The sequence below is a fragment of the Nocardia sp. bgisy118 genome, from assembly GCF_057708605.1.
Genome location: NZ_JBYISM010000025.1, coordinates 1 through 56,694 on the forward strand (window position 1 = coordinate 1; position 56,694 = coordinate 56,694).

Genomic DNA, 56,694 nt, shown 5'->3' on the forward strand with positions numbered 1-56,694 from the left:
CACGCCGCCGGGGAAGCTACCGTTCGACGACTGCTCGGGAACGGTGCCCAACGAGGCGGGCCGCATTCTGGTCGACGAGGAAGCCGTGGGGTCCGCGAGGTATCTCCCGGCCGTCTACGTCACCGGCTGGATCAAGCGTGGCCCGGTCGGCCTGATCGGCCACACCAAGGGCGACGCCAACGAGACCATCACCTGCCTGCTCGAGGATCGCGAAACCTTCGACGGTGCAACCGATCCCGATCCGCAGTCGGTGCTCGAATTCTTGCGCTCGAAGGACGTGCCGTACACGGCGTGGGACGGCTGGCACCGGCTCGACACCTACGAGCGCGCACTCGGCGAGCCCGAAGGCCGCGAGCGCGTCAAGGTCGTCGAGCGCGCCGACATGCTCCGCGCGAGCCTCGGCTGACCGTCCCGAACTCCGCACCGAAAGGCAACCCGCGATGACCCAGCCGCTGGTATCGAAGGAACGGATCGCGCAGGCGCTCGCGCTGGTCCAGGATCCCGAAATCCACCGCCCCATCACCGAATTGAACATGGTCGACGCCATCGAGGTGCATCCAGGCAACCGGATCGCCGTCCGGGTGCTGCTCACCGTCGCCGCCTGCCCGATGCGGACGACGATCGACCGTGACGTCCGCGCCGCGGTGCTCGATGTTCCCGGCGTCGCCGAGGTGACCGTCGAGTTCGGCGTGATGTCCGACGAGCAGCGGGCCGCGCTGCGCACCCGACTGCGCGGCGGCGCGCCGGACGATGTCGTTCCGTTCGCCCAGCCGCACTCCCGGACCCGTGTCTACTGTGTGGCCTCCGGCAAGGGCGGCGTCGGAAAGTCCACGGTCACGGTCAATCTCGCTGCGGCCATGGCCGAGCGCGGGCTCGCGGTGGGAGTGCTGGACGCGGACATCCACGGCCATTCGATTCCCGGGATGCTCGGCGTCACGGGCGCGCCGACCCAGATCGATCGGATGATCGTGCCGCCGACGGCCCGCGGCGTGCGGGTCATCTCGATCGGCATGTTCCTCGATTCCGACAAGCCGGTGGTGTGGCGCGGGCCGATGCTGCACCGCGCGCTGCGGCAGTTCCTCTCACAGGTGTTCTGGGGCGATCTGGACGTGCTGCTCGTCGACCTGCCGCCCGGCACCGGCGACATCGCGATCTCGCTGGCGCAACTGCTGCCCACCGCCGAACTGCTGATCGTCACCACGCCGCAGCCGACGGCGGCCCGGATCGCCGAGCGGGCAGGCGCCGTCGCGGCGGAGACCGGGCAGCGGGTAACCGGGGTCGTGGAGAACATGTCCTGGTACGAGGACCCCGCGGGTGGCCGTCACGCCCTCTTCGGCGCGGGTGGTGGTCGTGCCGTCAGCGATCGTCTGGCCGCCTTGCTCGGCGCCGCCTGTCCGCTGCTCGGGCAGATTCCGTTCCATCCCGAGGTGGGCGCCGCGGGGGATCGGGGTGCGCCGATCGTTCTCGCCGAACCCGACTCGGTGGCCGCGGGGGTGCTCCGCGAGGTGGCACAGCGGCTCGCTGTGCGCCCGCGTGGTTTGGCGGGTCGTCCGCTGGCGGTCGCCGTGCGGTAACTCCACGAGCGGAGGTCGTTGCGGAGGCGGCGGACCTGAGTTAGGTTGTCCTTAGTTCTTGTTGAACATTGATTTCACTAATGCGGCTGGGGTGCGCGGGTGACTCCGCCGACCGAGTGGGAGGACGAAGCGATGGGCGCCGATATCGAACTCGACGGGATCCCGCTGACCATGCTCTGGACCCTGCACAACCGGGCAGGCGAGTCCACGCGACCCGATGCGATCCTGCGCGATCCCGACTGCGAGCGGATCTACGACGCCATCGCCTTCGACTACGAGCGGGCCTTCGGCAAGCCGGACGGCACGCACGCGGTGCGGTCGAAGAAGTTCGACGTGGTGCTGCGGCCCTGGCTCGCGGCACACCCCGGCGGCACGGTGGTGGAACTCGCGGCCGGACTCGAGACGCAATTCCAGCGCTGCGACGACGGGCGGGTGCGGTGGCTGTGTGTGGACGTGCCGGACGCGATCGCGGTGCGCGAACGATTCCTGCCGCCGAGTGAGCGGTGCAGGCACCTGTCCGTGAGCGCGCTGGACACCGCCTGGCTGGACGAGGTGGATCCGTCGCGGGGCGTATTCGTCACGGCGCAAGGGCTTTTCATGTACTTCGAGCCGGAGCAGGTGCGGCGGCTGTGCTCCGCGATCCTGGACCGATTCCCCGGCGTGGAGTTGATGTTCGACACCATCCCGCCCTGGTTCTCCCGCAAGACTGTGCGCGGTTTCCACAAGACCCCGCATTACCAGGCGCCGCCGATGCCGTGGGGTGTCCGGCGCAGCGACATCGCGGCCCTGGTGCGCTCGTGGAGCCCGAAGGTGGTGGAGGTGACGGTCTCGTCGTACGGCCCGTCGCACGGACCGTTGCCCGCCACGCTGCCGCTGTTCGAGCGACTGCCGGTGCTGCGCGATATCCCGCCCGCGATCGCGCACGTCCGCACCGCCGTTTAGCGGCCTTCCCTCCGAAGGGAATTCGCGAGTTTCGCCCGCCGACCGCGCGCGGAATTGGTACTTTTCGCGGACCCGCGAGGGTGTCCAGGGAAGGTCGATGGGGGTTCGCGGAGATGTCCGACTCCGAACTATCTCGAGAAATGTCCGCGCCGGCGGGAAACATGTCCGCGGTGCACCGTGATCGGTTGCCGCGCAAGATGATTCGCGCCGATGTCGCGGGAGCGGTGCGCGACGAACTGGTCAGGGACCCCGCCGCGATCCCGGATCTGCCGCGGGTCGCCGCGGCACTGTTCCTCAGCGTTCGCACCCTGTCCCGGCGGCTCAACGCGGAGGGCACGTCGTTCCGCGCACTGGTGGACGACGTGCGGCGGTCCCGGTCCGAGCACCTGCTCGGCCGCACGCGCATGACCACCGAACAGATCGCCGCCCGGCTCGGTTACGCCGAATCGGCCTCGTTCATCCGTGCCTTCCGGCGCTGGAACGGGTGCCCGCCGCAGGAATTCCGTTCCCGCGGCGGGCAACTGCCGGGGCGCGCCTCCGCCCTCGCGCGCGCCGTACGCCCGCGGTAGCCGGACGTCGCCCGACCGGCTAGATCTTGCGGATCACCGTCACGACCTTGCCGAGGATGCGGGCGTCGTTACCCGGAATCGGCTCGAACAGCGGGTTGTGCGGCATCAGCCACACGTCCTTGCCGCTGCGCTTGAAGGTCTTCACCGTGGCCTCGCCCTCGATCATCGCGGCCACGATGTCACCGTTGTCGGCGACGTTCTGCTGGCGGACGACCACCCAGTCGCCGTCGCAGATGGCGGCGTCGACCATCGACTGGCCGACGACCTTCAGCAGGAACAGCGAACCGTCGCCGACGAGTTCGCGCGGCAGCGGGAACACGTCCTCCACGGCCTGCTCGGCCAGGATCGGCCCACCGGCGGCGATCCGGCCGAGCACCGGAACGAACGTCGGGGTCGGACGGTTCGGATCGATCGCGGCGGATTCGGCGTCCTCGATCGCGGCGCCGGGCAGGCTGGTCACCGCGCGCACCGCCTCGTCCAGTCCGCGGACGTCGACCGCGCGGGGGCGGTTGGGGTCGCGGCGTAAATAGCCCTTGCGCTCCAGTGCCCGCAGTTGATGGGCGACCGAGGAGGTGGAGGTCAATCCGACCGCGTCGCCGATCTCGCGGATGCTCGGCGGGTAGCCGCGCTCGCTCACCGAGGTCCGGATGACCTCCAGTACCTTGCGCTGACGCACGGTGAGATCTGCCCCGGTCGGCGACGGGTCGCCGCCGACTCCGCTCTCGTCGCCCGTGTCGTCTGTGTGGCTCACCGCAACCGCCCTTCTTGTCGTTGATGTCGCCTCTCGAATTTAGTCCGGTACCGCCGAGGTTTCAAACATCTGTTCGACGCATGTCGGGCGTTTCGTGCTGACTTCGGCGGCCGCGCGTGGTAGAAATCGAACATCAGTTCTTCGAACATGTGATCGAAAGCGACTCCCTTCGAGCCACCCTGCCTGCATCTACACGGAGGTTTGTCCGATGAACACAGCGATCCGCGAAATCCCCGCCGCCGCATCCGCCCCGCAAACGTGTGACCCGGTCGACGAGCTCGGCTTCGACTCCGTACCCCTGGTGCGACGCGCGCACCGCGGCGGACTTCGCGCCGTGGAGGCGTCGGGGCGCGCCGTGGCGGATCGTCGCCCACGGGCGAGCAGGCCGGGCGGGTCTGTGGAGCTGTATCGGCGCGGTCCCGTGCGCACGTCCGCGGCCCGCCCGCCGCGCGGAACGCACCCGGTGCCGAGTGTGGAACAGGCGCAGCTGGGCTTCGCGGTGCTCGCGGTCGCGGCGCTGATGAGTGCGCTGGTGGTGGCGGCGCTGCTGGGATTGGCGCACTGGCGGGCGGGCGCCGTCGTCGTTCCCGAGCCGTCGACCTCGATTCCCGCGGAGATCGAGCAGCAGCCGGTCTACGACGGCCTTCCGCGCTGATTCGTTGCCTCCCGGGTGGATTCGGCGGTCCTTCCCGAGTCGTCCGAGGCCGCGAACCGTGGCCGAAAATCTCGATCGACAACTAGAACACGTTGCTACTGTGCTGAAAACGTGACCCAGGCAACATCTGCCTCGAACGATTTCGGGACTTCGTGCAATGACGCATCGACACACCGCGGGCGGCGCGCTGCGGGCCTTCGCCGGACTGTTCTTCTGTCTTCTCTTGGGACTCGCCGCGATTCCCGCCGCCCACGCCGCTCCGGCCTACCTCGGCTATCTCGATCTGCCGTCGGTCAACGGCGACGGTGAGCGCGGCGGCGGCCTGAATCCCGCACTGCCGCTGGACGAACCGACGCTGCGCGCGGCGCTGGACGAAGCGCGGTCCGACGGCATCGCGCCGGAACGCTATGCGACACTGCTGCATCAGTACTGGCTCGTGGTGGCCACCGGCAACGCCGCGATCGATCTGGCGGGCTGGGATCCGAGCCGCGGCACGCGGGCCAACGAGCGCACCTTCAATCAGGTGTACGTCAATTATCTGCGGCTCACCACGACGCACCCGGAGTTCTACTGGGCCGGGCTCGCGGGGATCGCGGGCGGCTCGTTCGCTTCGGGCTTCTTCGACATGAGCGATGTGGGCGTCGTCCTCGACGTGCCCGGCATCCATCAGCTCGGCAACGCCGTCGCCGACCTGCTGCGCGGAACCCCCGAGGAACTCGTCGGCGAACTGCCCGCCGATATCGGGCTGCTGGCCACCCAGGGCGCGCGACTGTCCGCCGAGGACATCGCCTGGTACCAGACCCGGCTGATGATCATGCAGAAGCACATCTTCACCGACCTCGTCCCGATGCACGAAGCCTTTGTCGCGCTGGGCATGCCCGGCATCGACGAGATGTACGCCGCGGGCATCGTCGACGCGGACATCCACGCCGCGTGGCAGTCGATCACGACGGGCACCCGCGACGGCTACATCGACGCGCTGATCCGGATGACCGACCGGGAGCAGAACCACATCGTCGCCGATCAGTGGGACGTCACCGCCGCGGGTCGCGACGGCATCGGCCGGGTGCTCACCTACGTCAGCACCATCGCGGGCAAACCCGCGGTGCCCGGCGTGCGCGCACCGGGCGTCTTCGCCCCGGCCACCGTGCGCGCCGATCTCGGCGGGCGGCCGGTCGCGCTGCGCACCGCGCTCCCCGCCTTCAACTGGGCCGACCGGGACGACCGCTGGACCTACATCATGGGCGACCTGGTGCCGCGTCACATAGACATGGAGACCGACAGCGTGCTCGCGGCGGCGGTGCTCGGCGAGTCCTTCTGGAACAAGCTCGCTCGCGGCAGGCTGGTCCCGCGCCTGCCCGAACTGGTCGCCGACCTGACCGCGCGATGGCAGCTCGTCGAGTGATGCGGCCCGCCGGGCGAAACCCCGGTGACGACCCCGGGTATCCTCGAAGAGCTATGGAGGTATATCGCGTGTCGATACGGATATGCCTTGTGCCGGGTACATCGACGAAGGATCTCTCGGATGCATTGCCCGTACTGCCGACACCCTGACTCGCGGGTGGTCGACTCGCGCGAGGCCGAGGAAGGCGCGGCCATCCGCCGTCGACGTTCCTGCCCGAACTGTGGGCGGCGTTTCACCACGGTCGAGACCGCCATCCTGTCCGTGGTCAAGCGCAGCGGCGTCACCGAACCGTTCAGCCGGGAGAAGGTCATCCGCGGCGTGCGGCGCGCCTGCCAAGGCCGCGAGGTCGACGACGACGCGCTGAATCTGCTGGCCCAGCAGGTCGAGGACGCCGTGCGCGCGACGGGTTCGCCGGAGGTGCCGAGCCACGAGGTCGGCCTCGCCATCCTCGGCCCGCTGCGCGACCTCGACGAGGTGGCCTATCTCCGATTCGCCTCGGTCTACCGGTCGTTCACCTCCGCCGAGGATTTCGAACGCGAGATTCAGCAGATGCGCGAGGCGCGCGCCGCGGCGGGCGTCGCCGCCGACTGACCCCTGGAGGTCCGAGCCCGCCGGAACGAAATCCGGCGGGCCCACTGCCGGACGGGGTTCCTGCCGCAGCGAGGTCCGCTCATCGGCGGATGGCGGCGATCGCTTTCTCGATCCGCTTGGCGGACACCGGATACGGCGTGCCGAGCTTCTGGGCGAACAGGCTCACCCTGAGTTCCTCGGTCATCCACCAGATCTCGGTGACGTCGGGCGCGTTCTTGCGCCCGTCGGGCAACGCGGCGAGCAAGCGGTCGTACGCGGCGAGGACGCGGTCGAGTTCGGCCATGCCCTGCCGGTCGCGGACGGCGGAACCGGGCAGCGACTCCAGCCGGACCAGCGCGGCGCGCAGGTAGCGGGGGAGGTCCCGCAGGCGGGCACTGCCCCATTCGGAGACGAAGCCGGGGAACACCAGATCATCGAGCTGGTGCCGGACGTCCTCGGCGATGTCGCGCTCCGCGACGCCGCCCAGCGCCGAGGTCACCCGATGCGCCGCGGCCAGGACCGGCACCACGAGGCGGACGATGCGGGCGACCTCGGTGGCCAGCCGGGGGCGTATCGCGGAGACGAGCGCCTCGAAGCGGTCGGGGCTGTGCACCGGGCCGCCCGCGGCCGCGATCAGCTCGTCGACGGCCGCGGCGCGGCAGTCGTCGACCAAACCCTCCAGCGAACCGTATGGATTCTGGCTCAGCGCAAGGCGATCCGTGGGCGAGAGAGCCGAGGTGACAGTGCGCACCGAGGTGGGGATCGCGTGCAGCACCAGGGTGCGGGTGCCCGCCCGCATCGCGGCGGCCTGTTCGGCGGGAGAGCTGAGCACGCGCACCGCGACGCCCTCGCCCTCGGGCACCAGCGCCGGATATCCGGTCACGGTCTGCCCGGCGACCTGGCGGCGCACGGTCGGTTCGACGGTGCCGAGAGACTCCGAGGTCCACACGGTGGCCGCGGCGCGCTCGGCGCCCGCGGTCGCCCGCGCCACCGAGGCCGCCACCTGTTCGGCGAGTTCGGTCTTCAGCGCGGCGAGGCTCTTGCCCTTGGCGAGTACCCGGGCCCTGGTGTCGACCGCGGCGAAGGTCATGCGCAGGTGGTCGGGCAGCGCGGCGGGGTCGAGGTCGTTCGGCGTGATCGTCACCGAGCCGAGCCGCGACAGCTCCCTGGCCAGGCCGGTGCGCAGCGGCTCGGCGCGCGGGGTGAGCGCGGCCAGCGCGGCAGCGGCGAAGTCCGGGGCCGGAACGACGCTGCGCCGCAACGTCTTCGGTAGCGTCTTGATCAGCGCCGCCGCCAGCTCCTCGCGCATGCCAGGCACCAGCCAGTCGAAGCCGACGGCCCGCACGTGCGCCAGCTGCTCGACCGGGATGCGCACGGTGACGCCGTCGTCTTCCTGGCCCGGCTCGAACTGGTAGGTCAGCGGGAAGCTCAGCTCGCCCTGGCGCCAGGCGTCCGGGAAGGCCGTCGGGTCCAGCGCCGCCGCGTTCGCGTTGACCACGGTGGACTTCGAGAAGTCCAGCAGCGCGGGATCTTTCCGCTTCGCCGTGCGCCACCAGCTGTCGAAGTGGCGCGCCGAGACGACCTCGGCGGGGACGCGCTGGTCGTAGAACTCGAACAGCACCTCGTCGTCGACCAGGATGTCACGCCGGCGGGCCCGGTGCTCGAGATCGGCCACGTCGTCGAGCAGTTCCCGGTTGCGGTGGAAGAACTCGTGTTTGGTCTGCCACTCGCCCTGCACCAGCGCGTGCCGCAGGAACAGCTCGCGAGACACCTCGGGATCGATCCGGCCGTAGTCCACCGGGCGGCTCGTCACCAGCGGCACGCCATAGAGCGTGACGCGCTCGTAGGCGCGCGCCGCGCCACGCTTGGCCGACCAGTGCGGTTCGGAGTAGGTGCGCTTCACCAGATCGCCCGCGAGCCGCTCGGCCCACTCGGGTTCCACCCGGGCCGCGATACGGCCGAACAAGCGGGACGTCTCGACGAGTTCGGCGGCCATCACCCAGCGCGGCGGCTTCTTCGCCAGCGACGAGCCGGGGAAGATCATGAACTTGGCGCCGCGCGCGCCGAGGAACTCCCTGGTCTCCGCCTCCCGCACGCCGATGTGGGAGAGCATGCCCGCCAGCAGCGACTGGTGGATCGCCGTGGAATCCCATGGCAGGCCGTCGTTCTCGGATGCGGCGACCGGGACCTCCGAGGGCTTGGCCGTGCCTCGGCCGCCGCGCAGTCTGCCGGAACGGTTCGACGCGGCGGAGTCATCGCCGCCCTCGGGCGCGGATTCCGTTGTCGCGCGGGAAGTTCGAGAGCCGCAGCCGTCGGCCGACCAGCCCAGCCCCTTGGTGATCGTGCGCAGCTGCCCGTGCAGGTCCTGCCACTCCCTGATCCGCAGGTAGTGCAGGAACTCCTCGCGGCACATCCGCCGGAACTGATTGGACGACAACGATTTCCGCTGCTCGGTGAGGTAGTCCCAGAGTCGCAGGTAGGCGAGGAAATCCGAGCCCTCGACGACGAATCGCGCGTGCTTGGTGTCGGCGGCCTGCTGGAACTCGGCGGGCCGCTCGCGGACGTCCTGGATCGACAGCGCCGCGACGACGATCAACACCTCGGCCAGACAGCCGTTGGCGTTGGCCTGCACCAGCATGCGCGCCATACGCGGATCGACCGGCAGCTGCGCCATCTCGCGGCCCACCGGCGTGAGCGCGAGCGCGGCGTCGGGACTCGCCGCGCCGCGAGCCAGCGCGCCCAGCTCCTCCAGCAGCGCGACACCGTCGCGGATCGCGCGCTTGTCCGGCGGCTCCACGAACGGGAAGTTCTCGATATCGCCCAGCCCGAGCGCGGTCATCTGCAGAATGACGGCGGCCAGGTTGGTGCGCAGGATCTCCGGTTCGGTGAAGGCGGGCCGGGATTCGAAATCGTCCTCGGCGTACAGCCGGATCGCGATGCCGTCGGCGACGCGGCCGCAGCGCCCGGAGCGCTGCCGGGCCGAAGCCTGGGAGACCGGTTCGATCGGCAGCCGCTGCACCTTGGTGCGCATCGAATAGCGGGAGATGCGCGCGGTGCCCGGGTCGATCACGTAGCGGATGCCGGGCACGGTCAGCGAGGTCTCCGCGACGTTGGTGGCCAGCACGACGCGGCGGCCGGTGTGCGACTGGAAGACCCGGTGCTGCTCGGCGGCCGACAGCCGCGCGTACAGCGGCAGGATCTCGGTGCGCGGCAGTTTCAGGTCGCGCAGTGTGTCGGCGGTGTCGCGGATCTCGCGTTCGCCGGAGAGGAAGACCAGCACGTCGCCGTCGCCCTCGGAGAACAACTCGCGCACCGCGTCGCCGATGGCGTCTACGGGGTCGCGGTCCACCACGCGGGTGTCCTCGTCGTCCTCGTCGGCGGCGGGAAGCTCGAGACTCAGCGGCCGGTACCTGATCTCGACCGGATACGACCGGCCGGACACCTCGACAATCGGTGCGGGCGTGCCCTTTTCGTCGGCGAAATGCCGGGCGAACAGCTCCGGATCGATGGTCGCCGAGGTGATGATCACCTTCAGGTCGGGGCGGCGGGGCAGCAGCTGCTTGAGGTAGCCGAGCAGGAAGTCGATATTGAGGCTGCGCTCGTGCGCCTCGTCGATGATGATCGTGTCGTAGCGGCGCAGCAGCCGATCGCGCTGGATCTCGGCGAGCAGGATGCCGTCGGTCATCAGCTTGACCAGCGTGCGCTCGGAGGCCTGGTCGGTGAACCGCACCGTATAACCGATCACGTCGCCCAGCTCGGTGCCCAGCTCCTCGGCGATGCGCTCGGCGACGGTGCGCGCGGCCAGCCTGCGCGGCTGGGTGTGGCCAATGGCACCGCGGACGCCGCGCCCCAGCTCCAGGCAGATCTTGGGGATCTGCGTCGTCTTGCCGGAGCCGGTCTCGCCCGCGACGATCACCACTTGGTTGTCGGCGATGGCCTTCGCGATATCGGCGCGACGGGTCGTGACGGGCAGTTGCTCCGGGTAGCGGATCCGCGGCACCGCCGCGCGGCGCGCCTCCACGCGCAGCTCGGCGGCGGCGATGTCGGCGGCGATCTCGTCGAGGTCCGTGCCGCGTGCCCGGTCCAGCCGACGCCGCAGCCGGTACTCGTCGCGGAGGGAGAGATTCGCCAGGCGGGTGCGGAGCGCGCGGGTTCCGGTATCAGCTGTCCTGGTCATTGCGTCGTCCAGCCTACCGGGCCGGGCATCGCGGCCCGCCGCTGCCGGTCCGCCGCGACGGACCGCGCCGTTAGCCGAACGTATGCCAGCGGCGGTGATTCGACCGGTCGAGCGTCGTCCGGTGTGCGAAGATCGGCCGATGGACGCGGGCTCGGGCACGTCGTGGGTGATCAGAGGACCTCGTGTTGCCTTCGGTGTACTCGGCATCGTTGCGCTGGCCTGGATCCCGCTGCGCAATCTGGATGTGACACCTTCTCCACCGCGAACTACTTCAGCTACTTCACCATCCAGTCGAACGTTCTCGGCGTGCTCGTGCTGCTGATCGGCGGCCTGCTGGACCTGGGCTCGCGGCGCTGGCAGGTGCTTCGCGGCGCGGCGACGCTCTACCTGCTGATCACCGGCGTTGTGTACGCCGTGCTGCTGGCGACTATCGACGTGATGCTCACCGACAAGTGGATCAACGACATCCTGCACCGCATCCTGCCGATCGTGCTGGTGCTGGACTGGATCCTGGTACCGGTGAGCCTGGGCGTCACCGGCAGGCTCGTCGGTGGCTGGCTGATCTATCCCGCGGCGTACGGCGTCTACACCCTCGCGCGGGGGCCCTTCGTGGACTGGTACCCGTATCCCTTCCTGGATCCCCGCGATCAGGGATATGTCTCGCTGATCATCGGACTGATCGTCCTGACCGGGGTGTTCGCGCTGCTGGCGATGGCCGTCGCCGCCCTCGGCGGGCTCGCCGAGCGATGGCGCGAACCCAGCGAGGTGCAGGCATGAGTGAACGTAGTGAGCGAATCATGTGTCAGCGCGCTTCGCGCGTGCCGGAGTCGAGCGCCGGCGAGGTGCAGGCATGAGCGCGTTGTGGCACGGATTCGCCGACATGGGCGCCGTCGAACGGGACGGCGCGTTCGTGATCGCCCGCGGTGAGGGCGCCTATGTCTACGACGAGGCGGGCACGCGATATCTCGACGCCACAGCCGGGTTGTGGTTCGCCAACGTCGGGCACGGCCGCGCCGAGATCGCCGACGCGGTCGCCGGCCAGTTGCGCACCATCGCGCACTACTCCAACTTCGGCGACCTGGCCGAACCGGCCACCAGGGAACTCGCCGAGCGGCTCGCGACCATCGCCCCGGTGCCGGGCAGCAAGATCTTCTTCACCTCCGGCGGCTCGGACGCGATCGACACCGCCGCCAAACTGGCCAGGCGCTACTGGAACGAACTGGGCAGGCCGGAGAAGACGATCGTGGTGGGCAGGGAGCGCGCCTATCACGGAATGCACGTCGCGGGAACGGCTTTGGCGGGTCTGCCGCTCAACCGCGCCGGGTACGGCGAACTCATGCCCGACGCGCGCATCATCGCGTGGGACGACGCGACGGCGCTGCTCGCCCTCGTCGATGAGGTCGGCGCCGAACGCATCGCCGCCTTCTTCTGCGAGCCGATCATCGGCGCGGGCGGGGTGTACCTGCCGCCGGAGGGCTACCTGAGCGAGGTGCGTCGCATCTGCCGCGAGCACGACATCCTGTTCGTCGCGGACGAGGTGGTCACCGGATTCGGGCGCATCGGCGGAAGCTGGTTCGCCTCTACCCGATTCGACCTGCGACCCGACATCATGACCACCGCCAAGGGGCTGACCAGCGGCTATCTGCCGATGGGCGCGATGTTCGCCGCGCCGCACGTGGCCGAGCCGTTCTTCCGCGGCGGCGTCTGGTGGCGGCACGGCTACACCTACGGCGGGCACGCCGCCGCGGCCGTCGCGGGCCTGGTCAACCTCGACATCGTCGAACGCGAGAACCTCCTCGCCGAGGCCGCCCGGCTGGAAACCACCCTGGACGAGAAGCTGGCGCCGCTGGCGGCGCATCCGCGGGTCGCCGAGGTGCGTAGCGGACTCGGCGCGGTGGCCGCGGTGCAGCTGGCCGAACCGTCCGAAGCGCTGTCGTTCGTCAAAGAGCTTCGTGCCCAAGGGGTTTCGAGCAGAGCCGCGGGTCAGGGAGCCATCCAGGTCTCGCCCGCGTTCGTGATGACCGACGCGCAGGTCGACGAGCTGGTGGCGGCGTTCACCCGAGCGCTGGGCTGATCGCGGCTGCTCACAGTGCCAGTGTCATGAAAACGCTGTGCGGGTCGTCGGTGTAGTCGGCGAAGGGCGGGCAGACCTGGAAGCCGTGCCGCGCGTAAAGGCGTTGGGCGGGAAGGTAATAGGGCGCGGCGCCGGTCTCCAGGCTGAGCCTGCGGTAGCCGCGGGCGCGGGCTTCGCCGACGATGTGCCGCAGCAGGTCCGCTGCGACACCGCGGCCGGTGTGCCCGGTCGCGGTGCGCATGGATTTGATCTCGCCGTGGGCGGCGTCCAGCCATTTGAGCGCGCCGCAACCCAGGAGTTCGGCGCGCTCGCGCACGCTCCAGAAGGTGATGCCGGGCCCGCGGAGCTCGGCGAGGTCGAGTGCGTGCATGCTGCCAGCGGGGGAGTTGGCGTGCATCTCGGCCAGGTGGGTGGCCAGCAGGTCGACGATGTCGGTGCCGGTGAGGTCGTCGACGGCAATGCGTGTCCCGGTGCGCGACGGCGGCTCCTCGATGCGGCTCGACATACCGTCCATCATGGCCGCGAGCCGAGCTCTCGACGGGACTGTGTGAGACACCTTACTGTGAGGACACCCGCCCTCATCTCGGCCCCAGCTCAGGTGGATCCATGAACCGTGTCAACACCCTCGGCTCCGTCGCGCTCGGCGCGGCCCGCCGCGTCGCCGACGAGACCTACTACGCGAGCCTGGCGGTGCGCGCGGGTTTGGCGACGCCGCAACGGCCGGACCGATTGGCGCGGATGGGCATGGCTGTGGTGCGCTCTGGCATGCTCGGCGGACTCGTGACGGTCGCGGCGCTGCGTTACCGGAACCGGGCCGCGCTCATCGACGAACTCGGCGCGGTGAGCTTCCGCGAGCTCGACGAGCGCACTACCGCGTTGGCCAACGCCTGGCGGGCGCGCGGTCTGCGCGACGGCGAAGGCGTCGCGGTGCTGGCGCGCAACCATCGCGGCTTCCACTACGCGGTGTTCGCCGCGGCCAAATGCGGCGCCAGGATCATCCTGCTCAACACCGATTTCGCCGGGCCGCAGCTGCGCGAGGTGCTCGGCCGCGAAGGCGCCGACCTGCTGGTCTATGACGACGAATACGCGGGCATCCTCGGCGATCTGCGGCCGCCGCGCGGGCGCTACCGCGCCTGGACCGACGCGCCCGCGGTCGACTCGCTGGAGAACCTGATCGCGGGCGGCTCCCGGAAACCGCCGCGCAGGCCGAGCACCGCCGCCAGGATCATCCTGCTGACCAGCGGCACCACCGGAACCCCGAAGGGCGCGCCGCGGCGGGAGCCGAGGTCGCTGGCTCCGCTCGGCGCCATCCTCGGCCGGGTTCCGTTCCGCGCCGAGGAGATCACCGAATGCCCGGCGCCGCTGTTCCACACTCTCGGCTTCGCGCACGCCGTCACTGCCGTCGGCTTCGGGTCGACCCTGGTGATCCGGCGCCGCTTCGATCCCCGAGCGGTGCTCGACAGCCTGCACCGCCATCGCGCCACGGCGTTGATCACGGTGCCGGTGATGCTGCAGCGACTGGTCGATCTCGGGCCCGAAGCCCGTGCCGGACACGACTTCTCGCGGCTTCGGATCATCTTCGTCGCGGGCTCGCAGCTGGGCGAGAAGCTGTGTGTGCGCGTCACCGAGGCGTTCGGGCCCGTGGTCTACAACGTCTACGGCTCCACGGAGGTGGCCTACGCGACCATTGCCACGCCCGCGGATCTGGCGGTCGAGCCCGGCTGCGTCGGCACCCCGGTGCCGAGCACCACGGTGAAGATCTTCGACGACAACGACGCCGAGCTGCCGCAGGGCCGCACCGGGCGCATCTTCGTCGGCAACGACTACCAGTTCGAGGGCTACACCGGCGGTGGCGACAAGGACCGCATCGACGGCCTGATGTCCACCGGCGACGTCGGCCACTTCGACAGTGCGGGCAGGCTTTTCATCGACGGTCGGGACGACGACATGATCGTCTCCGGCGGTGAGAACGTCTTTCCCGGCGAAGTCGAGGAACTGCTCGCCGCCCACCCCGCGGTCGCGGAGGTGAGCGCCTTCGGCGTCGACGACGAGCGCTACGGCCAGCGGCTGCGTGCGGTGGTCGTGGTCCGCGCCGGACACGCGCTCACCGAGGACGAGGTGCGCGAGCACGTGAAGGCGCATCTGGCTCGGTTCAAGGTGCCGCGCGATGTGCTCTTCGTCGACAGCCTGCCCCGCAACCCGACCGGCAAAGTACTCAAACGCCTACTGCGCGAACTGCGTTAGACAGGGCCTAAGCCATCCCGAACATGCGGCGCATGGTCTGGCGCAGCTGAACGGGATCGGGAACGGTGGTGCGGAACCAGCCGTCGGGCGGCACCACCACCAGCCCGGCCCTGCGGTGCTCGACGCAGTCGACGATGGCGTCGGCGACCATCTCGGGGGCGGGTGCGTAGCCGGGGGCGATGGTGCTGACCAGCACGCCTTGTGGGGCGAGCCCGCGGTGCAGTGCCGCGCCGAGCCCGACCACAGCGTGCTTGGTGGCGCTGTACACCGCCGCGCCGAGCGCCGCGGTGACGCCGACCGCCGAGCCGATATTGACGATGTGGCCGTGCCCCTGCTCCACGAAACGCCGTCCGGCCAGCCGGGATCCGGTGACGACCGCGCGCAGGTTGACGTCGATCTGGAGATCCGATTCGGCCTCGGACTCGCTCAGGAACGATCCCGTCGGCGCGGCGTCGGCGGCGTTCACCACCACGTCCAGCCCGCCCAGCTTGCGTTCGGCGCGGGCCAGGAATTCCGCGAACCGGGCGCTGTCGGTGGTGTCCAGCGCGAGACCGACGATGGTGCCGCCGTGCATCCGTCCGAACTGCTCGGCGACCGCGCGCGCCCGCCCCGTGTCCGAGTCCCCCAGCGCGATGTCCGCGCCCGCCGCAAGGAAGGCCAGCGCGGTCTCCTTACCGACGCCGTACGCGCCGCCGGTGATCGCTACCCGTTTGCCCACAAGTGTCTTCTTCGACATGTGATTTCGCTCGCTTCCGCCTCTACTCGACGGTAGGGCGCGGCGCGGGGCCGGTGCCATGCGATGTCGGGTCAGGACATTTCACATATCGGCCAGTTGTGCTGCGGCTGCGCGAGGTTCGCCGCGTACCGCGGACGGATGGACCGGACGAGCGGCTGTCCTTGCGATGTCCGGCCAAACCCATGCGGAATCCGGCCATCCTGGACGACGATGGAGCGGTGTCCACATGGGAGTGGCGGCGCTCGGTCGCATTGTCGGCTGTCTTGGTCGAGCTGGCGCGGGACCACGGTGTGCCGCTCGAGGAATGCCTGCGCGACACCGGGATCGAGCCCGCCCAGCTGACGACGCCGGGCACGGAGGTCACCGCCGCGCAGGAACTCGCCCTGATCGGCAATCTCGTCACCCGGTTCGACGACCGCCCCGGTCTCGGGCTGGAAGCCGGAATGCGCACGTACGTCACCACTTACGGTGCCCTCGGACTGGCGCTGCTCAGCAGCCCGACCGTGCGGTCCGCGGTGGATCTGCTGATGCGCTACATCCGGATGACCACGACCTTCGCGAAGACCCGGCACGTCTACCGGGACGGGCGGTTGCTGCTCTACGCCGACGATCGCGAGGTGCCGGAACGGTTGCGTGGCTTCCTGCTGGAGCGCGATGTTGCGGTGCTGCTGACGAATTGGACCGCGGTCTACCACGCTCCCGCGCCGATCGTGGGCGGCGAGGTCGCGTGGGGACTGCGTCCGCGACTGCGGCCGATCCTCGACGAGTACGGCATCACGGCCACCGACGGCGCGGGCCCGCACCTCGTCGTCTTCGACACCGCAGGCTTCGACGACCCGCTGCCGCAGGCGAGTCCGCTCACCGCGGCGCTGTTCGAACAGCAGTGCGCGCAGCTGTTGCAGCGGCGTGGGCTGGCGCAGGGCATCGCCGGATCGGTGCGCGAGGTCCTGTTGCGCCGACTGGGCGCGCGCGTCTCGCAGGAGGACGTGGCCGCCGCGCTGCACATGAGCCTGCGCACCATGCGCCGCCGCTTGGCCGACGAGGGCACCTCCTACCGCAGGCTGTACAGCGAGACCTACGGGAACCTGGCCGAGGAGCTGCTGGCCGCCGGCCTGACCGTCGAGGACGTCGCCTACCGGATGGGTTACTCGGGCGCGCCGAGCTTCTCGAACGCGTTCAAACAGTGGCGCGGCACCTCGCCCGGCCGGTTCGCCCGCGCCGCCGCCGAGCGGGAGGGCCCGCCGTCGATCGCCTGACGTCGCGGAAAAACGGTGGCTCGACCTGGCTCGGCGGGCGTACCTTCGACCCTCGTGATACTCGACGGGGGAGGAGAGGTATGGAGGCGACGGTCACGGTAACCCCGGACCAGCTGCCGGAACTGCTGCTGCACGTCGCCGTGGTGCGGCCGGTGTTCCTGTGGGGCGCACCGGGTATCGGCAAGAGCTCGCTGGTGCGCTCGTTCGCCGAATCGCTCGGGCTGGAGTGCGTCACGCTGCTCGGCACCCAGCTGGCGCCGGAGGACCTCATCGGGGTGCCGCAGATCGTCGGCGACCGCAGCCGATTCGCGCCGCCCGAGCTCATCGCCAGGCCGACGCCCTACTGCCTGTTCCTGGACGAGCTGAACGCGGCCGCGCCCGAGGTGCAGAAATCGTTCTACTCGCTGATCCTGGACCGCCGCATCGGCTCCTACGAGTTGCCCGCCGGGTCGGTGGTGATCGGCGCGGGCAACCGTGCCACCGACAACGCGCTGGCACGGCCGATGGCCTCGGCGCTGGTCAACCGCATGGTGCACCTGCACCTGCGCGCCGACGTGGACGACTGGCTGAAGTGGGCCGCGCACAACGACATTCACCCCTGGGTGGTGCGCTATGTGACCCAGCGCCCCGATCACCTGTGGTCGGCGGCGCCGAAGTCGGAGGCGCCCTTCTCCACCCCGCGCGGGTGGCACATGCTCTCCGACGCACTGCACTCCTGCGGCGACGACCTCGACGACACCCTGCTCGACGTGCTCGCCGCGGGCACGCTGACGCCCGCGCACGCCTCGGCGTTCCGCGCCTTCGTGAAGACCATCCGCCACGCCTACGATCTGGAGGCCGTGCTGAAGGGCGAGGCGGGCTGGCCGCGCGACCCCGGCGACCGGGATCTGCTGTACTTCCTGTCCGAGACCTTCCGCGCCCGGCTGATCAAGGAACTGCCCGGTTCGCGCAAGCACGTCTCCGGCGGGGTGCACCGTTTCGTGTTGCGGGCCAAGACGATGCTCGTGGAGCTGGCCGAGATCTCGGTCGAATGCGCGCAACTGGTGATCGCCTCGGACGCCGACGGCGTGCCCGTGCTGCCCTCCTGGTTTCTGGTCGAGGTGACTCGCGACCTGCCGCGCCTGGCCGCGCGGCGGTAGTCGTGAGCGCCGCGCGCGGGAAGCGCCGCGCGACCGTCGACCCCTGGCGCCAGGCGGTGCTGGACGGCTGGGGCATGGTCAATGCCCACCGGGCCTTCGGCCACCTGCCGGTACGGCTCTACGAGCTCGATCCGCGGGTGACCCCGCCGGAGGTGTGGGTGCGCATCATCGGTTCCGGCCTCGCCTACCACCCGAAGCGTCGCGCCGAATCCGAGGAGTGGGCTTGGGTTTTCGCGCACTGCCTGCTGCACGCCGGGTTCGGGCATCTGGATCCGCGCGGCGTCGACCCTCGCGACATCCTCACCGAGATCGATCTGGCCGAGAGCCGGGCCATCGACCAGGCCGAACCGCACCCCGCGTACCGCGCCGCCTGCTGCGCGGTGGTCGACCAGTACCTGGCCACCATGAAGATCGGGCGTCGGCCGATCGAATTCCCCAGCGCGCCGAGCCTGTCCGACGAGCGTGCGGCAGCGGCGCGCTGGCGCGACAGCGCCGTCCCCGTCGAGTACCGGCGCGACGACCCGCCGGACTTCCTGATCAGCGGCGCGGTCGCGGCCGAGCACGCCGACCATCAGGGGCGCTTCGCGGCGGGCATCGCCGCCGCCGCCCGCGACGCGCTGACCGTCGCGGGCGGGGAGGCGACGCCGGAGGGTCGTCGGCCGCTGCGGGCCTGGGACGCGGCGCTGAGCTGGTTCGTGTCTTCCTATCCGCTGCTCGGCGCGCTGGCGGCCGGGATGACGCTGGTCGCCGACGCGGATCTGGCGCGCGGCTGGGACATCGCCATCGCCGCCGTCAACGCCGAGGCTGCGGAGATCTACGTCAACCCACTCGCCGGATTGACCCAGGAGGAGTGGCGTTTCGTGCTCGCGCACGAAATGCTGCACGCCGCACTGCGACACGGCGAACGCGCGGGGTGGCGCGACCCGTACCTGTTCAACATCGCCTGCGACTACGTGGTGAACGGATGGCTGGCAGAGCTCGGGGTCGGTGTCATGCCCGAGGGACTGCTCTACGACCCCGCGCTGCAAGGCTGTTCGGCCGAGGAGGTGTACGACCGCATCGCGGTGGATCTGCGGCGGCTGCGCAAGCTGGCGACGTTGCGCGGGCGCGGTCGCGGCGACGTGCTCGGCGAACCGCTGCCGCATCCCGGCGGCGCCGGGCGCTCTGTCGATCTGGACGAGTACTACCGCAACGCCCTGAGCACCGGCCTCGCCTATCACCTGAACAGCGGGCGCGGCTACGTCCCCGCCGCGCTGGAAGAGGCCATCCGCGCCATGGACCAGCCGCCGCTGCCCTGGGACGCGCAGCTGGCGCGCTGGTTCGACGAGCACGTCCCCGCCGCCGACAAGCGCCGCAGCTACGCGCGCGCCTCCCGCAGGCAGGCGGCGACGCCCGATATCCCGCGCCCCGCCTGGGTGCGGCCCGAGGAGACCGCGCGTCTGCCGACCTTCGGCGTCGTCCTCGACACGTCGGGATCGATGGATACGACGCTGCTCGGAAAAGGTTTGGGCGCCATCGCTTCCTACGCACTGGCCAGGGACGTGCCGCGCGCCAGAGTGGTCTACTGCGACGCCGCGGCCTACGACGCCGGATACCTGCCGGTCGAGGAGATCGCGTGCGGGGCGCGGGTGCGCGGCCGCGGCGGCACCGTATTGCAGCCGGGCGTGCGGCTGCTCGAACGCGCCGACGACTTTCCCGCCGACGGGCCGATCCTGATCATCACCGACGGTGCCTGCGATGTGCTGCGGGTGCGTCGTGAGCACGCCTATCTGATCCCGGCGGGCGCGTCGTTGCCGTTTCGTCCGAACGGGCCGGTCTTTCGTCTGCGGTGAGCGACGCGGGTGGGAGCTTCCGCGCTGGTTCGCCCGAACTCGGAGTCGTGAGAAAGGGCGCACTAACACCGTGTGAGATGCGAGCATGGAAGGGCTGTCTCACGATCGCCGCGGCGAAAGGTGGTGGGGTGTGGCCGAGTTCGTGCAGGAATACGCCGCATTGCGGTGGGCGGTGGTGGCGGCGTTCTTGGCGGCGTCCGCGGTCGTGGTGCTGCGGTTGGCCGGATCGGTTCTCGGCCGAGACCGAGCGGTCGATCACTGTTCAGGCGCGACGGGGCCGGACGCCGCGCCGCTCGGGCTCGCCGCCGCGCCATCGTCCGCGAATCAGCTTTCGGCCCTGTCACTTTCACCGACGATTCGCGCGAACCCTCAGGAATCGGATGCCGCTCATCTGGTCATGTGCCTGATCATGCTCGCGATGCTGATCTTTCCGGCCGGTGCGAACCCGCACGCAGTGCGCGGCGTGCTGATCGCCATGATGGTCGTGTTCGGTGCGCTGCTGGTGAGCCGGATCGTGGAATGGCGCGCGGCTCGTGGCGCGGTGGCGGCGGGACAGGTCTTCGCGATCGGGTATCACGCGATCGCCGCGGCGGCCATGCTCTACGCGATGTCCGGCCATTCGGGCGGCGGTCACACGGGTCCCGCGCCGCTCGCGGCCCTCGCGCTCGCCGCGCTCTTCCTGGCGGACGCGGCCGCGGTGCTGTGCCTGCGCGGCGGCGGATGGCACCGGCTCGCGCACCCGGTCGGTGGCGGCTCGGCGGCCGTGGCGCCGCATGTGGTGATGGATCTCGGCACGGCGTACATGCTGGTCGCCGCCGTGCTGGGCGGAAACGCCGCGCTCCGGTGAGACGCCGTTAGCGGGGAACGCGCCGCTCGGAGCGACGGCGCCCGGCCGGGTCGCGATCAGAGCTCGACGACGGTGTCGGCGACGACCCGTCCGCCCAGGCGCACCCAGCCGTCGGAGTCCCACTCGGTGAACAACTGCGAGCCCTGACCCTGGGTGATGATCAGGCTGCGGCGCAGCAGTGCGGTGAGCGCGACGGCCGCCGCGCCGGTGGCTTCGTCCTCGGCGATACCCATGGTGGGGGCGAACATTCGCGACCGCACCGTCGCACGGTGCTCCTCGGTCCAGCACCACAGGTAGTGCGGTCCACCGGGGAACTCGTCGGGCCGCACCGTCTCCAGTTCGTCGACGCTGTCGAGCTGATGGAAGGTGAAGTCCGGCGTCCATTCGCCGCGGGCCTTGATCCACGTCATGCCCTCGGCCAGCTCGACAGCCACCGGACCGGCGGGCAGGTCGAGCACTCGCACCGGGATGCCCTGTTCGGCGAACCACCACGCGGTGCCGACCGACGGATGTCCGGCGAACGGGAGTTCGACGACCGGGGTATAGATCCGCACGCGGGCTATCTCGTCGACCGGATCCTCGACGACCACCGTCTCGCTGTACCCGGCCCGTGCCGCGAGGGCCTGCGCGTCGACGTCGCCGACGTCTTTCGCACGGGCGATGCCCAGTTGATTGCCGAGGCGTCCGGTCGCATCCGTGAATACGCGCACCACCTCGACCCGTGTGCCCATGGCTTCCGGTTCATCCTGTGTGCCCATGCACGCGAGCCTACCGGCTCTCACCGCTGGCTACTTGCTAGCAAATGTAGCCTTGGTCACTCTTCGGAGCGTCCGCCGAGGTGGCGAAACGACGGCGGTCCCGTCCGATGTGGACGGGACCGCCGGGTTGTCGCCGCGTCAGACCGACGCGGCGGCGAGCGTCTCGGTGGACTGCACGGCCTGACCGACGCCCGCCACGATAGCGGCGGCGCGCAGCGACTCGAAGATCACCTCGCGAGAGACACCGGCCTCACGCAGGGTGTGCTCGTGCGCCTCCAGGCAGTGGGCGCACCCGTTGATCGAGGAGACCGCGAAGGACCACAGCTCGAAATCGGCCTTGTCGACGCCGGGGTTGCCGATGATCTGCATGCGCAGACCGGCCCGCAGGTCGTCGTAGCGGCCGCCGAGGAACGCCTTGCCCCGATAGAACACGTTGTTCATGCCCATGATCGAGGCGGCGCCGAGCGCGGCGTTGTACGCCTCCGCCGACAGGACGTCGGCGGCCTCCTCGGCGATCTCGCGCAGGGTGGTCGCCGACCGGGTCGCGGCCGCCGACGCGAGCAGGGTGCCCCACAGCTGCTGTTCGTTCAGCACGGTGGTGCGCGAGATCGATGACAAGTTGAGCTTGAGGTCCTTGGCGTACTCGGGGAGGGAGTTCTTCAGGTTCTCAATGCTCATTCGACGCTTCCTCTGTGTGGATCGGGCCCCGCGCGCGGGGGACGTTCTCGATGACGCTCCCCGCAGGCGCGGGGATCGGGATCAGTTGGGGGACGGGTGTTCCGAATCAGACGCTGGCGGCGAGGAGCTCGCCGGCGTTGATGGTCGGATCGCCCTTCTTCCAGTTGCAGGCGCACAGCTCGTCGGACTGCAGCGCGTCGAGCACGCGCAGCACCTCGTCGACGTTGCGGCCGACGGAACCCGCGGTGACCGAGACGAACTGAATCTCGTTGTTCGGGTCGACGATGAAGGTCGCGCGGTCGGCGACGCCGTCGGCATTGAGCACGCCGGTGGCGGCGGCCAGCTCACGCTTGAGGTCGGACAGGATCGGGAACGGGAGGGTCTTGAGGTCCTCGTGCTGCGCGCGCCACTGGAAGTGGACGAACTCGTTGTCCACCGAGGCGCCGAGCACCTGGGCGTCGCGGTCGGCGAACTCGTCGTTCAGCTTGCCGAACGCGGCGATCTCGGTCGGGCAGACGAAGGTGAAGTCCTTCGGCCAGAAGAAGACGATCCGCCACTTGCCCGCGTGGTCGTCGCTGGTGACCTGGGTGAAGTAGTCGTCAGGCTGCTGAGCGTCGACCTTCGACAGGTCACCGCCGATGACCGCGGTGAGGTTGTATGCCGGGAACTGGTCGCCGATGGTCAGCAGGGCCATGCTTTGTCTCCTCGTCCTTTGTGGGGTTTGGGCGTGCGGAAGTTCTGCTGTGATCTTGCCTAAAGGCCGGTGAAAAGGTAAAGGTGATCAGTCGCACTAAACTGATAGGCGTGACTGATCAGACTTATCAGCCGACACTCTCGCAGCTGCGTGCGTTCGTTGCGATCGCGGAGTACCGGCACTTCGGTACCGCGGCCGCCCGGCTCAATGTGAGCCAGCCCACGTTATCGCAAGCATTGGCCGCGCTCGAAAACGGACTGGGGCTGCAGCTGATCGAGCGCAGCACGCGTCGGGTCCTGGTCACCGCGGCCGGAATGCGCCTGCTGCCGAAGGCGATGGCGACGCTCGAGGCGGCGGATCGCTTCCTGGCCTCGGCCACCGGCGACGGGCTCGGCGGCACGCTGCGGATGGGGATCATCCCGACCGTCGCGCCGTACGTACTGCCCCGATTGCTGCCCGAGCTGTTCAAGCGACTGCCCGCGCTGGTGCCGCAGGTGGTCGAGGATCAGACCGCGCGCCTGCTGGAGGGGCTGCGCACCGGCGTGCTCGATGTCGCGCTGCTCGCGTTGCCCACCGAGAATTCGGGTCTGGTGGAGATTCCGCTCTACACCGAGGAATTCGTGCTGGTGACCCCGCGCGGGCACGAACTCGCGGGCCGCAAGGACATCGCGCCTGCGGTACTCGGCTCGCTGCCCCTGCTGCTGCTCGACGAGGGGCACTGCCTGCGCGACCAGACCCTCGACCTGTGCCGCTCGGTCGACGTCCATCCCGGCGCCGTCGGCGACACCCGCGCCGCCTCGCTCGCCACCGTGGTGCAGTGCGTGGCGGGCGGACTCGGCGTCACGCTCATCCCCGAAATGGCCGTCGCCGCCGAAACCGCAAGGGGCACACTGGAAACCGCCCGCTTCGCCGACCCGGCCCCCGGCCGCACCATCGGCCTCGCCTTCCGCGCCTCCAGCGCCCGCAGCGAAGACTACGAATACCTCGCCGCCATCATCCGCGCGCAGCGGCCGATGTGAGGGATTCCCAGCGGTGCGGGCATTGACCGCCAGGCGTGGTGGCTGAGACGCTCGGCGGGTGCGGATTCACCACCTGAACTGCGGGTCGATGACGTTGGGCATGGTCGACCACTGCCTGTTGATCGAGACGGACACCGGGCTGGTCCTGGTCGACACCGGCTATGGCCTGGAGTGCGTGCGGGATCCCGGGCGGATGATGGGGCCCGCGCGATTCTCGTTGGGCGCCAAGCTGCTCGAACGGGAGACGGCCGTCCGGCAGATCCAGGCGCTCGGCTACGACCCGGCCGACGTCCGCGATATCGTGCTCACCCACCTGGATCTGGACCACGCGGGCGGGCTGGCCGACTTCCCGGACGCGACGGTGCATGTGCACGGCCCGGAACTGCGCGCGGCGACCTCCGCGAAGGGCTTGTTCGACAAGTTGCGCTACCAGCCCGCTCAGTGGGCGCACCGGCCGAAGTGGCTGACCAACGAGATCGACGGCGGCGCAGAGTGGTTCGGCTTCCGCGCGGTCCGCGATCTGCCCGGCCTGCCGCCGGAGATTCTCGTCGTCCCCCTGTACGGCCACACCGAGGGGCACGTGGGCGTGGCGGTCGACACCGGCGACGGCTGGTTGCTGCACGCGGGCGACGCCTTCTACGTCGGCAGCGAGGTCGATCCGGTGCACCCGCGGACCCCGTTGATCTGGCAGCTCCTGGAGCTGCGTTCGCTGGGGTCGAGCGACTTCCGGGAGAACCGCGAACGGCTCCTCGAACTCAATCGGGTGCACGGCGGCGAGATCACCGTCTTCTCGTCGCACGATGCTGACGCCTTCGCCCGGCTCGCTGGGCGGGGCTGACACCGGTCCGTCCCTGCCGCGGAGCCGGGTCCGCGCCGCCGCCGACGATGCGGCACAGTTGGTGGGGACGGCGGAGAGGAGCTGTGGTGGACGGTGTCGGTGGTCATCCCGCTGGACGCTTAGCGCGGGTGTCCGTGTCCGAGCACGCGCTCTTCGTCTACGGCACCTTGCAATTTCCCGAGGTCTTGCGCGAGCTGCTCGGCCGGTGCCCTGACCTGTCACCCGCCGAGTTGACCGGATGGCGCGCGGCCGCGCTGCCCGGCCGGGTGTATCCGGGCTTGGTACCGGATGGGCGAGCGACGGTGCGCGGCGTGCTGCTCTTCGGCTTGAGCGCGGGGGAGTGGGCGGTGCTGGACGCCTTCGAGGACGACGAATACGACTTGCGCCCAGTGGATTTCGGTGCAGAACGGGTCGACGACCTGCTGCGCCCCCACCCGGAGAGTTCCGAGGGCTGCGCGTTTGTCGCGTCATGCGCGGTGTGGACGTACGTGTGGACCGCCGAGGCGACCTCGGTGGAGTGGCGGGCCGAGGCGTTCGCCGCCGAGCACTTGAGCGCGTTCACCCTGCGGTGCGCGGGCTGGCGACGGTCGCTCGACCCGACGGGTTGCGATTCCTAGACGACCGGTCGTATATTTCTCGCATGGCACGACCGCGACGCAGTGACGACACCCGTCAGCTCCTGGTGGAGGAGGGCGCCGCGGGATTCCTGGCCAACGGCTATCACGGCACCGGCATCAAGCAGGTGCTCGACGCGGTCGGCGTGCCGAAAGGCTCGTTCTACAACTACTTCGACAGCAAGGAGAGCTTCGGGCAGGCGGTCATCGACTACCACTCCCGCTGCATCCAGCGGAATCTCGCCGAAGCGCTCGGGCCCGCACCGGATCCGGTGACCGGACTGCGGGCGTTCTTCGCCAAGCAGATGGGCGAGTTCGTCGAATCCGATTACACCGGTGGGTGTTTGATCGCCAACCTGGGCGGCGAGCTGGAGGGCAGCGAGACGCTGCGCGAATCGCTGTCCGGCGCGTTCCGCACGTGGCGCGACGGTGTGGCCGAGGCGCTGCACGAGGCGCAGGAACTCGGCCTGGTGCGCGGCGACATCGAGGCCGAGGAACTCGCCGACCTGCTGGTCGAGTCGTGGGAGGGGTCGGTCATCCGGATGAAGGTCGATCGCTCGCTGGAACCGCTGCACAAGTGTCTGCGGCGCCTCCTGGACGACTATTTCCGCCCCTGAACTCCGCTGCCCGCTTCGGCGGGCCGCTTCGTACCCATTCCAAGACGACCGGTCGTATCAAAGAGAAGGGAAACAACATGTCAGCGAAAACGGTCATCGTGACCGGATCCTCCAGCGGGATCGGTCGCGATGTCGCCAGGGCGCTGGTCGCCCGCGGCGACAACGTGGTGATCAACGGGCGCGATCCGGACAAGCTCGCCGCCGTCGCCGCCGAGCTCGACGCCCCCGAAAGGGTCGGCAAGGTGGTCGGCGACATCGGCTCCGCCGCAACGGGTTCCGCGCTGGTGCGGGCCGCGGTCGAGCGGTTCGGCCGGGTGGACGTACTGGTGAACAACGCCGGGATCTTCGGCGCCAAGCCGTTCGTCGACGTCACCGAAGCGGAGCTGGACAGCTACCTGAACGGCAACCTCAAGGGCACCTACTTCACCACCCAGGCGGTGGTACGCAGGATGCGAGAGCAAGGCGGCGGCGGGAGCATCGTGAACATCGGCACCGTGCTGATCAACCACGCGCTCGCCGGGTTGCCCGCGTCCGCCGCGCTGGTCAGCAAGGGCGGCGTGCACGCGCTCACCACGAGCCTGGCGGCCGAACTCGCCGCCGAGGGCATTCGGGTGAACCTCGTCGCGCCGGGCATCATTCGCACCCCGTTGCACGGCGACGGCGACGAAAAAGCCTCGGGCCGTTTGGCTTTGCTCAACCGTATCGGCGAGGTCACCGAAACCACCGCGGCCGTCCTCTATCTGGCGGACGCCGAATTCACCACAGGTCACATCTTCCCCGTCGACGGCGGGTTCATCTCCGGGAGGGCAGCGTAATGCCGTACGTCAACATCAAGGTCACCGACGAAGGCGTCACCGTCGAGCAGAAGACTCAGCTCATCAAGGGCGTCACCGACCTGCTGCGGGATGTGCTCGGCAAGGATCCGGCGAGCACGTTCGTGGTGATCGACGAAGTGGCGCTGACCGATTGGGGCGTCGGCGGGATGAACGTGGCGGACTGGCGCGCACGGAATTCCTGAGCGCGGGCGCCCGGCGCGCGTGTGGTCGGACCGCGGTTCCGGCCACACGCGCGCCGGGCGTCGGCGTATCCCGGTGTGCCGGAGGAAAGCGGCGGCACGGTGAGCGGATCAGGCACAGAATAGGACACTGAGTTGCGTTCGGGAGGGGCTCCGCGATCTCTCAGTGTCAGTGCACAATCCAGCTCGACGGAGGGGAGCTGCGATGCCATCGCTTTTGCAAATCACCACCCATTTCTTTCTTCAGGTCGCGGTCATCCTGGCGACCTACCGCCTGCTCTGGCCGGTGTTCCGTCGGTTGGGTCAGGTACAGGTGGTGGCCATCATGGTCGCCGGATTCGTTCTCGGACCGTCGATTCTGGGCCTGATCTGGCCCTCGGCGCAGGAATGGCTGTTCCCGGCCAAGCTCGCGGTGGGAGGCGCGAGCATCACGCACCCGAACCTGACCGCGATCTACGTCGTCGGCCAGCTCGGCCTGGTGCTCTACATGTTCCTGGTCGGCGCTTCGTTCAAGCTGGACATTCTGTCCTCGCATCTGCGCAAGGCGGGCGCCACCTCGACCGCGGGCGTGGCCGTGCCGCTGGCGCTCGGCGGCGCGCTCGGCTGGTGGATGGTCGGCGCGGGCGGATATTTCACCGACAAGGTGGAGCCTTGGCAGGGCGGGCTTTTCGTGGCGGCGGCCGTCGCCATCACCGCGTTCCCGATGCTGGCATGGATCATCTACGACTCGGGTCTGCTGAACACGCGCCTCGGCACCATGTCGCTGGCCTGCGCCGCCGTCGACGACGCGTGCGCGTGGGTCCTGCTGGCCACCGTCGTCGCCACCACCAAGGACAGCATGAACGGCGCGCTGCTCGCTATCGGCGGCGGACTGGCCTACCTGCTGTTCATGGTGTTCGTCGCGCGGCGCTTCCTGGCCAAGCTCGAGACCTGGCAGCCCAAGCGCGGCGACACCGAGCGCGCGGGCGGGCTGCCGATCGCGCAACTGTCGATCGTGCTGCTGGTGGTGCTGCTGGCCAGCTGGTTCACCGACTGGTGCGGGATCTACTCGGTATTCGGCGCGTTCGTCGCGGGCGCTGTGATGCCGCGCGGCAAGCTGCTCGACGCCATCCGGGAGCGTTTCGAGCCGCTGGTGGCCTACCTGCTGCTGCCCGCGTTCTTCATCTACTCCGGCCTCAACACCCAGCTCAGCCTGATCTTCGAGCCGGAGGTCCTGCTCGTCGCGGCCATCGTGCTGATCGTCTCGTTCGCGGGCAAGTTCGGCGCGGTCGGGCTCGCGGCGCGCTGGCAGGGCATGAGCAGGCGCGAGGCCGCCTCGATGGGCGCGCTGGCCAATGCCCGCGGGCTGATGGAGCTGATTCTGTTGAATATCGGCCTGAGCGCGGGGCTGATCAGCGGCGAGCTCTACACGATCCTGGCGCTGATGACGATCATCACCACGTTCGTGGCGACGCCGGTGCAGCGGATCTTCGAGCGCGGCGCGTGGAAGGCGGGTCTGGTCTTCGGACCGGACGGTGAGCAGCCGAAACCGGAGACGGCGGGCAAGGAGCCGGGCGGTGAGCCGGAGCGCTCCGGCGATCCCGCACCCGTCACCACCTGAGCGCCGGCACCGTTTCGGTACTCGCCCGGCTGACCGCCGAGCGCGGAAAGACGAATCGCACCGGCGCCGAGGAAGTCGAAAATCCTTGGCGCCGATGCGATTCGGCGTATTTCGGGAGCCTAGTGCTCCGCGCGCAGCGCGTGCGGCTCGATGGCGCCGCGCACCAGCGCGCGACCGTCGATGGTCTCCGCGCGGTAGGGCAGGGTGGCCAAGCGGTCGACCATGCCGGGCACCGGATCCCCGATCGAGTCGACCAGACCGAACAGGAACGACCACTCGTGCTCGTCGCTGCCGTAGTGCACGACCGTGCCGAACTGCTCGTGGAAACGCTTCCAGGACCGCTCGAGGGTCTCGTTGCGCCACATCGTCGCGCAACCGGCTTGCGCGCTGAGCACGCCGCCCGGGGCGAGCAGCGCTCGACATCGGGACAGGAACTCCGACTCGTAGAGCCGGTTGTGCTGCGCGTCCTCGACCCGCTCGTCGGGCAGATCGATCACGATGACGTCGTAGCGAGTGCCCGCCTGCTGGGCGTTGGCCAGGAAGTCCCAGCCGTCGGCGTAGTGCACCGTGACCGGGCCCTCGCCCGCGACCGCCGCGGCGAGCTCCTCGGTGGTGTAGCCGTAGGGCAGGTGCTCGGCGCACAGCTCGACCTCGAGCTGGTCGATGTCGACATGGTCGACGTGGGTGGCACCCGCGGCCACCGACATCTGGCTCGCGACGCCCTCGCCGGAGCCGATGATCAGCACTTTGTCCAGCTTCTCGGCCAGCACGAAGGCGGGCACCATCATCGCCTCGTGGTAGGTCAGCTGGGAGAATTCGGTCGACTGGCGGTCGTCGTCGGAGAACAGGCTGATGCCCTGTTCGGTGCGCGCGATGACCATGTGCTGGAACGGAGTATGGGTGTCGACGATCACATCGTGCAGATCCCAGATCCGGGTCAGGCCCGCGCCGACCGGCTCCTCGATCTTCTGCGCGCCGTGCCCGCGCTGAATGACCTTCATGCGAACGTCTTTGGGGGACAGCTTATCCCGCAGCATCTCGACGGCCTTCGTCGCGCCCGCGCCGATGCTGCCGCAGGTGAAGACGTCGACGAAGATGTCGCCGGACTCCGGATAAGTGTGAATCGAGGCGTGGGACTCCGACAACAGCGCGAGGACGGTCACCCCCTGCGGATCGAACTTCTTGTGAACGACATCGCAGATGGTGACGCCCGCCGCGATCAGAGACTCACGCAACGCCGATTCGAGTCGTTCGAGATCGTCGCAGAGATCTGCGTCGACACCACCGAACTCGGCCAGCACGTGCCAGCCGGTGAATTCCGCCGTCATAGGCAAACTCACTCTCGCTCAGCGCCCGAGACATGAACGGTCAAGGGCGGAAAACCATTGAAGGACACCGACGAATAGCTCGCGGTATAGGCGCCGGTGTCGAGGATCGTGACGCGATCACCGGCTCGCAACGTGGTCGGCAGAAGGACCCGTGTGCGTTGATACAGTACATCGTCGCCGTCGCAGGTTGGACCGGCGACCACCGCCTCGTCGACGGGGTCTCCGTCGCGTTCGGTGACGAACCGGTAGGCGATGTACTCGTTCTCCGTCTCGGCCATTCCGTTGTAACGGCCGATGTCGAGATACACCCAGCGCCGTCCGTCCGGCGCGATTCGAACGCCGACGACCTCGGCGTGAATGGTGCCCGCGTTGCCGACCAGCGCGCGACCGGGCTCGACGACCAGTCCGGCAGTCTCGGGCAGGAATTCGGCGGCCGCGGCGTTGACGACCGCGGCGATCTCGCCGAGCGCGGGGGCGGCCTCGGCGTAGGAGATCGGCAGCCCACCGCCGATGTTCACCGAGGTGATGTGAATGTCCTTGGCGGCCAACGCTTCCGCGATCTCACCGGCTTGCTGGATGCCGATCCGCCACGCCGCGGGATCCAGTTGCTGAGAGCCGACGTGGAAGTAGGGCCCGGCCACGACCAGCCCGAGATCGCGGGCGCGCACCAGCAGCCGCAGCGCCTCGGCGGGCGCGCAGCCGAACTTGGTGCCGAACGGGGTGCGCGACTCCGGGGCCGAGGCCAGGAACCGGCACTCGACCTCCGAACCGGGGGCGTGCTCGACGATGCGCAGCAGATCGTCCTCGGTGTCGAAGGCGAAGCGGCGCACCCCCGCGGCGTAGGCGCGGGCGATGTCGGCGGCCTTCTTGATGGGGTTGCCGTAGCAGAGTTTGTCCGGCGCCACCCCGAGGCCGAGGCACAGGTCGATCTCGCCGATGCTCGCCACGTCGAATTCCGCGCCCTCGGCATCGAGCAGGGTGATCAGCTCCGGCACCGGGCTTGCCTTCACCGCGAAGCGAATGCGGGCCTTGTCCCCTCGGACGGCGACAGCGGCGTCGAGCGCACGGTAATTTTCGCGAACTCGCTCGGAGTGGATGACAAGGTACGGAGATTCGGGCATAGTTGATCTTTCGCGTGGGCAGCAGCGGAGAGAGTATCAGCGGCCCCTACCCAGATACGAATCCGTCGAAACCCGTATCCGAGCTGGGGCGGCGGCCCTACCCTTCGGACACCGTGACCTCGTCGAACACCACCTCGCCCGCGGCGTCGGACTCGGCGAGATCGACCACCGCCTCGATGGCCCAGCCGTGGTCGCCCGCGGGGTCGTCGAGGATCTGGCGCACGTGCCAGAACCCGGGACGCTGCTCGATCCGGAGCATTTGGGGGCCGCGCGCGTCCGGGCCGGTGCCGATGCGCTCGTATTCGGCGAAGTAGGGGGCGAGCTCCTCTGCCCAGTCCGGTCCGGTGCCGAGGTCGGCCAGCGCCTCCCAGCGGCGCAGCGCGGCCAGCTCGACGCGGCGGAACAGGGCATTGCGCACCATGACGCGGAAGGCGCGCTCGTTCGCGGAGATGGGGCGGATGGTCTCCGCGCCGAAGGCCAGCTGCTCGGCGTCGCTCTCCGCGCCGGGACCGGTGAGCTGCTCCCATTCGTCGAGGAGGCTCGAATCCACCTGCCGGACAAGTTCGCCCAGCCACTCGGTGAGGTCGTCGAGTTCCTCGGTGCGTGCCGCGTCGGGCACGGTGCGGCGCAGCGCGCGGTAGGCGTCGGCCAGGTAGCGCAGCACCACGCCCTCCGAGCGGGCCAGCTCGTAGTGCGAGATGAGCTCGGCGAACGTCATCGAGCGTTCGATCATGTCGCGCACGACGGACTTGGGGGAGGGTGCGAACTCCGAGACCCACGGATGTCCGGCGCGGTAGGTCTCGTAGGCGGGCTCGATCAGCTCGGCCAGCGGCTTGGGCCAGGTCACCTCCTCGAGCAGTTCCATGCGCTCGTCGTACTCGATGCCATCGGCCTTCATCTCGGCGACGGCCTCGCCGCGCGCCTTGTGCTGCTGAGCCATCAGCAGCTGGCGCGGATCCTCGAGGGTGGACTCGATGAGCGAGACCACATCGAGGGTGTAGCCGGGGGAGTCGCGATCCAGCAGGTCGAGCGCGGCCAACGCGAAGGGCGAGAGCGGCTGGTCCAGGGCGAAATCGCGTTGCAGGTCGACGGTCAGGCGGGCGTAGCGGCCGGTGGCGTCGGGCTCGGGCAGCTGCTGGACCACCCCGGCGTCGCGCAGCGCGCGGTAGAGGCGGATCGCGCGCAGGATGTGTCTGCGCTGCGCCGGACGCGGCTCGTGGTTGTCCTCGAGCAGATGCCGCATGGCGTGAAAACAGTTGCCCGGCCGCGCGATCACGTTGAGCAGCATCGCGTTGGTGACGGCGAAGCGGGACACCATCGGCTCCGGCTGGGCGGCGACCAATCGGTCGAAGGTCTCCTCGCTCCAGGACACGAAGCCCTCCGGCGGTTTGCGGCGCTGGACCTTGCGTTGCTTCTTGGGATCGTCGCCGGCCTTGGCGAGCAGCCGGGCGTTCTCCACCTCGTGTTCGGGGGCCTGCACCACGACGGTGCCCATGGTGTCGAAGCCCGCGCGTCCGGCCCGCCCCGCGATCTGGTGGAACTCGCGGGCCTTGAGCCTGCGGGTGCGCACGCCGTCGAACTTGGTCAGTCCGGTCAGCAGCACGGTGCGGATCGGGACGTTGATGCCGACGCCGAGAGTGTCGGTGCCGCACACCACTTTCAGCAGCCCGTCCTGCGCCAGCCGCTCCACCAGCCTGCGGTATTTCGGCAGCATGCCCGCGTGGTGCACGCCGATGCCGTGCCGGATCAACCGCGACAGCGTCTTGCCGAAGCCCGCCGCGAAGCGGAAGTCGCCGATCGCCGCCGCGATGGCGTCCTTCTCCGCGCGGGTGGCGAAGTTCACGCTGGTCAGCGCCTGCGCCCGCTCCAGTGCCGCGGCCTGGGTGAAATGCACCACGTAGACCGGGGCCTGATGGGTGGTGACCAGCTCCTCCAGCGTCTCGGTGATCGGCGTGCGCACATACGAAAAGGTCAGCGGCACCGGTCGTTCGGAGCCCGCCACGATCGCGGTGCCGCGGCCGGTGCGCCGCTCCAGGTCGCGGGCGAAGAAGTCGACCTCGCCCAGGGTCGCCGACATCAGCAGGAACTGCGCGCGCGGCAGCTCGAGCAGCGGCACCTGCCAGGCCCAGCCGCGGTCCGGATCGGCGTAGAAGTGGAACTCGTCCATGACCACCTGGCCGACGTCGGCGTCCGCGCCCTCGCGCAGCGCCAGGTTGGCCAGGATCTCGGCGGTGGCGCAGATGATCGGGGCGTCGGGGTTCACCGCGGCGTCGCCGGTGACCATGCCGACCTTGTCGGCGCCGAACACCTCGCACAGGGCGAAGAACTTCTCGCTGACCAGCGCCTTGATGGGGGCGGTGTAGTAGGTGCGCTGGCCCCGGGTCAGTGCGAACAGATGCGCGCCGACCGCCACCAGGGATTTACCGGAGCCGGTGGGCGTGGCCAGGATGACGTGGGATCCGGACGCCAGCTCCAGCAGCGCCTCGTCCTGCGCGGGATACAGCGGCGTGCCCTGCTCGGCGGCCCACATGCCGAACGACTCGTAGAGCGCGTCGGCGTCGGTTCCTGGAATGTCGAGCAGTTCGGTCAGATCCACTCCGACCAGCTTAGGGCAGGCGTTGTCGGGGCCGTCACCGCGATCGGGCCACCGCGCCGCGCCCGTCAGATGTTGTCGCCGTCGTAACCGCCCTGTTCGGCGAGGAAACGCTCGAACTCGGCACCCAGTTCGTCACCGCTGGGCAGCTCGCCGTCGCCCGCCAGCAGGCTGGACTGGCGTTCCTGGGAGGTGACGAAGCTGTCGTACTGGCGCTCCAGCGCGTTCACCACCGTCTCGACCTCGGAGTTGCCCGCGATGTGCTCGTTGACCTGCTCGCGGACCCGCGCGGCGGCCTCGCCGAGCGCGGCGAGCGGCAGCTCCAGGCCCGCGTTCTCGGCGACGTTCTCCAGCAGCGTCTGCGCGGCCTCCGGGTAGGCGGTCTGCGCGAGATAGTGCGGCACGTGCACCGAGAAACCGACCGACTCGTGGCCGTGCTGGGCCATCCGGAACTCCAGCAGCGAGGACGCGCTGCCCGGCACCTGCAACTCGCCCGGCCAGCGCTGGTGATCGGAGATCAGGTCGCGATTCGAGGAGTGCGCGGTGACGCCGAGCGGGCGGGTGTGCGGGATGGCCATCGGAATGGCGCTCAGGCCGATGCTGCGGCGCACGCCGAGCTGTTCGGCCAGCAGCCGCACCGCGGTGGTGAACTTCTCCCAGCGCAGATCCGGCTCCAGACCGGAGAGCAACAGGAACGGGGTGCCCGCGGTGTCGCGGAGCGCCCACAGGTTCAGCTCGGGGTCGGCGTAATCGGCGAAATGATCGGTCTTGAACGTCATCAGCGGACGGCGCGAGCGGTAGTCGAGCAATTCGTCCACGTCGAACGAGGCGACCAGTTCGCTTTCCAGGCTCTCGCGCAGGTGCGTCGTGGCCAAGCGGACAGCGTGCCCGGCGTCGGTGAAGCCTTCCAGTCCGTGTACGAGCACCGGACCCGCGCCGTCGGCCGACGACAACTGCGGAGCGGGGAACTCCAGCTCGTACATTCGCGACTCGTAGTCCATCGCGTACTCCTTCCTGCGCGGTCCACCGCGGCCGCCGATCCTGGGCAGCACGGCGGGGAACCCATGTCCATTGTCCCCCATGGCGATGACACATACCGCGCACGGTGCGGACACCGACCCATAGAACGAGCCAACAGCGCCCGAACCCCAGGCATTCCCGCCCGGATCGATACCGGTATTCCCTCGTCGCGGCGGGTTACACCGGCACAGCGTTTCGCCCGATGTGCCACTGGCCGGGGCGGGGTCGTCGGCGTGGCGGCGTGGAAGCGGAAACTCGCGTTTGGCACAGTGGGCCGGGTGACTGTGCCGGTGTGGACGGGACGTACGCGCGTGCTGAGCGCCTGCGCGCCTGTCGTGTGTGCGCTGGTTCTCGCGGGCTGCGGATCGACCGTCGCCGGGAGCCCGGTCGCGGTCGGGCCGACGACCGTCCGGCACATCGGCGCGGAACTGACGACGATGCTGCCCGACCCCGCGCAGTTCCCCGCGAGCTACCCGGCGGTGGTGCTACCACCGGAGGCGGCGGCCCAGGCGGCGGGCGATCTGAACGGCGTGACCCGCGGCGCGACCGTGCGGCCGGACGGGTGCGCGCCCACCGAACAGCAGTTCGGCCCCGATCACACCGCCATCGCGGTCGGCACCGACGAGGTCTCCCGCGGGACGCTGACCGTGGAACTCACCCGGACCCGGCAGCCGCTGTCCACACTGCGCGACCAGGTCCGGCGGTGCGGTGAGGTACGGGTCTCCCGCGCGGGCGCGACCACGACCGTGTCGACCGAGCTGACCCCGGCGCCGCCCATCGATGCCGACGACACGCTGGCGCTGCGCCGCACCGTCGCCCCCGACGTCGGCGGCCCCGGCCTGACGCAGAACATGCGGACGCTGATCGGGCAGGTGGGTGATGTGCGAATCGCGGTGACCTACATGACGTTCAGCGAGGCGGTCGCGGACAGCGCGGCGCTGGACGAGCTGTTCACGACATCCGTGCGGAAGGTGCGCGAGGCCTGAGGATCGGCCCGCGCGGCGGGACTGTCCTCCGGGGCGAAATCGTCGGTTCCGCACGGTGATTCGTGTCGTCCAGGGCGAAATGACGGGTGCTCGCGCCGGTGCGGGCACGGGCATCGGCCCGGTACTCGCGGGGTACGACATCGCGCACCGCCGGACGTCTGCCTCGCCCCGATTCGTCCACAGCGCGGCCGTTATCCACAGGGGCATCGTTCGCGCAGGTCGGGCGGTCGGCGGCGGTCCGGACGACGCGCAGGATGGCGGCATGACGACTCCAGCGAACCCGCCCCGCGACGCAGGGGCCCGGCGCGGCGGCGAGAGCCGCGAACCGGCTTGCCCGCCCGGACGGCAGCACAGCGACTCAGCGCGCACCGACCGGCGGCCGGAAGGTCTACGGCCGCGGTTGTGCCAACGTCCCTCGTTCGTCGGCTCACGGAACCGCAGGACGGGCGAGGAGGACGATCCAGGGGCAGGTGTGCTGTGCGGACAGCCCTCGCCGCTGTATCGCGGCGGGTACTCGGCGCGCCCGCTGCGGGTCGACGATCCCGGCGAACTGATCGCCGCCGTGCCCGCGATGGTCGGTTTCTATCCGTCTCGCTCACTCGTCGTCGCGGTGCTCGGTCCCGCCGAGCCCGGCGCCAGCCCGGCCATCGCGGCGGTGCTGCGGTTCGATCTGGCGCCGGAGGGCGGCCGTCGTGGTCTCGCCGCGTCGTTCGCGGCGCTGATCGGACAGATCTGCGCCGCGGAGCGCGCGACCGAGGTGCTGGCGGTGATCGTCGACGACCGAGCCGGTCGGCCCGCGCGCAAGGCGCGGCGTGCCGCGCGGTCCGGCGCCGCCGGGCGGGCGTTGATCGCCGCACTGGCCGACCGGCTCGGTTCCAGCGGCATCCGGATCGGCGGCGCGTGGGCGGTGGCCGCGATCGAGGAAGGGCGGCCGTGGTGGAGCCTGCTCGACCGGTCCGGCGGCGGCACGGTGCCGGATCCGAGCGCGTCCACGGTGGCGCTGGCGCACGTGCTGGACGGGCGGCCGATCCTGCGTTCCCGCGCGGAGCTCACCGACCGTGTGGCCGTCGACGCGGCGCTGTGCGCCGAGGTCGGCGCCCAGCTCGACAGCGCGGTCGCGGTGGCCAGGGACCGGTTCGCCAGGGCGATACGGCACGACGAGCTGACCGGATACCGCAGGCGGTCGCTGGAACACGTGCTGTGGCAGGTCGCCAACATCGAATCCGGCGCCGTGCTAGCCGCGCCGGAGATCGCGGAAATCGTTGCCGCCCTGCGTGATCGGGTGGTCCGCGACGCGATGTTCGCGCTGGCCGCCGGTGACCACGCGGCCGCCGCCGAACGGCTCTGGCTGACCCTCGCCCGCGGTTGCTCCGGGTCGGATCGCGCGGAGTTCGCGGCCCTGCTCGGCTACAGCGCCTATCTGCGTGGCGATGGACCGTTCGCGGGCATCGCGCTGGAGGCGGCGTTGGACGCCGACCCGTCCAACGCGATGGCGACCCTGTTGGAGACCGCGCTGTGCGCGGGCATGCGCCCCGAACAGCTGCGCAGGCTCGCTCGCAGCGGTTACGCCACCGCCGCGTGGCTCGGCGTCGACCTCGGACCGATGATCCGATGAGGTGGGGCCGGGATGATCCGACGCGGCGGGGCGGACGGTGCGGCGCGCGGCTACGGTGCGCTATGCGCGCGCGAACCCAGCGAGCGCAGGAACTCCCAAGCGTCGGCGACGATCTCGTCGAGATCGTTGTGTTCGGGCCGCCAGCCGAGTTCGGCGATCGCCCGCTCGCTGGAGGCGATCAGCGTGGCCGGGTCGCCGGGGCGGCGCGGCGCGTCCTGGGCGGCGATGGGCAGGCCGGTGACCCGCTCGCATGCCGAGATCACCTCGCGCACCGAGAATCCCGCGCCGCTGCCGAGGTTGTAGACACGATGCACGCCCGCTTCGGCCGAGCGCAGCGCCAGCAGGTGGGCCTCGGCGAGATCACGGATGTGGATGTAGTCGCGTACCGCGGTGCCGTCGGGAGTCGGCCAGTCGGTGCCGAAGACGGAGATGGCCTTGCGATGGCCGAGTGCGACCTGCAGGACGAGCGGGATGAGATGCGTTTCCACCATGCGGTTTTCACCGAGGCCGCCGTAGGCGCCCGCGACGTTGAAGTACCGCAGGCTGGTCGCGGCCAGGCCGTGGGCGATCGCGTAGGAGGTGATCGCGTGGTCGATGGCGAGCTTCGACGCGCCGTAAGGGTTGGTCGGCCGGGTCTGCGCGTCCTCGGTGATCGGCACCTGCTCGGGTTCGCCGTACACCGCGGCGGTCGAGGAGAACACCAGGCGCGGCGTGCCGGTCAGCCGCATGGCCTCCAGCAGCTCCAGCGTCTTGACGACATTGCCGTGCCAGTACTTCTCCGGCTGCTGCACCGACTCGCCGACCAGCGATTGGGCCGCGAAATGCAGGACGCCGTCGAAGGTTTCCCCGCGCAGCAGCGCGGGCGCGAGCTCGGCGACATCGCCCTCGACGAAGCGCGCGCCCACGGGGACGCCGTCGGCGTTACCGGTGGACAGATCGTCGACGACGACCACCTCGTGGCCGTCCTCCAGCAGCACCTGTGCGCAGACGCCCCCGACGTAACCCGCACCACCCGTGACCAGAAGTTTCACGGATCAGACCAGCTTCACCTGGACGGCGTGGGCCATTTCGTCCGACAGCTCGAAGCCGCTGTCGTGGCCGGGCACGCTGATGATCACGGATCCCGGCTTGGTCTCGACCGTCACGCGCGCGTCGGGCACCACACCGGCCTCGCGCAGCTGGCCGATCACCTCCGGGTCGGTCTGGATGTGCTCGGCGAGGCGGCGCACGACGACCGCGTGCAGCTGGCCGTGCGGCAGGTCCGAGAGCCGCACCAGGGTCTCGTCGACCGCGGTGGGCGCGGTGATGCCCAGCTCGTCCAAACCGGGGATGGGGTTGCCGTACGGCGAGGTGGTGGGGTGGTTGAGCACCTCGACCAGACGCCGCTCGACGTCCTCGCTCATGACATGTTCCCAGCGGCACGCCTCGGCGTGCACGTTCTGCCAGTCCAGGCCGATGATATCGACCAGGAGCCGCTCGGCGAGCCGGTGCTTGCGCATCACCGCGACGGCCATGCTGCGGCCCTTCTCGGTGAGCTCCAGATGGCGATCGCCCGCGACGAGCAGCAGTCCGTCGCGCTCCATACGCGCGACCGTCTGGCTCACGGTCGGGCCGCTCTGCTCGAGGCGCTCGGCGATCCGGGCGCGCAGGGGCACCACGCCCTCCTCCTCGAGGTCGTAGATGGTACGGAGGTACATCTCCGTGGTGTCGACCAGATCCTTCACCTGTTACCCCTTCGTCGGCACGAATTCTACCCACGCACGGCGATAGCACCGTGCGCCGTGTCGGTTCGCGTCCCACCATCGGAACCGTGTCGGCGCACGGCCTGTCGCCGTGTTCGTACTTGCTCTATTTCTACTGCATACAAACGTCCGACGGGGCGCGTAGCTTCCCGCGTACCGTTGCGAGCATGGCCACTGCACCCTCGGCGTCGCCCCACGAGCCAGGGGCGCACCGGAGTTCGGGCACCGTCGTGTGGAGCGATCGCTTCCTCGACTACACCTGGACGCCGGAGCACCCCATGAAACCGGCGCGACTGAAGTTCACCATGGCGCTGGCCCAAAGCCTGGGATTGCTCGACGGTGTCGAGCGGCTCGAGCCCGCGCCCGCCGACCGCGCCGATCTGCTGCGCGTCCACACGGCCGACTACATCGAGGCGGTCGAGCACGCGGTCGCGCCCGCCGACGAGCCCCTCGCCCCGCCTTACGGTCTCGGTTCACCCGACAACCCGGTGTTCCCGCGCATGCACCAGGCGGCCTCGATCATTGTCGGCGGCACGCTCGCCGCGGCGCGCGAGATCGCCGAGGGCCGCACCCGGCGTGCGGTCAGCATCGGCGGCGGCATGCACCACGCGATGGCCTCGACCGCCTCGGGCTTCTGCATCTACAACGATGCGGCCGTGGCGATCTCCTGGCTGCTCGAGCACGGTTTCGACCGGATCGCCTACCTCGACGTCGACGTGCACCATGCCGACGGGGTGCAGCGTGTCTTCTACGCGGACCCCCGGGTGCTGACCGTCTCGATCCATCAGCACCCGGCGACCCTGTGGCCCAATACCGGCTGGCCCGAGGAGACCGGCGTGGGCGCGGCAGACGGCACCGCGATCAACCTCGCGCTGCTACCCGGCACCCGAGACGCCCAGTGGCTGCGAGGTTTCCACGCGGTGGTGCCCGGCGCGGTGGAGGCGTTTCGCCCGCAGATCGTGGTGAGCCAGTGCGGTGTGGACACCCACCGTGAGGACCCCCTCGCCGATATGGAGCTCACCGTGGACGGGCAGCGCGCGGCGTTCCGTGCCATGCGCGATCTCGCCGACCGATACGCGGAGGGACGCTGGCTCGCGGTAGGCGGCGGCGGTTACGGCCTGGTCCGGGTGGTGCCGCGCGCCTGGAGTCACCTGCTGGCGACCGCGCTGGACCGCGACATCGCACCGGAAACCCCGGTGCCGCAGGACTGGATCGATATGGTGCGCGCCGTGGCGCCGAACACGGAGCCGCCGCGCACCATGGGCGACGGGGGCGACATCACATACCGTCCGTGGGACGGGCCCGGCGGGACCGTGGAGACTGGAGACGCGCGCGCCGACCGGGCGCAGCGGGCCGTCGACACGGCCGTATTGGCAACGCGCCGAGCCAGCTTCGGATTGCTCGGCTTGGATCCGGAGGACCCCCGTGACTGAGCAGAACCCCGTCCCGGACTCTCCGTCCACCCCGGCGACGCCGCCCCCGCCGCCGCAGCACTGGTTCGCCGACGTGCTCGCCTCCGACGGCGGGGTGGTGCGGCTGCGGCCGGTGACCTCCGAGGACGGCGACCGGATCCAGGAATTCCACGCCGCGCTCTCCGACCGCACCAGGTACCTGCGGTATTTCGGCCCCTACCCGCGTATCTCGCCCAAGGACCTGTACCGGACCACCCATCTCGACTATCACAACCGGGTCGGGCTGGTCGTGGAACTCGCCGAGCAGATCATCGCGGTGGGCCGCTACGAACTGCTCGACCGCACCGGCCCCCGCTCGGCGGAAGTCGCCTTCGTGGTGGCCGACGAGCACCAGGGCCGCGGACTCGGCTCCATCCTGCTCGAGCACTTGGCGGGCGCCGCGGCGGAGAGCAAGATCGAGACCTTCGTCGCCGAGGTGCTCGCCGAGAACACCGTGATGGTCACCGTGTTCCGGGAGGCGGGCTATCAGGTCGAGCGCAGCAGGGACGGCTCGGTGCTGCACCTGGAGTTCGCCATCGACCCGACCGAAGCCCTGGTGTCCGTGCGGGATTCGCGCGAACGGGCCTCCGAGGCGCGCAGCGTGGGGAACCTGCTCGCGCCCGGTTCGGTCGCGGTGATCGGCGCCACGCCCGCCGCGGGCCGGGTCGGCGGGGTCGTGCTGGCGAACCTGCTGTCGGGCGTGTTCCAGGGGCCGGTGTATCCGGTCAATCCCACCCGCAAATCGGTGCGCGGGGTGCGCGCCTACGCCACCGTGCGCGAGATTCCCGACGAGGTGGACCTGGCGGTGGTCGCGGTGCCCGCCGCGGCGATCGATTCGGTCCTCGACGACTGCATGGCCAAGGGCGTCAAGGGCCTGGTCGTGCTCACCGCCGGGTTCGGCGAGACCGGTCCGGAGGGGCTCGCCGCCGAACGCGACCTGGTGGCGGCCGCCAGGGTGCACGGCATGCGGGTGGTCGGGCCCAGCGCGCTCGGCATCGCGAATACCGATCCGGCGGTCTCACTGAACGCGACACTGGCGTCGGTGCTGCCCGCGCGCGGGCGGATCGGGTTCTTCTGTCAGTCCGGCCCGCTGGGCGCCGCGATTCTCGGCGAGGCCGCCGCGCGAAACCTGGGACTCTCCACCTTCGTCTCGGCGGGTAACCGCGCCGACGTGTCCGGCAACGACCTGCTCCAGTACTGGGACACCGCGCCCGACACCGACGTGATCCTGTTGTACCTGGAGAGTTTCGGTAACCCGCGCAAGTTCTCGCGGATCGCGCGCCGGGTCGCGCGCACCAAACCGATCGTCGCGGTGAGCAGCGGGCGGCAGGCGGGGCGCAGCCAGCCGGCCCGCGACATGGATCGCTCGATCGTGCGGGATCTGTTCGCGCAGGCGGGCATCGTGCAGGTGGACTCGATCTCGGAGTTGTTCGACTGCGCGGCGCTGCTCGGTTATCAGCCGCTGCCCGGTGGGTCGCGGCTGGCGGTGATCAGCAACAGCACCGCGCTGAGCTGGCTGGCCGTCGACGCGGCGCGCGGCGAGGGCCTGGATGTGGCCGAACCGGTGAATCTGGGTCCGCAGGCGACGCCGGGCGCCTACCTGGACGCCGTGGTCGAGGCCCTGCGCGCCACCGAGATCGATTCCGTCATCGTGGTTTTCGCGCCGCCGGTGCCGCTGCCGATGGCCGGGTTCGCCGACGCCATCCGGTCCGCCGCGGCGGCGGTGCCCGAGGCGGACAAGCCGATCGTCACCACCTTCATCGCTGAGCAGGGCATTCCGCACCTGCTCGCGGTGCGTGGCCAGGGCGGGATGGCGCTGCGCGGATCGATTCCGTCGTACCCGGATCCCGAACGGGCGGCGCGGGCGCTGGCCCGGGTCCGCCGCTACGCGGAGTGGCGGGACAAACCCGTGTCGGCGGTGGTGCGACCGGACGGCATCGACACCGAGCGGGCCAGGGGCCTGGTGGCGCGGTGGATGGGTGATTCCGGCGGTCGCTGGCTGACCGATCTGGAGGCCGTCGAGCTGCTGACCTGTTACGGCATCCAGGTGGTCGAGTTCCGTGAGGTGCGCGACGCCGAGCAGGCGGTGGCCGCGGCCGAGGAATTGGGATATCCGGTGGCGGCGAAGGCCACCGGAGAGATGTGGCGGCGCCGGCCGGATCTGTCCGGCGTGCGCCTGGACCTGTGGCGACCGGAGGCGGTGCGCCAGGCTTACACCGACCTGGTGCAGGTCTGCGGCGATCCGGTGCTGCACATCCAGAAGATGGCGACCAAAGGCGTCGGCTGCATCCTGCGCGTCCAGGACGACCCGTCGTTCGGGTCGGTGATCGAGTTCGGCTTGTCCGGCATGATCATCGAAATGCTCGGCGACCGTGCCTACCGCGCGCTCCCGCTGACCAGAGACGAGGCGGCGGCCCTGATAGACGCGCCGCGCGCGGCCCCGTTGCTGTCCGGCACACCGGCCAGCCCGCGGGTCGACAAGGCCGCGCTCGCCGAACTGGCCCAACGTATTTCGGCGCTGTTCGACGACATCCCGGAAATGCGCGAGCTGTCCTTCGATCCGGTGCTGGCCTCGCCGACCTCGGCGGAGATCATCTACGCGCGTGGGCGCATCGGTCCCGAGCCGAGCCGGTTCGACGTAGGCCCGCGGCGGTTGGCGTGAGCGCCGCGCCGCGGCGACCGGCTGCTGCCGGTCGGCGTTAACGGCGCTTGTGCGACACCCGATCTGGTGAAGATCCGAAGGATTCGACCAGAGAGGTTCGTGTCGACATGAAAGCCTTTGCCCTTGCCGGGTTGTTCGTCGCGTTCGTGGCCGCGGGGTGTTCGGTGGAGATCGGTTCGACCACGCCCGAGGTGAAGGAGAGCGAGCTGGAGAAGTCGGTGAAGCAGACGTTGACGGAGGAGGTCGGACAGGCGCCCGACGCGATCGATTGCCCGGGCGATCTGGAGGGCAAGGTCGGCACGACCATGCGCTGCACCTTGACGGCGGGCGGCGACACGCTCGCTCTCACCGTCACGGTGACCTCGGTGGAAGGCGACACGGTCAACTACGACGTCGCCGTCGACCCGGCCTGACCAAGAGTTCGCCGACCGGTTCGCGCGGAACCCGGAGGGGGCGGGTCGCGCGGACACCGGCCGGCGTCTGTGCGGTGACGCGTCGGCCACCAAGTCGGACGCCGGGGCGCCTCGGAAGCACCCGGCGTCGACGGGTCAGCTGGCGTAAGCCCGCAGGCGGTCGGCCCGCTCGCCCTTGCGCAGCTTCGCCATGACCTCACGCTCGATCTGACGCACCCGCTCGCGGGACAGACCGAAGAGCTTGCCGATCTGATCCAGGGTGCGCGGCTGACCGTCGTCGAGGCCGAAGCGCAGGCGGATGACCTGCTGTTCGCGCTCGTCCAGGGTGGCGAGCACGCTACGCACGTCGTGGTGCAGCAGTCCGGCGATCACCGCGGACTCGGCCGAGGTGGCCTCGGAGTCCTCGATGAAATCGCCCAGCGGCGCCTCTTCGTCGTTGCCGACCGGCATGTCCAGGCTCACCGGGTCGCGGCTGTGGTCGAGCAGATCGGAGATCTTGTCGACCGGGATGCCCGACTCGTTGGCCAGCTCTTCGTCGGTGGCTTCGCGGCCCAGCTGCTGGTGCAGCTCACGCTTGATCCTGGCCAGCTTGTTCACCTGCTCGACGAGGTGGACGGGCAGCCGGATGGTGCGGCTCTGATCGGCCATGCCGCGGGTGATCGCCTGACGGATCCACCAGGTGGCGTAGGTGGAGAACTTGAAGCCCTTGGCGTAGTCGAACTTCTCCATGGCCCGGATCAGGCCCAGATTGCCCTCTTGGATGAGGTCGAGCAGCGGCATGCCGCGGCCGGTGTAGCGCTTGGCGAGCGAGACCACGAGGCGAAGGTTGGCTTCGAGCAGGTGCGCCCGTGCGGACTGGCCGTCGCGCACGATGATGGCGAGATCCTTCTTCCGGCCGGCGGAAAGCCGCTTGCCCGTTTCCAGCAGGTGCTGGGCGTAGAGGCCCGCCTCGATGCGCTTGGCCAGCTCGACCTCGTCGGCAGCCGTGAGCAGCGCGGTGCGGCCGATTCCGTTCAGGTACACGCGTACCAAGTCGGCGGCAGGGCTCTGGGCGTCGAGGTCCGATTCGCTGGTGCGCACTCGAGTGGTGGCGGGGCTGGTCATGACTTGCCTCCTGTCGGTGGTGTCTCACTCCGATCAACGGACCCGACAGAGAGAAAGTTCCCCGCTCGTGCCCCGATAAACCGCTTCTGAACTGCGGTTTCGGTCACCTACGTCTGAGAAGTTCCTGAGAACCCCCGCGGGTGGGAACGGCTCCCTGTCCGATGCCTCCGCCGACGCATACCCGGTTGCCCTTTGCTTACACGGGCTCGATCAACCCGTGCCGGACCAGTCCGGCGACGACGGTCAGCGCGTCGGCCGCGAACTCCGGCGTCACCTCCTCGAATCCGTGGGCGAGCGCCAGCAGTTCGATCAGCTCGTACAACGGCAGCCCGTCCGGCCGCATTCCCGCGACCAGCGCGATCGTCGTCTCATCCACCTCGTGCTGCCAGCGCGGACCGTCGCCGCGGTGCAGCCGCGCGACGCGCTCCTGCCAGCCCTCGGGGCCCGCGAGGAATACCCGCTCCAGCGCGGTCGCCTCGCCGACCGCGAAACGTGCGGACCAGGCGAGGTTTTCGTTCCCGGCCACCGTCCGCAGCCAGGCCGAGCGCTCGAAATAGGCGCTCGCCTCGGCGCCGAGCGGGTCGTCGAAGCCGTGCGTCAGGTCCTCGGCGAGCAGTTCGGTGGGGCCGTCGACGGCGCGCAGATAGACGAAGCCGAAGCCGATGCCCGCCACGTCGGCGGCCGCGAACGCGTCCAGCCACTGCTCGGCGCGGGCCTGCGCCGCCGGATCGCGCGGGTCGAGGCCCGCGTCGCGCAGCCAGGTGCCGACGTAGAGCGCGGGGTCGGCGACGTCGCGCTGCACCACCCAGGCGTCGACGCCCTCGGCGGGCAGCCAGGAGGACACGCGCTGGCGCCAGTCCTCGCCGTCGACGTGCACCCAGGCCGCCAGCATGGCCGCGGTGCCGCCCGGCGCGAGCAGCTCCGGCGCACGCGAGACGACCAGTTCGCTGGCCCCGTCCAGCGCGAGACCGGAATCACGGTAGGAGTGCTCGATGCGCGCGGGCCCGACGACGAAGGGCGGATTGGCGACCACTTGGTCGAAGCGCCGCCCGGCGACCGGTTCGAACCAGGAACCCTCCAGCAGTTCGATGTCGATGCCGTTGAGCGCGGTGGTCGCCTCGGCGAGCCACAGCGCGCGCGGGTTCACGTCGGTCGCGGTGACGGTGCGCCCGTAGGACGCGGCGTGCACCGCCTGCACGCCGCAGCCGGTGCCGAGGTCGAGGACCGAGCCGACGGGCCGGGTGGGTGTGGCGCGCAACAGCGACAGCGACGCGTGGCCGACGCCGAGCACGTGATCCTCGGTGAGGGTGCGCCTGCGCATCGAGTCGTCCAGATCCGACAGGATCCAGCGGTTGCCCTCGCCCGCGTCCAGCGGACGCAGGTCCAGCGCCGCGCGGACCTCGTCGCCGTCACGCGCCAGCAGGCCCGCCGCGACGGCCCGCTCGACATCCACCGGTGCGAGGGCGGCCGCCACCTCCCGCTCGGGCAGGGCGTCGCCCAGCAACAGCAGCCGGATCAGCGTGCCGAGTTCCCCGGCCGCACGCGCGGCCCGCCGCACCGGCACGGGCTCGGAACGGCCCAGCGCGGCGTGCACGTCCGGACCCAGCGCCGACAGCAGGGTGTCGGCGTCGTAGCCGACGCGGGTCAGCGCCGTCCGCAGCTCCGGGCACAGGGCGGTGAGCAGGGATCCGGTCGTCGTCTGGTTCGTAGGCACATCGGTACTCTGCCACCGCTACCGGCGGGCATCCGCACCCTGTCGCCCGTGTCACCGGGAGACGGAGCGCGGTGTGGGTCGAACTCGGCTGCGGATCACACGCCGTTCGGGTCGCGGGCGGTGATGCAGTACACCGCGTCGGCCGGATCGGTCATCACGATCCAGTGCTCGTGGCGCTGCACCAGACCGGCGCCGAGCGACTGGTGCCAGGCGGCGGTGGCCTCGATGTCGGAGGAGGCCAGATCGATGTGGGCGCTCGCGGGGCGGTCCTCGCCGAGGCGTTGCAGCAGCAGCTGGACCGGCAGCGTCTCCTCGGCGCGCAGGCGGGAGAATTCGGCGAGGCGGCCCGGGGTGTGCCGCCAGCCGGTGAGATCGGCCCAAAAACGCGTCTCCGCTTCGTGATCGGCGGCGCCGATGTCCAGGCAGACCTGGTCGAGGCGGGTCAGCGTGCCATCGGGGGCGCGGAATGCGGGGGCGGGGCGGCCCTTGGCCCGCCCGCTCGGGGTGAAGCAGAAGATCTGGCCGGACGGCGAGCGGAGTACCGCGTAGTCCGGGTGGTTGGCGACCAGTTCGGCGTTCAGGTCCAGCGCGGTGCGCACGGCGGAGGCGATGTCGTCGACGTCGAAGTCCAGGTGCACGCCGCCCAGGCCCTGCACCGACTGCATCTTGACCCCGGCCGCGGCGAAGAGCGCCGGATCGGGCAGCAGCGTGAGGAATTGGTCGTCGCCGCCGCGGCGTGGTGAGAGCTGGGTGCCGGTGATGGTCGACCAGAAGGCCGCGCAGTCGTCGAAACGTTGTGCGGGACGGTCGAGGAACGCCCAGACCCAGCGAATCATCTTGTCTCCTGTGCCGCGCGGGACGCGCCCGCGACCGCCGACGTGGTCACCGAGCGACGGCGCACGCGATCGCGCTGCCGTGCCCCCGGACACAGTAGGGCGCGGCCAGAGGGCTGTCGAACCGATTTGGCGGAATCTCGACGTTCTGTGGCATTCGTGCCACTCGTTCGGTGCGCGGTTTTCCGGCAGTCTCAGCGGGTGACCGAACTGCGCACCGCCCCCACCGAGCCCATCGATCCGGTGCCGCCACGATGGCATCCCGCCTGGGGCGTCGCGGGGGTCGGCTTCGTCGCGCTGCTCGGCGCGGCCGCGTTCCGCTCGGTGCCGAGCGTGCTGATGGATCCGCTGCACGCGGAGTTCGGCTGGTCGCACGGCACCATCGGACTGGCGGTCTCGCTGAATCTGCTGCTCTACGGACTCATTTCGCCGTTCGCGGCGGCGCTGATGGACAAGTTCGGCATCCGCAGGGTGGTGGCCTGCGCGCTGGTCCTCGTCGCGGCGGGCAGCGGGCTGACCGTCTTCATGACGCAGGCCTGGCAACTGGTCGCCACGTGGGGGTTGCTGGTCGGCGTCGGTGTCGGCTCGATGTCGATGCCGTTCGTGGCGACCATCACCGGGCGCTGGTTCGTGCGGCATCGAGGGCTGGTCACCGGCGTGCTGACGGCCGCGGGCGCGACCGGGCAGCTGATCTTCCTTCCGCTGGTCTCGGCGCTGGCGCACGAGCACGGATGGCGGCTGCCCGCGCTGGTGGTGGCCGGCGCCGCGCTGGCGGTGGCGCCGCTGGTGCTGTTGTTCATCCGCGATTTCCCCAGCGACATGGGCGTTTCGGCGTACGGCGCGGAACCGGGCTCGGCGGTGGGCGTGCGTACGACGGTGAGCGGCGGCGCGACGCGGGCGCTGACCGTGCTCGCGCGGATCGCGCGGACGCGCGGATTCTGGCTGCTCGCGGGCGGTTTCGCGGTGTGCGGCGCGTCGACCAATGGCCTGGTCGGCACCCATTTCGTCAGCGCGGCCCACGATCACGGAATGCCGCCGAACACGGCGGCTGGCCTGCTCGCGCTGGTCGGGGTGTTCGACGTGGCGGGCACCATCGCCTCGGGGTGGCTGACCGACCGGGTCGACCCGCGCTATCTGCTGCTGGCGTACTACACCCTGCGCGGCGCGTCGCTGCTGATCCTGCCCTCGCTGTTCGCGCCGCACACCGAGCCGAGCATGTGGGTCTTCGTGATCTTCTATGGCCTGGACTGGATCGCGACAGTGCCGCCGACCGTCGCGCTGTGCCGTGAGCTGTTCGGCGAGGACGGGCCCGTGGCCTTCGGCTGGGTCTTCGCCTCACACCAGATCGGTTCGGCGATCGCCGCGACCGGCGCGGGCGTGCTTCGCGACCTCCAGGGCAGCTACGACACGGCTTGGTATGTGGCGGGCGCGCTGTGCGGGCTGGCGGCGCTGATGTCGATCGTCATCCGCAGGACGGTCGCCGCGTGAGGGCTCAGCCGTCGATGGCGTTGTGCGGCCGGGACTCGATGGCCCGGTGCGGGCGGTCCCAGCGGCTCGGCTCGTCCTTGCGCCGCGGCGGGCGGTCGTTGGCGATGAGCACCGCGATCCACGGCAGCGGGATGGACGCGCCGATGATGAGCAGCGAGATCAGGGCGTTGCCCCACGCGCTGTAGGCGACCGCGGCCAGCACCAGCGCGGGAATGCGGAACGCCATGAGGATCGTGTACCTGCGCACCCGCGCGCGATGCTGATCCTCCAGCGAGGGCGCGGCTTCGGTGATGAGCACCGGGTGCTTCTCGTCGTTGCCGGGGAAATAGCCCCGCGAGCGTGGAGGGCTGGGAGGTGTGACGTCCGGGCGAACACCGCGGCCGATGTCGTCGGCGTCGGGGGAGTCGCCGTGCTGCTGCATACCTCGAGTCTTCCACTCCGGTGTTCCCGGCGCACACACCGAGGTCGATTCGTCACCGGCGCCGGGCGCGGGCGCGCCACGAGGCCGTCATACGGCATCATGGAATCCGTGAGTACCGACACCCTGGTTCGCCCGGACACGACCACCGACGAGACGACGGGCGACGACACCCCGAAGTTCTTCCACTACGTGAAGAAGGAAAAGATCGCCGAGAGCGCCGTCATGGGCACCGTGGTCGTGGCCCTGTGCGGCGAGGTGTTCCCGGTGACCCGGTCGCCCAAGCCCGGTTCGCCGGTCTGCCCGGAGTGCAAGAAGGTCTACGAGAGCCTGCGCAAGGGCGACTGAGTCCTCGAACCGCGTGACTACCCCGAGCTGCGCACCGCGTCCCGCGTGGCCGGGGTGATCCCGCACGCCGATTCCGGGTGGCTCGCCGCGTCGGCTTCGGCCTCCTCCTCCGGCGTCTCGCCGCGCACCTGGTTGGAGATCCACTCCTTCATCTGCTCGATGCGCGTCGCGCGGGCGGGCCAGAATTCCTGCACGGCGGCATTGAATTCGGCGCCGAGGATCACCGCGAAGCCGAGGAAGAACGTGAACAGCAGGAAGGCGATCGGGGTCGCCAGCGCGCCGTAGCTCACGCCGGTCGCGGTGATCCAAGACAGATACCGGCGCAGTCCCTCGCTGGCCGCCATGAAGAACACGCCCGCCACCAGCGCCCCGCCGAACAGCCGGTGCCAGGGCAGCGTGCGGTGCAGCGCCAGTTTGTACAGGGTGGTCAGGCCGACGATGAGCAGCAGGCCGACGCCGGGATAGTAGAAGGCGTCCAGCAGCCGCAGTCCCGGCTCCCGCCACGCGTCCGGCAGGACCCGGCCGATCATGGACGGCCCGAGCGCGACGAGCGGCAGGATGAACACGGCCGCCACCAGGAACAGCACGTACAGCAGCAGCGCGAAGATGCGCTGCCACACCGGGTGTCTGGCGTCCTGCTGGTCGTGCGCCTCCACGATCGCGTCCACGAACGTCGCCATGGCCGAGGACCCGGCCCACAGCGAGAGCACGAAGCCGACCGACACCACCGCGCCGCGCCCACGGCCGAGCACGTCGCCGACGGTCGGTTCGATCAGATCGGTCACCACGGCCTCGCTGAACAGCTCGCGGCTGAACGTCATGATCTTGGATTCCACGATCTCGACGGTGTCGGGCCCGAACCAGCCGCCGACATAACCGAGACTGCCGAGCACCCCGAGCAGCAGCGGGGCCAGCGACAGGGTCTGCCAGAACGCGGCCGCCGCCGACTTGGCGAAGATCGAATCGTCCCAGGCCTTCTTGGCGACCCGGACGACGAGCCTGCGACTCTGCCGTCCGGCGTGCCGGACCCACCGGACGGCGACGTCCGAGCCGCGCGAGGGCGCGCCCGCGCCACCGCTGTGGATCGGCTCGGGCCCGCTCGCGGGTAGGGGTCTGTGGTCGGTCATCGTGTACAGCATCGCGCACTCGGCGCTCGCGCACCGGTCCGTCTCCGTATCGTGTCGGCGGGCAGCAGGTGAACACGGGGCACTGCGCGCCGAATTGTGTGATGCCGATCGCGCCCACCGCGTCGGTTTGGCGACACGCCGTCCCCGGCCGCTACTGTCTTCTGCGTGACTGGGTCGGATGGCGCTGCGGCGGGAGATGGAGCAACGCCGGGCGATTCGGGAAAGTCGCCAGCAGGGGGCGGTTCACTACGCGCGTGGCAGCGGCGCGCACTCACGAAGTACCTGGCCACGAAGCCGCGCGACTTTCTCGCCGTGGCCACGCCCGGCGCGGGCAAGACCACCTTCGCGCTGCGGGTGGCGGCCGAGCTGCTCGCCGATCGCACCGTGGACCAGATCACCGTGGTCGCGCCGACCGAACACCTCAAGCACCAGTGGGCGGCCTCGGCGGCCCGCAACGGCATCCAGCTGGACTCGCGTTTCTCCAACGCCACCGGCGGCACCTCCGGCGACTACCACGGCGTGGTCGTCACCTACGCACAGGTCGCCTCGCATCCCTCCCGGCACCGGGTGCGCACCGAAAACCGCAGGACCCTGGTCGTTCTCGACGAGATCCACCACGCGGGCGACGCCAAGAGCTGGGGCGACGCGACGGCCGAGGCGTTCGGCGACGCGACCCGCAGGCTGGCGCTGACCGGTACGCCGTTCCGCTCCGACGACAGCCAGATCCCGTTCGTCATCTACGAGCCCGACGAATCCGGCTTCCCGAAGTCGCGCGCCGACCACACCTACGGTTACGCCGAGGCGCTGGCCGACGGCGTCGTGCGTCCCGTGGTCTTCCTGGCCTACTCCGGTGACGCGCACTGGCGCGACAGCGCGGGCGAGGAACACTCGGCCCGCCTCGGCGAGCCGCTCGACGCCGAACAGACCGCGCGCGCTTGGCGCACCGCGCTGGACCCGGCGGGCGACTGGATCTCCGCGGTGCTGCGCGCCGCCGACATTCGGCTGCGCCAGAAGCGCGCCTCCGGTATGCCCGACGCGGGCGGCCTGGTGATCGCCACCGATCAGGAGCGTGCCCGCGACTACGCCGAGCTGCTGGAACACATCTCGGGCGAGCGGCCCGCGCTGGTGCTCTCCGACGATCCCGCGTCCTCGAACCGGATCGCCGAGTTCAGCAACAACACCCAGCCATGGATGGTCGCGGTCCGCATGGTGTCCGAGGGCGTCGACGTGCCGCGCCTGGCCGTCGGCGTCTACGCGACCAGCGCCTCGACGCCGCTCTACTTCGCCCAGGCCATCGGCCGTTTCGTGCGTGCGCGTCGCGCGGGCGAGACGGCCAGCGTGTTCCTGCCCTCGGTGCCGGTGCTGCTCGATCTGGCCGCGCAGCTGGAGGTGCAGCGCGATCACGTCATCGGCAAGCCGCACCGGGAGAAGAACGGCCTGGACGACGAGCTGCTCGTCGACGCGGCCAAGCAGAAGGACGAGCCCGGCGAGGACGAGAAGAAGTTCATCGCGCTGGCCGCGGACGCCGAACTCGACCAGGTGATCTACGACGGCTCCTCGTTCGGCACCGCGACGTTCGCCGGCAGCGACGAGGAGGCCGACTACCTCGGCATCCCCGGCCTGCTGGACGCCGATCAGATGCGGGCGCTGCTGCGCGATCGTCAAGCTCGTCAGCTGGCCGACCGCGGCGAGGCGAAGCCCACGGCGCCCGCGCCGCAGGTCGCCGCGGCCGCGGAGCGGGTGGCCACCTCGGACCGGCTCGGCGAGCTGCGCAAAGAACTCAACAGCCTGGTGGCGATGCATCACCACCGCACCGGCAAACCCCACGGGGTGATCCACGGCGAGCTGCGTCGCGAGTGTGGCGGGCCGCCGACCGCGCTGGCCACCGCCGAACAGCTCGGCGATCGCATCGCGGCACTGCGTCGTCGATGAGGCTGCGTCGTCGGTGAAGCGCTGTCGTCGGTGAAGCGCCATCGTCGGCAAAGTGCCACGTACGGCGCGTCGGCGAGGAATCCGCGCATCGGTAGCGCTCAACCCGCGGGCCAGGCCGCCATCGCGCAGTCGATGGATCGGGTGAGCTCGTCCAGCGCCGCGCCGTCCCTGGCTTGGATGGACAGCCCGTAGAGCATCGTCGTGTAGAACGCGGCCAGCGACGCGGTGTCGGTCTGCGCGGGCAGATCGCCCTCGTCGACCCCGCGGCGCAGGCGCGCCTGGATGTGGTCGGTGGTCTCCTTGCGCTTGTCGACGAGGAAGTCGCGCACGCCGGTATTGCGGGTCGTGTAGGTCGCACCTGCCAGCACGACCATGCAGCCGTGTGGTTTGTCCCCGACCGTGTAGGCCGCGGCGTTGTCGCGCAGCATCGCCTCGATGGCGGCGCGGGCGGTGGGCTCCTCGCGCAGGGCGCGGTCGGTGTAGCCGCCGTCCGTGCGGCCGTACAGCTCGATGGCCTCCCGGAACAACGCTTCCTTGCCACCGAACGCGGCGTACAGGCTGGGCGAGTTGATGCCCATCGCGGCGGTGAGATCGCTCATCGATGCGCCCTCGTAGCCGTGCTCCCAGAACACCTCCATGGCCCGGCGCAGCGCGATCGAGCGGTCGAAGGCCCGGGGACGACCCCGTTCTGCCACGGCGGACTCCTTTCTGTGTCGATCGTTAAATATACCTCTTGACGCCGCAGCGGCCGTGGGCTTAGCTATTTATGTACTGATCGACACAAAAAGGAGGAGTACCGATGTCCGACCTGACCGGCAAGGTGGCACTGGTGACCGGCGGCAGCAGGGGGATCGGAGCGGCCATCGCCCGGCGACTGGCCGCCGCGGGCGCGGACGTCGCGCTGACCTACCAGAGCGCGGAAACCGCCGCGAAATCCGTGGTCGCCGAGGTCGAGGCGCTGGGCAGGCGCGCGATCGCCGTGCGCGCCGACAGCGCGGACGCGGGCGAGGTGGCGGACTCGGTGCACCGCGCCGCCGCGGAACTGGGCAGGCTCGACGTGCTGGTGAACAACGCCGGGATCTTCCCGAGCAAGCCCTTCGAGGAGTTCACCGTCGAGGAGATCGACCGGGCGCTGCACGTGCACGCCCGCGCGGCGTTCGTCGGCGCCCAAGCCGCCGTCGGACACATGACCGAGGGCGGCCGGATCATCAGCATCGGCACCAATCTCACCGATCACGCCCCGTTCGGCGGCCTCGCGCTCTACAACCTGAGCAAGTCGGCGCTCAACGGATTCACGAAGGCGCTGGCGCGCGAGCTCGGCCCGCGCTCGATCACGGTGAACCTGGTGCAGCCGGGTTCGACCGACACCGACATGAATCCGGCCGACGGCGAACACGCCCCGACCCAGGTCGGTCTCTCCGCACTCGGCCGCTTCGGGACCGCCGACGACGTCGCGTCCACCGTGGCGTTCCTTGCGGGACCCGCGGGCCGCAGCATCACCGGCGCGATGCTCACCGTGGACAGCGGCGCCAATGCCTGACGCTCAGCCGGTGAAGTAGCTGCCCGGCGAGACGCCGACGGTCCGCCGGAAGGCCGCGACATAGGCGCTCGGCGTGGCGTACCCGACCCGCCCCGCGATCCTGGCGATCGGCAGGCCCGCCGCGAGCAGCGGCAGCGAGGCGGCCAGGCGGACCTGGGTGCGCCACTGCCCGAAGCCGACGCCGGTCTCGGCGAGGAACAGCCGGGCCAAGGTGCGCGTACTGGTCGCCACGTCGGCGGCGAACTCCGCCAGCGTGCGCTGGTCGGCGGGGTCGCGGGTCAGCGCGTCGGCGACGGCTCTGGCGCGAAGATCCTCGGGTTGTCGCGCTCCGATCGGGATGACGTCCACCGGCTCGAGCAGATCGAAGATCACCGCCTCCGCGCGTTCCCGGCGCGCGGCGGTGCGGGCCGCGGCAGGCGTGGGCGCGGTGAGGTGATCGAACAGTTCGTGCAGCAGCCGGGTCACCCGCACCATCGTCGGCACGGTGTAGGTGACCGGGCAGCGATCGGGTTCGAGGAAGATGCCGCGCATCGCGGCGCCGTCGGCGGTGCCGGTGCGATGCGGGTGGCCGCCGGGAATCCACAGCGCTCGCGTCGGCGGAAGCACCCAGTGCCCGTGGTCGGTCTCGACGACCAGGACTCCCCGTGCGGCCCAGGCGATCTGGTGCTGCGGGTGGGCGTGCGTGTCGAACCAGTGTCCGGCGGGCAGCGCGCCGACGCCGAACACCATGGCGGTCGGGCCCGACGGGGCCGGATACAGCGCGGGTTGGCCGTTGCGCGACACAGTGTGTCACCGTAGCCTCTCGCCAACGCTGCCGGGGATTCCTAGCGTCGAGTGCATGCCGATGAACCTCTTGCACCGCATGCTCTGCCGATCCGCGCTCTGGGAGCGCACCAGCGCGACGCGCATCGTGCCGTGGGCGCTGACCGGGCTCGATCTCGGCGCCGCCGCGCTGGAGATCGGTCCGGGCTACGGCGCGAACGTGCGCACCCTCGCGTCGCGCACCGGCGCTCTCACCGGACTCGAGATCGACCCCGGCCTCGCCGCGCGGCTGCGCGACAGGCACGGCGCGGACATGACCGTCGTCGGGGGCGACGGCGCCGCTATGCCCTTGCCGGACAGCGCATTCGACGCCGTCGTCTGTTTCACGATGCTGCACCACGTGCCTTCGGCCGCTGTGCAGGACGCGGTGTTCGCCGAGGCGCTGCGCGTGCTGCGCCCCGGCGGGGTGTTCGCGGGCAGCGACGGCCTCGACAGCCGCGGTTTCCGGCTGCTGCACGTGGGCGACACCTGCGTGCCGGTGCCCCCGGACACCGCGGCCGAGCGACTGACCCGCGCCGGCTTCACCGACGTCGATATCGAGACGGGGACGACGAGTTTCCGCTTCCGCGCGCGCCGTCCCGCGGCCTGAGCCGTTCTCAGGCCGGTTCGAAGTAGCGGCCGGGGTCGAGGGTGTTGATCGGCGTCCAGCGCGGCTGTTCGGTGCGGACGTCCGAATCGTTGTGCGCCGCTTCGAAATATCCCCGGATTTCCAGCGCCAGCCGCGGGTTCTCGTCGACCCGGCGCGCCATGTCGTAGAGCGTCGCCAGCACGTGGACGCAGCGATCGGTGCGCGCCGAGCACGAGCAGTCGACGGCCGCGAGCTCCGGTGCCGGAGCCACACCGGCGGTGACGAGCGCGCGATGCATCTCGTCGGTCAGCAGAGTGGGATCCGGGATCACTTCGGCGATCGCGGCGACCGACTGACGAGACAGCGGCGCGACCTCCAGATGGGTCACCGAGGCCTGACCGCCGCGATGGATGTGGGCGCGCACGACGCGGCCTTCGACGGTGGCCTGGACCCCCTGATTGCGGGCGATGCTGCGGGCGCGGGGCAGCAGCGGTTCCGGCCGGGTCTGGCGCAGCGGCTCGGCGAGCCGCACCCAGTCCATGCCCCAGGGGGTGTAGCCGAATTCGTTGTCCGCCATCAGTTCTCTCGCTTCCGCCGCAGGATCTCGACTAGCTGGTCGTCGTCGAGGCGGGCCAGCGCCGCGATGCCCGCCGAGTCCGAGAGGTCGGTCAGCGCGGATTTGCGGTCGTGCATGCCCGCGATGTGCTCTTCGACGGTGGTGCCGGAGGTGAGCGTGGTGATGGTGACCGTGCGGGTCTGGCCGATGCGGTGCGCCCGGTCGGAAGCCTGCGCTTCCACCGCGGGGTTCCACCAGCGGTCGAAGTGGACGACGTCGGCGGCGCGGGTCAGGGTGAGCCCGGTGCCCGCCGCCCGCAGGCTCAGTACCAGCACCGGCGGCCCGTCCGCGGACTGGAAGTCGCGCACGATCGCGGCGCGCTCGGCCTGGCTCAGCCCGCCGTGGAAGAACGGCGCGGTGACGCCGAACTGTTCGGCCAGATGGCGGACCAGCAGTTCACCGGTCTGCCGGTACTGGGTGAAAATCAGTGTCGGCGAATCGGTCTCGAGGTTGGTGGCCACGATGTCGGTGCACAGATCCAGCTTGCCGGAACGGCCCGGTAGTTCGGCGAGGTCGCCGGTCACCAATCCGGGGTGGTTGCACACCTGCTTGAGCGCGGTCAGCGCGGCGAGCACTCGGCTCTGTCGTTGTGCGCCGGAACCGAACCCGTCGTCGATGGCTCGGTCCAGCAGCCGGTCGTAGAGCTGCT

General features: G+C 70.1%; 51 protein-coding genes and 2 pseudogenes (1 of these 53 only partly in view). 31 read left to right on the top strand and 22 right to left on the bottom strand.

Translation table 11 applies throughout. From position 1 onward, the window contains the following. The 4 genes and pseudogenes from AC3EO7_RS26675 to AC3EO7_RS26690 all read left to right on the top strand — a co-directional run. Positions 1-406, top strand: a pseudogene (locus tag AC3EO7_RS26675) (pyridine nucleotide-disulfide oxidoreductase); the annotation flags it as partial. A 34-nt stretch (positions 407-440) separates the two neighbouring features. Next, positions 441-1,574, top strand: coding sequence for an Mrp/NBP35 family ATP-binding protein (locus tag AC3EO7_RS26680; protein WP_431970830.1), 1,134 nt, complete (start codon positions 441-443; stop codon positions 1,572-1,574). Between the two features lie 99 nt (positions 1,575-1,673). Then, positions 1,674-2,516 carry a class I SAM-dependent methyltransferase gene (locus AC3EO7_RS26685; RefSeq protein WP_435592708.1) on the top strand — a complete coding sequence of 281 codons (843 nt, stop codon included), beginning with the start codon at positions 1,674-1,676 and terminating at the stop codon, positions 2,514-2,516. A gap of 140 nt (positions 2,517-2,656) precedes the next feature. Then, the gene (locus AC3EO7_RS26690; protein WP_435592709.1) at positions 2,657-3,085 is read left to right on the top strand and encodes a helix-turn-helix transcriptional regulator; all 429 of its coding nucleotides are present in this window, start codon (positions 2,657-2,659) and stop codon (positions 3,083-3,085) included. A gap of 19 nt (positions 3,086-3,104) precedes the next feature. Here AC3EO7_RS26690 and lexA read toward each other — a convergent pair whose 3' ends face one another. Beyond that, positions 3,105-3,761 carry a transcriptional repressor LexA gene (gene lexA / locus AC3EO7_RS26695; protein WP_488186288.1) on the bottom strand — a complete coding sequence of 219 codons (657 nt, stop codon included), beginning with the start codon at positions 3,759-3,761 and terminating at the stop codon, positions 3,105-3,107. 283 nt (positions 3,762-4,044) lie between these two features. Between lexA and AC3EO7_RS26700 the strand changes: the two genes are divergently transcribed. The 3 genes from AC3EO7_RS26700 (at position 4,045) to nrdR (ending at position 6,487) form a co-directional block, all read left to right on the top strand. After that, complete coding sequence (locus AC3EO7_RS26700) at positions 4,045-4,491, top strand: hypothetical protein (RefSeq protein ID WP_435592710.1); 447 nt, start codon at positions 4,045-4,047, stop codon at positions 4,489-4,491. Positions 4,492-4,648: 157 nt separating this feature from the next. Then, positions 4,649-5,896, top strand: a complete 1,248-nt coding sequence (locus AC3EO7_RS26705) for a hypothetical protein (RefSeq protein ID WP_431970835.1) — start codon at positions 4,649-4,651, stop codon at positions 5,894-5,896. Positions 5,897-6,016: 120 nt separating this feature from the next. After that, positions 6,017-6,487 carry a transcriptional regulator NrdR gene (gene nrdR / locus AC3EO7_RS26710; protein WP_068064096.1) on the top strand — a complete coding sequence of 157 codons (471 nt, stop codon included), beginning with the start codon at positions 6,017-6,019 and terminating at the stop codon, positions 6,485-6,487. 79 nt (positions 6,488-6,566) lie between these two features. On the opposite strand, the gene hrpA is transcribed toward nrdR, so the two are convergent. After that, positions 6,567-10,643 carry an ATP-dependent RNA helicase HrpA gene (hrpA, locus tag AC3EO7_RS26715; protein ID WP_435592711.1) on the bottom strand — a complete coding sequence of 1,359 codons (4,077 nt, stop codon included), beginning with the start codon at positions 10,641-10,643 and terminating at the stop codon, positions 6,567-6,569. A 139-nt stretch (positions 10,644-10,782) separates the two neighbouring features. Between hrpA and AC3EO7_RS26720 the strand changes: the two are divergent. Both AC3EO7_RS26720 and AC3EO7_RS26725 read left to right on the top strand, forming a co-directional pair. Next, positions 10,783-11,420: pseudogene (locus AC3EO7_RS26720) on the top strand (Pr6Pr family membrane protein). Between the two features lie 73 nt (positions 11,421-11,493). Further along, a complete protein-coding gene (locus AC3EO7_RS26725; RefSeq protein ID WP_431970839.1) occupies positions 11,494-12,717 on the top strand; it encodes an aminotransferase family protein in 1,224 nt (407 codons plus the stop codon). A 10-nt stretch (positions 12,718-12,727) separates the two neighbouring features. Here the strand turns inward: AC3EO7_RS26725 and AC3EO7_RS26730 are convergent, their stop codons facing one another. Beyond that, positions 12,728-13,222, bottom strand: a complete 495-nt coding sequence (locus tag AC3EO7_RS26730; protein WP_435592712.1) for a GNAT family N-acetyltransferase — start codon at positions 13,220-13,222, stop codon at positions 12,728-12,730. Positions 13,223-13,323: 101 nt separating this feature from the next. On the opposite strand from AC3EO7_RS26730, the gene AC3EO7_RS26735 reads away from it, so the two are divergent. Continuing rightward, positions 13,324-14,961 (top strand): acyl-CoA synthetase, encoded by a 1,638-nt coding sequence (locus AC3EO7_RS26735; protein ID WP_435592713.1) that lies wholly within the window; start codon positions 13,324-13,326, stop codon positions 14,959-14,961. Between the two features lie 7 nt (positions 14,962-14,968). On the opposite strand, the gene AC3EO7_RS26740 is transcribed toward AC3EO7_RS26735, so the two are convergent. Beyond that, entirely contained in the window at positions 14,969-15,697 is a 729-nt protein-coding gene (locus AC3EO7_RS26740) for an SDR family NAD(P)-dependent oxidoreductase (protein WP_435592714.1), read from the bottom strand. A gap of 218 nt (positions 15,698-15,915) precedes the next feature. Here AC3EO7_RS26740 and AC3EO7_RS26745 point away from each other — a divergent pair, with 218 nt between their 5' ends. From AC3EO7_RS26745 to AC3EO7_RS26760, 4 genes are all read left to right on the top strand, one after another. Beyond that, a complete protein-coding gene (locus tag AC3EO7_RS26745) occupies positions 15,916-16,953 on the top strand; it encodes an AraC family transcriptional regulator (protein ID WP_431970843.1) in 1,038 nt (345 codons plus the stop codon). Positions 16,954-17,033: 80 nt separating this feature from the next. Beyond that, on the top strand, positions 17,034-18,092 hold the full coding sequence (locus AC3EO7_RS26750) for an AAA family ATPase (RefSeq protein ID WP_435592715.1): 1,059 nt from the start codon (positions 17,034-17,036) through the stop codon (positions 18,090-18,092). Between the two features lie 2 nt (positions 18,093-18,094). Further along, complete coding sequence (locus AC3EO7_RS26755; RefSeq protein WP_435592716.1) at positions 18,095-19,924, top strand: vWA domain-containing protein; 1,830 nt, start codon at positions 18,095-18,097, stop codon at positions 19,922-19,924. Positions 19,925-20,054: 130 nt separating this feature from the next. Continuing rightward, a complete protein-coding gene (locus tag AC3EO7_RS26760) occupies positions 20,055-20,771 on the top strand; it encodes a DUF5134 domain-containing protein (RefSeq protein ID WP_435592717.1) in 717 nt (238 codons plus the stop codon). 56 nt (positions 20,772-20,827) lie between these two features. Here the strand turns inward: AC3EO7_RS26760 and AC3EO7_RS26765 are convergent, their stop codons facing one another. From AC3EO7_RS26765 to AC3EO7_RS26775, 3 genes are all read right to left on the bottom strand, one after another. Further along, positions 20,828-21,502: a PhzF family phenazine biosynthesis protein gene (locus AC3EO7_RS26765; protein ID WP_431970985.1), complete on the bottom strand. Its 675-nt coding sequence runs from the start codon at positions 21,500-21,502 to the stop codon at positions 20,828-20,830. A 165-nt stretch (positions 21,503-21,667) separates the two neighbouring features. Continuing rightward, positions 21,668-22,207: an alkylhydroperoxidase, AhpD family gene (ahpD, locus tag AC3EO7_RS26770; RefSeq protein WP_431970848.1), complete on the bottom strand. Its 540-nt coding sequence runs from the start codon at positions 22,205-22,207 to the stop codon at positions 21,668-21,670. Positions 22,208-22,313: 106 nt separating this feature from the next. Then, entirely contained in the window at positions 22,314-22,901 is a 588-nt protein-coding gene (locus AC3EO7_RS26775) for a peroxiredoxin (protein ID WP_431970849.1), read from the bottom strand. Positions 22,902-23,011: 110 nt separating this feature from the next. On the opposite strand from AC3EO7_RS26775, the gene AC3EO7_RS26780 reads away from it, so the two are divergent. The 7 genes from AC3EO7_RS26780 (at position 23,012) to AC3EO7_RS26810 (ending at position 28,604) form a co-directional block, all read left to right on the top strand. After that, positions 23,012-23,920, top strand: a complete 909-nt coding sequence (locus AC3EO7_RS26780; RefSeq protein ID WP_431970850.1) for a hydrogen peroxide-inducible genes activator — start codon at positions 23,012-23,014, stop codon at positions 23,918-23,920. A 58-nt stretch (positions 23,921-23,978) separates the two neighbouring features. After that, positions 23,979-24,758 carry an MBL fold metallo-hydrolase gene (locus AC3EO7_RS26785; protein WP_435592718.1) on the top strand — a complete coding sequence of 260 codons (780 nt, stop codon included), beginning with the start codon at positions 23,979-23,981 and terminating at the stop codon, positions 24,756-24,758. A 128-nt stretch (positions 24,759-24,886) separates the two neighbouring features. Then, positions 24,887-25,375, top strand: coding sequence for a gamma-glutamylcyclotransferase family protein (locus tag AC3EO7_RS26790; RefSeq protein WP_431970852.1), 489 nt, complete (start codon positions 24,887-24,889; stop codon positions 25,373-25,375). Between the two features lie 23 nt (positions 25,376-25,398). Beyond that, on the top strand, positions 25,399-25,989 hold the full coding sequence (locus AC3EO7_RS26795; protein WP_435592719.1) for a TetR/AcrR family transcriptional regulator: 591 nt from the start codon (positions 25,399-25,401) through the stop codon (positions 25,987-25,989). Between the two features lie 77 nt (positions 25,990-26,066). Continuing rightward, positions 26,067-26,804 carry an SDR family NAD(P)-dependent oxidoreductase gene (locus tag AC3EO7_RS26800; RefSeq protein ID WP_435592720.1) on the top strand — a complete coding sequence of 246 codons (738 nt, stop codon included), beginning with the start codon at positions 26,067-26,069 and terminating at the stop codon, positions 26,802-26,804. After that, entirely contained in the window at positions 26,804-27,007 is a 204-nt protein-coding gene (locus AC3EO7_RS26805) for a tautomerase family protein (protein WP_431970855.1), read from the top strand. The genes AC3EO7_RS26800 and AC3EO7_RS26805 overlap by 1 nt, the downstream gene beginning before the upstream one ends. A gap of 202 nt (positions 27,008-27,209) precedes the next feature. Continuing rightward, positions 27,210-28,604 (top strand): cation:proton antiporter, encoded by a 1,395-nt coding sequence (locus AC3EO7_RS26810; RefSeq protein ID WP_431970856.1) that lies wholly within the window; start codon positions 27,210-27,212, stop codon positions 28,602-28,604. 119 nt (positions 28,605-28,723) lie between these two features. On the opposite strand, the gene speD is transcribed toward AC3EO7_RS26810, so the two are convergent. The 4 genes from speD to AC3EO7_RS26830 all read right to left on the bottom strand — a co-directional run bounded on the left by speD (position 28,724) and on the right by AC3EO7_RS26830 (position 34,647). Continuing rightward, the gene (gene speD, locus AC3EO7_RS26815; protein ID WP_431970857.1) at positions 28,724-29,932 is read right to left on the bottom strand and encodes an adenosylmethionine decarboxylase; all 1,209 of its coding nucleotides are present in this window, start codon (positions 29,930-29,932) and stop codon (positions 28,724-28,726) included. 8 nt (positions 29,933-29,940) lie between these two features. Further along, positions 29,941-31,053, bottom strand: a complete 1,113-nt coding sequence (locus AC3EO7_RS26820) for a type III PLP-dependent enzyme (RefSeq protein ID WP_435592721.1) — start codon at positions 31,051-31,053, stop codon at positions 29,941-29,943. 97 nt (positions 31,054-31,150) lie between these two features. Beyond that, positions 31,151-33,649: a DEAD/DEAH box helicase gene (locus tag AC3EO7_RS26825; protein ID WP_431970859.1), complete on the bottom strand. Its 2,499-nt coding sequence runs from the start codon at positions 33,647-33,649 to the stop codon at positions 31,151-31,153. 65 nt (positions 33,650-33,714) lie between these two features. Further along, positions 33,715-34,647, bottom strand: a complete 933-nt coding sequence (locus AC3EO7_RS26830; RefSeq protein WP_431970860.1) for a PAC2 family protein — start codon at positions 34,645-34,647, stop codon at positions 33,715-33,717. A 297-nt stretch (positions 34,648-34,944) separates the two neighbouring features. On the opposite strand from AC3EO7_RS26830, the gene AC3EO7_RS26835 reads away from it, so the two are divergent. Together AC3EO7_RS26835 and AC3EO7_RS26840 are read left to right on the top strand one after the other, a co-directional pair. After that, entirely contained in the window at positions 34,945-35,652 is a 708-nt protein-coding gene (locus AC3EO7_RS26835; RefSeq protein ID WP_431970861.1) for a DUF5642 family protein, read from the top strand. A gap of 262 nt (positions 35,653-35,914) precedes the next feature. Further along, entirely contained in the window at positions 35,915-37,267 is a 1,353-nt protein-coding gene (locus AC3EO7_RS26840; RefSeq protein ID WP_431970862.1) for a DUF4192 domain-containing protein, read from the top strand. Between the two features lie 50 nt (positions 37,268-37,317). Here the strand turns inward: AC3EO7_RS26840 and galE are convergent, their stop codons facing one another. Together galE and AC3EO7_RS26850 are read right to left on the bottom strand one after the other, a co-directional pair. Beyond that, a complete protein-coding gene (galE, locus tag AC3EO7_RS26845; protein WP_431970863.1) occupies positions 37,318-38,298 on the bottom strand; it encodes a UDP-glucose 4-epimerase GalE in 981 nt (326 codons plus the stop codon). A 3-nt stretch (positions 38,299-38,301) separates the two neighbouring features. Beyond that, a complete protein-coding gene (locus AC3EO7_RS26850) occupies positions 38,302-38,991 on the bottom strand; it encodes an iron-dependent transcriptional repressor DtxR (RefSeq protein ID WP_431970864.1) in 690 nt (229 codons plus the stop codon). A 185-nt stretch (positions 38,992-39,176) separates the two neighbouring features. On the opposite strand from AC3EO7_RS26850, the gene AC3EO7_RS26855 reads away from it, so the two are divergent. The 3 genes from AC3EO7_RS26855 (at position 39,177) to AC3EO7_RS26865 (ending at position 43,535) form a co-directional block, all read left to right on the top strand. Continuing rightward, the gene (locus AC3EO7_RS26855; RefSeq protein ID WP_431970865.1) at positions 39,177-40,442 is read left to right on the top strand and encodes an acetoin utilization protein AcuC; all 1,266 of its coding nucleotides are present in this window, start codon (positions 39,177-39,179) and stop codon (positions 40,440-40,442) included. Continuing rightward, positions 40,435-43,122, top strand: a complete 2,688-nt coding sequence (locus AC3EO7_RS26860) for a bifunctional acetate--CoA ligase family protein/GNAT family N-acetyltransferase (protein WP_431970866.1) — start codon at positions 40,435-40,437, stop codon at positions 43,120-43,122. Before AC3EO7_RS26855 ends, AC3EO7_RS26860 begins: the two co-directional genes overlap by 8 nt. Before the next feature lie 107 nt (positions 43,123-43,229). Continuing rightward, entirely contained in the window at positions 43,230-43,535 is a 306-nt protein-coding gene (locus tag AC3EO7_RS26865) for a DUF4333 domain-containing protein (protein WP_431970867.1), read from the top strand. 135 nt (positions 43,536-43,670) lie between these two features. On the opposite strand, the gene AC3EO7_RS26870 is transcribed toward AC3EO7_RS26865, so the two are convergent. The 3 genes from AC3EO7_RS26870 to AC3EO7_RS26880 all read right to left on the bottom strand — a co-directional run bounded on the left by AC3EO7_RS26870 (position 43,671) and on the right by AC3EO7_RS26880 (position 47,189). Continuing rightward, positions 43,671-44,639: a sigma-70 family RNA polymerase sigma factor gene (locus tag AC3EO7_RS26870; RefSeq protein ID WP_357400583.1), complete on the bottom strand. Its 969-nt coding sequence runs from the start codon at positions 44,637-44,639 to the stop codon at positions 43,671-43,673. Between the two features lie 196 nt (positions 44,640-44,835). After that, complete coding sequence (locus tag AC3EO7_RS26875) at positions 44,836-46,353, bottom strand: DUF7782 domain-containing protein (RefSeq protein WP_435592722.1); 1,518 nt, start codon at positions 46,351-46,353, stop codon at positions 44,836-44,838. A 95-nt stretch (positions 46,354-46,448) separates the two neighbouring features. Then, on the bottom strand, positions 46,449-47,189 hold the full coding sequence (locus tag AC3EO7_RS26880; RefSeq protein WP_431970869.1) for a VOC family protein: 741 nt from the start codon (positions 47,187-47,189) through the stop codon (positions 46,449-46,451). Between the two features lie 198 nt (positions 47,190-47,387). On the opposite strand from AC3EO7_RS26880, the gene AC3EO7_RS26885 reads away from it, so the two are divergent. Then, the gene (locus AC3EO7_RS26885; protein WP_431970870.1) at positions 47,388-48,674 is read left to right on the top strand and encodes an MFS transporter; all 1,287 of its coding nucleotides are present in this window, start codon (positions 47,388-47,390) and stop codon (positions 48,672-48,674) included. A 4-nt stretch (positions 48,675-48,678) separates the two neighbouring features. On the opposite strand, the gene AC3EO7_RS26890 is transcribed toward AC3EO7_RS26885, so the two are convergent. Further along, the gene (locus AC3EO7_RS26890; protein ID WP_431970871.1) at positions 48,679-49,095 is read right to left on the bottom strand and encodes a DUF3099 domain-containing protein; all 417 of its coding nucleotides are present in this window, start codon (positions 49,093-49,095) and stop codon (positions 48,679-48,681) included. Between the two features lie 108 nt (positions 49,096-49,203). Between AC3EO7_RS26890 and AC3EO7_RS26895 the strand changes: the two genes are divergently transcribed. Continuing rightward, entirely contained in the window at positions 49,204-49,440 is a 237-nt protein-coding gene (locus AC3EO7_RS26895; protein ID WP_431970872.1) for a DUF3039 domain-containing protein, read from the top strand. Between the two features lie 17 nt (positions 49,441-49,457). Here the strand turns inward: AC3EO7_RS26895 and AC3EO7_RS26900 are convergent, their stop codons facing one another. Beyond that, positions 49,458-50,567, bottom strand: a complete 1,110-nt coding sequence (locus AC3EO7_RS26900; RefSeq protein ID WP_431970873.1) for a YihY/virulence factor BrkB family protein — start codon at positions 50,565-50,567, stop codon at positions 49,458-49,460. A gap of 165 nt (positions 50,568-50,732) precedes the next feature. On the opposite strand from AC3EO7_RS26900, the gene AC3EO7_RS26905 reads away from it, so the two are divergent. Continuing rightward, a complete protein-coding gene (locus AC3EO7_RS26905; protein ID WP_435592723.1) occupies positions 50,733-52,499 on the top strand; it encodes a DEAD/DEAH box helicase in 1,767 nt (588 codons plus the stop codon). 98 nt (positions 52,500-52,597) lie between these two features. Here the strand turns inward: AC3EO7_RS26905 and AC3EO7_RS26910 are convergent, their stop codons facing one another. After that, complete coding sequence (locus tag AC3EO7_RS26910; RefSeq protein ID WP_435592724.1) at positions 52,598-53,194, bottom strand: TetR/AcrR family transcriptional regulator; 597 nt, start codon at positions 53,192-53,194, stop codon at positions 52,598-52,600. Between the two features lie 104 nt (positions 53,195-53,298). Here AC3EO7_RS26910 and AC3EO7_RS26915 point away from each other — a divergent pair, with 104 nt between their 5' ends. Next, the gene (locus AC3EO7_RS26915) at positions 53,299-54,039 is read left to right on the top strand and encodes an SDR family NAD(P)-dependent oxidoreductase (RefSeq protein WP_435592725.1); all 741 of its coding nucleotides are present in this window, start codon (positions 53,299-53,301) and stop codon (positions 54,037-54,039) included. A gap of 3 nt (positions 54,040-54,042) precedes the next feature. Here the strand turns inward: AC3EO7_RS26915 and AC3EO7_RS26920 are convergent, their stop codons facing one another. Further along, positions 54,043-54,822 (bottom strand): AraC family transcriptional regulator, encoded by a 780-nt coding sequence (locus AC3EO7_RS26920; protein WP_435592726.1) that lies wholly within the window; start codon positions 54,820-54,822, stop codon positions 54,043-54,045. Between the two features lie 55 nt (positions 54,823-54,877). Here AC3EO7_RS26920 and AC3EO7_RS26925 point away from each other — a divergent pair, with 55 nt between their 5' ends. Beyond that, positions 54,878-55,450, top strand: coding sequence for a class I SAM-dependent methyltransferase (locus tag AC3EO7_RS26925; protein WP_435592727.1), 573 nt, complete (start codon positions 54,878-54,880; stop codon positions 55,448-55,450). A gap of 7 nt (positions 55,451-55,457) precedes the next feature. On the opposite strand, the gene AC3EO7_RS26930 is transcribed toward AC3EO7_RS26925, so the two are convergent. Then, positions 55,458-56,006: a hypothetical protein gene (locus AC3EO7_RS26930; protein WP_431970879.1), complete on the bottom strand. Its 549-nt coding sequence runs from the start codon at positions 56,004-56,006 to the stop codon at positions 55,458-55,460. Beyond that, positions 56,006-56,694 carry the final stretch of a DEAD/DEAH box helicase gene (locus AC3EO7_RS26935; RefSeq protein WP_435592766.1) on the bottom strand. The gene runs 985 nt beyond the window's last position, so 689 of the gene's 1,674 nt are visible here — the last part of the coding sequence; the start codon falls outside the window, past its right edge — the gene reads right to left on this strand; its stop codon occupies positions 56,006-56,008. Before AC3EO7_RS26935 ends, AC3EO7_RS26930 begins: the two co-directional genes overlap by 1 nt.

What these genes read in the sequence shown, in the direction of transcription:
- AC3EO7_RS26680 (WP_431970830.1), top strand. Translation starts at nt 441, where the DNA reads ATGACCCAGCCGCTGGTATCGAAGGAACGGATCGCGCAGGCGCTCGCG.
- AC3EO7_RS26690 (WP_435592709.1), top strand. Translation starts at nt 2,657, where the DNA reads ATGTCCGCGCCGGCGGGAAACATGTCCGCGGTGCACCGTGATCGGTTG.
- AC3EO7_RS26700 (WP_435592710.1), top strand. Translation starts at nt 4,045, where the DNA reads ATGAACACAGCGATCCGCGAAATCCCCGCCGCCGCATCCGCCCCGCAA.
- AC3EO7_RS26705 (WP_431970835.1), top strand. Translation starts at nt 4,649, where the DNA reads ATGACGCATCGACACACCGCGGGCGGCGCGCTGCGGGCCTTCGCCGGA.
- nrdR (WP_068064096.1), top strand. Translation starts at nt 6,017, where the DNA reads ATGCATTGCCCGTACTGCCGACACCCTGACTCGCGGGTGGTCGACTCG.
- hrpA (WP_435592711.1), bottom strand. Translation starts at nt 10,643, where the DNA reads ATGACCAGGACAGCTGATACCGGAACCCGCGCGCTCCGCACCCGCCTG.
- AC3EO7_RS26725 (WP_431970839.1), top strand. Translation starts at nt 11,494, where the DNA reads ATGAGCGCGTTGTGGCACGGATTCGCCGACATGGGCGCCGTCGAACGG.
- AC3EO7_RS26730 (WP_435592712.1), bottom strand. Translation starts at nt 13,222, where the DNA reads ATGTCGAGCCGCATCGAGGAGCCGCCGTCGCGCACCGGGACACGCATT.
- AC3EO7_RS26735 (WP_435592713.1), top strand. Translation starts at nt 13,324, where the DNA reads ATGAACCGTGTCAACACCCTCGGCTCCGTCGCGCTCGGCGCGGCCCGC.
- AC3EO7_RS26740 (WP_435592714.1), bottom strand. Translation starts at nt 15,697, where the DNA reads ATGTCGAAGAAGACACTTGTGGGCAAACGGGTAGCGATCACCGGCGGC.
- AC3EO7_RS26750 (WP_435592715.1), top strand. Translation starts at nt 17,034, where the DNA reads ATGGAGGCGACGGTCACGGTAACCCCGGACCAGCTGCCGGAACTGCTG.
- AC3EO7_RS26765 (WP_431970985.1), bottom strand. Translation starts at nt 21,502, where the DNA reads ATGGGCACACGGGTCGAGGTGGTGCGCGTATTCACGGATGCGACCGGA.
- ahpD (WP_431970848.1), bottom strand. Translation starts at nt 22,207, where the DNA reads ATGAGCATTGAGAACCTGAAGAACTCCCTCCCCGAGTACGCCAAGGAC.
- AC3EO7_RS26775 (WP_431970849.1), bottom strand. Translation starts at nt 22,901, where the DNA reads ATGGCCCTGCTGACCATCGGCGACCAGTTCCCGGCATACAACCTCACC.
- AC3EO7_RS26795 (WP_435592719.1), top strand. Translation starts at nt 25,399, where the DNA reads ATGGCACGACCGCGACGCAGTGACGACACCCGTCAGCTCCTGGTGGAG.
- AC3EO7_RS26800 (WP_435592720.1), top strand. Translation starts at nt 26,067, where the DNA reads ATGTCAGCGAAAACGGTCATCGTGACCGGATCCTCCAGCGGGATCGGT.
- AC3EO7_RS26805 (WP_431970855.1), top strand. Translation starts at nt 26,804, where the DNA reads ATGCCGTACGTCAACATCAAGGTCACCGACGAAGGCGTCACCGTCGAG.
- AC3EO7_RS26810 (WP_431970856.1), top strand. Translation starts at nt 27,210, where the DNA reads ATGCCATCGCTTTTGCAAATCACCACCCATTTCTTTCTTCAGGTCGCG.
- speD (WP_431970857.1), bottom strand. Translation starts at nt 29,932, where the DNA reads ATGACGGCGGAATTCACCGGCTGGCACGTGCTGGCCGAGTTCGGTGGT.
- AC3EO7_RS26820 (WP_435592721.1), bottom strand. Translation starts at nt 31,053, where the DNA reads ATGCCCGAATCTCCGTACCTTGTCATCCACTCCGAGCGAGTTCGCGAA.
- AC3EO7_RS26830 (WP_431970860.1), bottom strand. Translation starts at nt 34,647, where the DNA reads ATGGACTACGAGTCGCGAATGTACGAGCTGGAGTTCCCCGCTCCGCAG.
- AC3EO7_RS26840 (WP_431970862.1), top strand. Translation starts at nt 35,915, where the DNA reads ATGACGACTCCAGCGAACCCGCCCCGCGACGCAGGGGCCCGGCGCGGC.
- AC3EO7_RS26855 (WP_431970865.1), top strand. Translation starts at nt 39,177, where the DNA reads ATGGCCACTGCACCCTCGGCGTCGCCCCACGAGCCAGGGGCGCACCGG.
- AC3EO7_RS26865 (WP_431970867.1), top strand. Translation starts at nt 43,230, where the DNA reads ATGAAAGCCTTTGCCCTTGCCGGGTTGTTCGTCGCGTTCGTGGCCGCG.
- AC3EO7_RS26870 (WP_357400583.1), bottom strand. Translation starts at nt 44,639, where the DNA reads ATGACCAGCCCCGCCACCACTCGAGTGCGCACCAGCGAATCGGACCTC.
- AC3EO7_RS26880 (WP_431970869.1), bottom strand. Translation starts at nt 47,189, where the DNA reads ATGATTCGCTGGGTCTGGGCGTTCCTCGACCGTCCCGCACAACGTTTC.
- AC3EO7_RS26890 (WP_431970871.1), bottom strand. Translation starts at nt 49,095, where the DNA reads ATGCAGCAGCACGGCGACTCCCCCGACGCCGACGACATCGGCCGCGGT.
- AC3EO7_RS26900 (WP_431970873.1), bottom strand. Translation starts at nt 50,567, where the DNA reads ATGACCGACCACAGACCCCTACCCGCGAGCGGGCCCGAGCCGATCCAC.
- AC3EO7_RS26915 (WP_435592725.1), top strand. Translation starts at nt 53,299, where the DNA reads ATGTCCGACCTGACCGGCAAGGTGGCACTGGTGACCGGCGGCAGCAGG.
- AC3EO7_RS26925 (WP_435592727.1), top strand. Translation starts at nt 54,878, where the DNA reads ATGCCGATGAACCTCTTGCACCGCATGCTCTGCCGATCCGCGCTCTGG.
- AC3EO7_RS26930 (WP_431970879.1), bottom strand. Translation starts at nt 56,006, where the DNA reads ATGGCGGACAACGAATTCGGCTACACCCCCTGGGGCATGGACTGGGTG.